Here is a 50,141-nt window from a genome sequence, read left to right as displayed (position 1 = left end):
TGGTGGAGCCAGACGGGATCGAACCGACGACCTCATGCTTGCAAAGCACGCGCTCTCCCAACTGAGCTATGGCCCCTTATACCTTGCCTCAGGCCTAAGTAGCTTGAGCTTCGGCGCAAAGCGCCGCAAGGCCAAAGGCCGCCGCGCCTGATGCGCGTAAGCCAAGTGGGCGGAGGCCCACGCCGGCGTTTGAGGCTGCTTATAATGGTGGGCCTGGGAAGACTTGAACTTCCGACCTCACGCTTATCAAGCGCGCGCTCTAACCAACTGAGCTACAAGCCCGAACCGTTGAACACACTAGCTGCCAAACCCATAAGATTTATGAATTCAAAGCAGGTAGCGCGGGCTCGTCCAGGAAGAAAGAGAAACGAAGGCGGCGAAATCCCGCGAATTTGGCCTGACTGGCCATTTGTTCCAAGTGATCCGATAGAATGGGGAAAATCCCAATCCTGAAGGATCATCCTTAGAAAGGAGGTGATCCAGCCGCAGGTTCCCCTACGGCTACCTTGTTACGACTTCACCCCAGTCGCTGACCCTACCGTGGTCGCCTGCCCCCTTGCGGTTAGCAAAACGCCTTCGGGTAGAACCAACTCCCATGGTGTGACGGGCGGTGTGTACAAGGCCCGGGAACGTATTCACCGTAGCGTTCTGATCTACGATTACTAGCGATTCCAACTTCATGCACTCGAGTTGCAGAGTACAATCCGAACTGAGACGGCTTTTTGAGATTTGCTGAGGGTCGCCCCTTCGCATCCCATTGTCACCGCCATTGTAGCACGTGTGTAGCCCAACCCGTAAGGGCCATGAGGACTTGACGTCATCCACACCTTCCTCTCGGCTTATCACCGGCAGTCCCCCTAGAGTGCCCAACTGAATGATGGCAACTAAGGGCGTGGGTTGCGCTCGTTGCGGGACTTAACCCAACATCTCACGACACGAGCTGACGACAGCCATGCAGCACCTGTGTTCTCGCCAGCCTAACTGAAGGAAACCATCTCTGGTAACCAAACGAGACATGTCAAAGGTTGGTAAGGTTCTGCGCGTTGCTTCGAATTAAACCACATGCTCCACCGCTTGTGCGGGCCCCCGTCAATTCCTTTGAGTTTTAATCTTGCGACCGTACTCCCCAGGCGGGATGCTTAAAGCGTTAACTGCGCCACTAAGCAGCAAGCTGCCTAACGGCTAGCATCCATCGTTTACGGCGTGGACTACCAGGGTATCTAATCCTGTTTGCTCCCCACGCTTTCGCACCTCAGCGTCAGTACCGGGCCAGTGAGCCGCCTTCGCCACTGGTGTTCTTGCGAATATCTACGAATTTCACCTCTACACTCGCAGTTCCACTCACCTCTCCCGGACTCGAGATCCCCAGTATCAAAGGCAGTTCCAAGGTTGAGCCTTGGGATTTCACCCCTGACTTAAAGATCCGCCTACGTGCGCTTTACGCCCAGTAAATCCGAACAACGCTAGCCCCCTTCGTATTACCGCGGCTGCTGGCACGAAGTTAGCCGGGGCTTATTCTCCTGGTACCGTCATTATCTTCCCAGGTAAAAGAGCTTTACAACCCTAAGGCCTTCATCACTCACGCGGCATGGCTGGATCAGGCTTGCGCCCATTGTCCAATATTCCCCACTGCTGCCTCCCGTAGGAGTTTGGGCCGTGTCTCAGTCCCAATGTGGCTGATCATCCTCTCAGACCAGCTACTGATCGTCGCCTTGGTGAGCCATTACCTCACCAACTAGCTAATCAGACGCGGGCCAATCCTTCGGCAATAAATCTTTCCCCCGTAGGGCGTATCCGGTATTAGCCCAAGTTTCCCTGAGTTATTCCGAACCAAAGGGTATGTTCCCACGTGTTACTCACCCGTCTGCCACTCCGTATTGCTACAGCGTTCGACTTGCATGTGTTAGGCCTGCCGCCAGCGTTCGTTCTGAGCCAGGATCAAACTCTCAAGTTAAATCGAGAATTCAATGCCGGCTGGTCACTACTCTATTCGACGAGTCCCAAGCACACCTGCCTCAAGCTTCTCAGCTCAAAACTCGGTGAACTTGATCCGTGACCGCCAGAGTTCTCTACACGTCCATCCCCTCTCGGAGACGAACCGCAAGGATCCCGCCGACCACGTTTCTCTTTCTTCCGATTCAATTGTCAAACAGCACAGTCCAAAACAGCAGAAGCAAAAACTCCCTAACCCAAAGACACCAAACCACCCAGCCTCTCAGCCAGGGCAGCCTAAACCCGATAAAATCAGGAAAAGTGTCTCGCGTCAGCCACTCAATTCAGCGGCGCCGTCGATGAACGCCTTATAGATCTCCCCCGTTCCGACTGTCAATCCAATTTCTTCAAAAAAGAGACATAGAAACAAAAACCAAGGAAGCTCAAAAGGTTATTCATCGATCGATATAGAGACTAACGCTAGCCGTGCGCCCAACGGCGTCAATGACCATCAGAATAGAAAAGCCGTCCCCGTCAGGCACCCATTGGCTCGTGCGGCCCCGGGATAATTCCGGCAGCGGTTTGCCATTGGCGAGCCATCGAAAAGGCGCCAGCCCTCCCTGTAATTTCAAAACCAGCGGCATGCCATCAGGTTCCGCGCCAAGATCCACATGCGCGCCCTCGGGTGGGTAAACGATTTGTGGCGGCGGCTCCGCTACGAAGAGCGAAGGCAGACCATCCGCAGTGCTCGCGAATCGTCGCTGGCTGATCGGCAGATTCGTCAGGGCAAGCCGCCCGACTCCAACTGGCGCCGGCGGCAGAGGCGTTGCGGCAACGCCGGAACGCGTGAAGGCTTCGAAGAGAATCGGGGCGGCGGTCCCATAGCCGGTGAGGCCCGGAACCGCCCCATTATCCGGTCGGCCAACCCAGACCCCCAAGACATAGCGACCGTCGAATCCAATCGACCAAGCATCACGATAGCCATAACTCGTGCCGGTCTTATAGGCGATGCGCCGTGGCGCGGCGCCGACCGGTGGCAAGACGCCGGACAGAATATCGGCGACATTCCAGGCAGCGGCTGGTTCCAGCAAGGGCGCTCCCTCGATTCGTTCCGGCTGGCCATGGATGCGATCACCGAGCCGCATCAGCCGCTCACGATCGACAAGCCCCGCATAGAGTTGCACCAGATCCATCAGCGTGATGCCGACTCCGCCGAGACCGATCGCAAGGCCCGGCGCTTCATGCGCGGGCAAGGCGAGCCGCACGCCCGCGCGGCGAAACCGCACCAGCAAGCGGACCGGACCGAGCGCATCGAGCAGCCGCATCGCTGGCACATTCAAAGAAAGTTGCAGCGCTTGGCGGATACTCACATCGCCCTGATAGCTCAGATCGAAATTGCGCGGCCTGTACCCAAAAAAATCGGCGGGCCGGTCTTCGATAAGGGTCTCCTGCGCGATCAATCCTTCCTCGAAGGCCAGCCCATAAATGAACGGTTTCAGAGCCGAACCGGGCGAACGGGGCACGCGTGTCATATCAATCCAGCCGGACCGGACGGCATCGAAATAATCCGCCGACCCCACCTCGGCCACGATGTCGCCCGAATGCACATCGGCCATGACCATAGCGAGAGAGAGCTTTGCGCCAATTCTCGCCGCGGCGTCGCGAGCGACGGCTTCAAGCCCTTGCTGGATCCGCCGCCGCAAACTGGTGCGATGTTGCCACGCCTCTGGCGCTTTGCGGAGAGCCGCCTCGGCAAGATGCGGTGCGAAAGCGGGCAGGTTCAAACGCCGATCCGGCAAAGCGACTAGCCTTGCTTGCGCCACATCCTCCGCGTCCACCCCCACGGCTCCCCGTTCCAGCACACGTTGGCGGGCGGCGAGAGCCTCGGCGGGATGAAGATCGGGCCGGCGCTTTTCCGGCATTTGCGGCAAGGCGACGAGCAAAGCCGTCTGCGCCAGGGTCAAATGGCGCGGTTCCTTGCCGAAATAGGCAAGGCTCGCCGCCCTGACACCTTCCAGATTGCCGCCATAAGGCGCGCGCGTCAGATAGAGTTCGAGAATCTGACGCTTGCTCAACCGCCGTTCAATCTGAAGGGCCCGCGCGATCTGACGCAATTTGGCGGGCACCGAACGCCCTTCACGCGGCTCAATCAACCGCGCCACCTGCATGGACAGAGTGGAACCGCCAGAAACGATATGGCCATGGGCAACCAACTGCATCAAGGCACGGCCGAGCGCCAGCGGATCAATGCCTGGATGGTGCCAGAAACGCTGGTCCTCATAAGAGATCACCATGCGAATCAATTGCGGATCGACATCCTCGATTCGCGTGCGCAACCGCCAACGTCCTTCCTTCATGGTGAAGGCGCGCAGCAACAAACCGTCCGCGTCCAGCACTTCCACCGAGGCAATATCAGCTTCATCAAGCGGCGGTGGAAAGGCCAAGTCGGCCAACAGGAGCCCGGCCAAAACCATTCCGACACAAACACAACCGGCAGCAACCCTCGTCGCGATCTTGTGCCAGCCTATCATTTCTGCCCCGCCACGACCTCCATCCGCCCCGTGGATGTCTGCGCGGAAAATTGTGGCCGATACATATCCTCGACCGTCGCCGCCGGATGATCATAAATGCCCGGCGTCACCGCGCGCACGATATAGGCGAGCGTGATGTCATCGTGATCATTGCCTAAATGATCAAAGGCGGCAATGAAACGATCATTCCGAAATTCCGTATGCGCCGCATCCACTTCGTCGAGCCAATCAAAATTCGAAAGCTGCGCGCTGTCGACGAGACTGGGATTGTCGATCTCGAAACCAGCAGGCAGCAGATCATTGATCAGAATTCGCTGTGGCCATTGATTGGTCTCGCTCACATGCAGCACGACGACATAGCGCTCGTTCTGCTTGACCCTGGTCACGGAGGTTTCCTTGCCGCCGAGTGTATAATATTTGCGATCAATCAGGAATCCATTGCCGCCGGCTGGCAAGGGTCGAACCGGAGCCGCGACCGTCGTGACGGTGGCTGTGACTGGAACTGCCGTTTCATTGGTCAGTTTCACCGGATGATCAAGCAAAGCATCGCCATCGAGGTGTGCCCGATATCCGCCCTCGCGCGGCACCCCGTTGACGGTCAGCGCAAGATCCTTGTCTGCCCCCTGGAGTCCGCGGGCCGCGAGCAACATCCACGTCAATTCCTGTGTGCTCGCTGCGGGTTTTTGTTCCCATTCCTGGCTGACGATCTTGACCAAGGCTGGAACGATCGGCGGCACCGGGCGACTTTCCGAGGCCAGCGCCAGCACGGCGGCCGCATCGCGGAGTTGAGAGCCATAATCAGCACGCGCCAGACTCACCTTGGACACAAGCATCTGTTGCGACAGGCCCAGCGCATCCAGGAAGGTGGCCTTTGAGCGTTCCGCATCGCCATAAAAGGCCAAAGCCGCGGCAAGATGCGCCTTGGCAAGCGGAGTCGAAAAATCGGCAAGTTTCGTATCGGCATAATAGCGTAAATCGCTCAGCACGGCCCGGCGATTGCGCGCCAGAACATAGAGCGCGTAAGCGATTTCATTGCCTTTGTCCTTGAGATTATCGTCATAGGCCAGGGAGTTTTGGAGGTTTTCGAGCGCCTGCGCCAAGGCCTCCTCCGGCACATCAAATTTCTGCTCGCGGGCGCGGGTCAGAAAATCACTAATATAGGAATCGAGCCAGAGATCGCCGGAACCCGCCGCCCAGAGCCCGAACCCGCCGCTCGAGCCCTGATAGGAAAGCACTTTGTAGATCCCCTCCTGTACCCGTTGGTGCACATCCCCTTCCTCAGCAAGACCATATTGTTTTGCTAATTCACTGAGATAAAGCAGCGGTAGGGCTCGGCTGGTGATCTGCTCGGCGCAACCATAGGGATAACGGTCGAGCGCCATCAGCAGGGCCGGGACATCGAAGGCTGCCGCGCGCGAAACATTGATGCTGACCGATGCCCCTTGAAGCTGGAAATCGGCGAGCAATTGACGATCGATCGTCAGGCTGCTTTTCGGAATTAGAGAAATGACATGTCGCGCCGTCATGGGAAGGATCGCCGGGCGAACCGGCACATCCAAGGTCTGCGCGAGGGACAATTGGGGAGCGTCATTCACCCCATTCGACACAGTGACAGATACTTCTCCATTGCCCGGTTGAAAGGCATGGATCGGGATCACGAGACTGGATTTTTCGCCTGCGGCAAGGTGAATTGTGCGTGAGAAGGGACTTGTCTCGAAACCAATCGCGGCATTACCCTCAGCCTTGATGTGATAGTCACCCGGGGGTGCATCGGTATTGGCAATATCAAGCCGCAATTCGGCCTTGTCTTCCGGCGCAAGGAACCTTGGCAGGCTCGCCGTGACAACCACGGGATCGCGGATGATGACATCGCCAACCGCATGTCCAACGCCAGATTTCGACCAGGCGACAGCCATGACACGCGCCGTGCCGTTGAATTGGGGAATGTCGAAAACGACATGGGCCTTCCCCCCGGCATCCAGTTTCACTGGACCTGAGAAGAAAGCCACGAGCTTTTGCGTGGGCGGGCTACCTTGGAGCGCCATTTGCCCACCATCGCCACCGGTCCGCAAACGGCCCGTCACACCGAGCGAGCCATCGATCAGCCGCCCATAAAGATCGCGAATCTCAAGCCCGAGCCGCCGCTGACCAAAATACCAGCCGTCCGGATTCGGCGGCTCATAGCGTGTCAGATTCAAAATACCGACATCGACAGCCGCGACAGTGACATAGGCATCCTCCCTCACCCCGGCGCCCGCCACTTCGAGATCGATAGCCAGGGGCTGCCGGGGCTGCATTTTGGCGGGAAGATCTAGCTTGACAAGCAACTGGCGGTCGCCGGGATCAACCCGCAACCATTTGATACCGATGGCGCGCATCGGCATGCGATTGTCGCGTGCATCGCCTGGTCGGAACAAAGTCGCGGTGATATAGGTCCCCGCCCCCCAATCCGCCGTCACGGGAAGCGCGATCTCCCCACCTTTGTCGCCGAGGCTCGCGGTTTTAACAGCGATCAGCTTTTCCGCGCCGACCGCCACCAGAGCTTCACCCGCGTAACGCGACAATATTTTCAATGTCGCGGTTTCGCCGACCTTATAGCTCTGCTTATCGAGCGCGATCTCAAGACCATCCGGGGTTTCCGTGGAACTCGCCTCGACGAACCATCCGGCATCGAAAGCGACGCTCGAACTCGGCCCCTCGGCCTCGCTGGTCTCAATCTCCAGCCGATAGCGCCCGAAAACGACGGGTACGGAAATTCTGGCACCGTCAGCACCAATATCAAGCATGCCGGCAGCGACCTGTTTCGTGGCGTTGACGGGTTCATATTTCCAGGCCGAGCCCTCGCGATACCATTGATAGCGGCGCTCCACGCTCACGAGTTTCCAGGTGAGCCCATGCATGGCCCGTTTATGGCCATCGGGGGAGACTCCGATCACATGAAAATTGGCGATTGTATTTTCGCCAAGGTCCCCGCTGAATTCCGGCTTGATGCCAATCATCGGCCCCTTGGCTTTCACCGGCAGATCGAGCGCACGTTCAATGGCGCGCCCGTTCCCCTCCCGCATACGCACGACGATACGGGCCGAAAGCCATTGCGTCGTGGAAGGGAGGTCACCCAAAGTGACATTGAACGTCGCCTTGCCCGCCTCGTCGAGAACCGGCAAGTCCTCCAGCGCAAGCTCCTTGCCGTCACCCATCTCCTCATCAGCCAGGCCGAAAACATAGTCCTTGAACAGCGCATTCTCGCGGGTCGGCTTGACATTGACATCCCCTTCCAGGGAGAGCCCCGCGGCTGGCGCGCCATAGAGAAACCGTCCCTCCACGCTGACGGGAACAGAGGCTGAAGGCTCGATCTCCTTCACCTTGCTGGTCAGGCTGAATTCGGTGCGGTCCGGGATGAAATCATCGACCAAAAAGGTTCTTTCACCAATCGCCGACCTTTTGGGGTCCACGAAGACCTTCATCGTCCAGGTGCCGCGCAGAGCATTGTCGGGCAAGGGCAAATCCAGCGTATAGCCGCCAGCCGTCCCCCCATCGCGCACGAAACGGCGATCCTCGACCCCATCAGGACGTGTGAAGACGAAGGTCAGGGGAAGGTTCGCGATGGCCACGCTTCTGTCATCTCGCGCGAGAGCCGTCGCGTGTACGGTTTCGCCGACACGGTAGATCCCACGTTCTGTCCAGGCGAGAAGATCAATCGCGCCGGGCGATTCCCGGCCAGCCACGCCACGGTCGGAAAGATCAAATCCCGCGCGCGTCATATCCAGAAAGACGAAATCAGAGCCGCCTGCCCGGGCCATGATGATTGTGGGCGCCAATCCGCCAGTGCCGCGCATGAGCCCCGCGGAGAAAGTGGCGCGCCCTTCGGCATCGGTCTTGGCCGTGCCGAGAATTTCGTTGTTTTTCGCCAGGAGTTGCAAGTCCACGTCCGCCATCGGCTTTGCGGAAGCGAGCGAACGAACGAAAATGGAGAGAGCATCGGTCCCGGCATAAGTGGTAATGCCAAGATCCGAAACGACAAACCATTGTGTGGCCTGTGTATCCGAATCCTCCTTCGCCGTATGCGGCGAAGCCGCGGTCAGGACATAAACGCCGGGTTGGCGTTTCGGCAAGGCCTCATCGACGGGAAAGCTGGTCACGACCTCCTTGTTGAGATCCTGCTGTATATCGATCGCGCCCTGCCAGACGAGTTCACCACTTTCGTCCTGAATACGCTGCGCGCTGTAACGATCGAGTTGGGTCAGGAACTGCGTATTCGTCAAAAGCCCGGCGAGACCACGATCACCGATCCGGTAGAGTTTCAAATCGGCTCTGTCAGTATTTACCGACACGATCGGAATGCCCCGCCGCGCAGAGCCCGGCAAAACGAAATTATCTCCAGTAAAACGCACAAGCGGCGAGCGATCCCGGACATAGATGTCGAGGCTGACCGGTGCTTCCAAAACCTCCCCGACGGAAGATGGCAGGCCGCTTCTCAAACCCAGTTTATAGTGTTGGCCATGGGCAAGGCCCTCGACACAAATTTCATGATCCTTGGCCTCGAAGGCCTTAGGGGCTTTTCCATCGAGCGTGAGGAACGGGGCATAATCGACGCCCGCTTTCACCAAAGCCTCGGAGAATTGGACGCAAGCACGGGGCGAGATGGTATCTTTATCGATGCTATGATCGATGATCCGAAATCCGCGCCGCGCCTTGAGATCGAGATAAGCCGCCTCAACGGATTTCGCGTTCACAAGCGCAAGGCTCGCCTTATAGGCATTGAGCGCGGCGCGATAATTTTCTGACTTTTCCAGCGCGACCGCGAGCTCCACCAGCGCGCTGGCACGCATCGACGCCGTCCGCGTCACGGCATAGCCATTGAGTGCCACAAGCGCCATCTGGCTCGCCAGAGAGGTCGTCTTGCCAAGCTCATTGCCAGCGCGCGCCACTTCGCTCCACAGCTCCGGCTTGTCGGGAGCGGTTGCTAGTGCCAAACGCAAGCTCTCCAACGCCGCGTCGCTCTTTCCGTTCGTAAGATCCTTGCGCGCTTGCTGGATCAGTGCCGGCGCTCCACCACCCAAAGGGGCCCTGCCCCGCGGCAAATTGGCTTTGAAGTCGCGTGCCTGTCGGATCAATTCATTGGAGATGAAATCCAGCTTCGGCGCAGCGCCGAGATCGGCTTCACGGCTTTCGGAATCGATTATCTTGCCAGCGATCGCGCCCGGTGCCTGGTTCATCCGATCGAAGTCGGATTTCAAGAAACACCATTTCACCTTGGGATTATAGGTAAAAGCCTTGCAAGCCTTATTGCCAAGGCAAGAAGCCTGACATTGATCGAGCGTGACATTTTGCTCTGTCCGCAGGTCAAAACCGAAATAATCGACATCCTGAGTGAGCACAGCCTCGCGCTTGGCATCAGCGATAGCGGGAAGGAGAGACACGAGCGTGACAAGCAGCCCGGCGACGAATACGCGAATCGCTGAGACGGACATGCCCCCTCCGTATCATGATCGTTAACTCGGCCGAGATCTTGAATGTTTCAATGACATTGTCAAATCAACTTGGTCAATTCAACTCGGCTGAATGCGTCTGGATCTTGGGCGCATCGACGATTTGACACATTGTCATGTAACTCTCATCATACCGTTTCACCGGAATGGATAGCGAGCGTCCGTTTAGCTTGCACAATGTTACGCTGCGGGCTGCGGCGGATCGAAGGGATGGATGGTTGCTGGTTCGACCTCCCCCCTGTTATGATCAAACTGGAAGAGCGCGTGTTTCTCGCGGCATTCGAGAGGCTATTGATGCCGGATCTGGAAAAGCCCCTCCACCCGAGCCAAGACAAGACAAACACCATCCGGAAGGATGAAAATGCGGAACACCGAGAACGCCGGCTGGAACTGCTGATCGACCGATTGCCGCCACGGCTGCGCCAGGTGATACGCGGGCTCCGTCAGCCTGGCAGGCCATGGCGACGACGCACCGCCGGCGTCCTGTTCATCTGCGGTGGTTTCCTCGCCATTCTGCCGATCCTGGGGCTGTGGATGCTTCCGCTCGGCCTGCTGCTTCTCGCGGAAGACATTCCCCTCCTGGCTCGAGGTTGCGATCGTGCGCTGGACTGGATCGAGCGTTACCGACCGCATTGGTTAAACGATAAAAAGCCGTGAGAGGAGCACTCCACTCGTCGGGGAAAGATTCCATAAATTTCGTGAGAAGGGTTTCTTTGAAATCGAAAATTGGGCAAAAGATTATGCCTAGGTTTTCGGAGATTATGCTGATGCGAACCAAGCTGCTGCTTTCTTCCCTCACGCTCATGCTCGGCATTGGCATCGGCACTGCTTTCGCGGAAGAAGCCTATACGGACGAAGAACAAGAGGCTTGCCAAGCCGACGCCATGCGTCTGTGCAGCGACGCCGTTCCCGATGTCGATCGCGTAACGGCCTGCATGAAGCAGCATATTTCAAGCCTCAGCCCGCCTTGCGCCAAAATGTTTGATAGCGAAAGGCCCCGGCCGCATCGGCATAAATAGATCTTTCTCGTTTTTTCAAAATTGGAATCGGCGCTTGGACTCATCCAGGCGTCAATCCTCTTCCTCCTCGCGGTTCCCTTGATCGATGATTGCGAGAAGACGCAGAGCGCCCATACGATCCTTGAGATCGAGTTCGGCGACTTTCAGCAAAGCCTCGCGGCCTTCCGCAATGCGCCGCAGGCGTGCGAGCAGCCAGCCATAAGCGCGTAAAGAAAAGAGAAAAACCCGCGGTTCTCCGTCGAAATTATTGAAATCCGCATGCGCGCCGGTCACTTGCCGCCAATCTTCGGGAAAGGCATTACGACGCAGGGCATCGACGACCCAGGCCTCGACATGCGGCAGGGCCTCTTTCAGCCGGCGCCGGTAATAATAAAATTTATAGGCGCCGAAATGGACCGCGAGATGGTTTGGCGCCAGGGCGAGAGCCTCCTGGATATAGGCTTCCGAGACTTCCTCATTCTCCCAATTCAGCCCCACCGCGTGCAAGGCTCTTTCGGCCGCCGCCGGCAAATCGCCTCCATAATAGCGCCGCTCGAGCCATGCTTCGTCATCCAACATCCACAACCATCCTATTTCCGTCAGACCGGCTTTTCACCGACAAAGCCAGCGCGATAAAATCCGCTCGGGCGCTAAGCAGCCTTGCGTGGTTAAAACCACAATTGGTTTTGCTTCAAAAGAAGCAAAACCAATGCTGCCAAGAATTTTAAATGTAAGCAAACTTGGAAAAGTTTGCTTAGTGTCAGTCGACGAGGCTCGAGCCGAATCCGATCCCCCTTGCAACCAAGGATTATGCCCGTCAAGACACCGGCATCCACAGGGTCACCGCGTCGAGCGGCCCATTGCCAGCCGAGCATCTTTCACGCGACATTCAGCAAAATTTCCCAAAGGCACAGCAGAAGGAACGGGAAGCCATCATGGCCCGATTAATCGAGGAAAAAGACGCTTCCGAGGAAGTCCGGACGGTCTATGAAGACATCAAGGCGACCCGCAAGACCGATTGGATCAATAATTTCTGGAAGGCCATCGCCTTTCACCCGCCAAGCCTGCGGCTCCTTTGGACTCAGGTCAAACAGGTCATGGCACCTGGCGCGCTCGACCCCTTGACCAAGGAAATGATTTACGTGGCCGTGAGCGTCACCAATAATTGCCGCTATTGCATTAGCTCGCATACGGCAGCGGCACGCGCCAAGGGCATGACCGATGAACAATGGGCTGAATTATTGGCCGTCGTCGCCCTCGCCAATGAAACCAACCGTCTGGCCATCGGCTATGACGTGCCCGTCGATGAAAAATTCCTGCAGGAATGAGGACGGATTGAGTGAAACCGCGTAGCGAGCGAGGATGCCCAGGGCAAAAATGGGAAATCCGTTTGGAAGCACGGTCGGGTTCCCGCTGATGCCAGCTCGCTCGTATGCCGAGTTCACTCATGGCAACTCTTGGTTTCTTTCCGGAATTTCCAATTTTTCGACAGTGCCAGCAAAACTCGAAAGGGTCCAACCGTCATTTTTCATGGCCGTTGGGGAAGGAGAGGCCCATGTTCATCATCGCGCGCAATATCGAAGGTCCCCGCCTCCATTGCGAGGCGCTCATGGTCGACAAGAAGACGTTTTCCCCCTGGCCTCCGGAAGCCGAGGATGGCTGGCGCCGTGTCTATAAATTCCGCGACCGTCTGCAAGCCGAAGTCGTCCGCTTGGAACTCGATCCCCTAGGAGAACAGCTCAGGGTGATCGATGCCGTTTATATTCCCTGATCCAGGGGTCTCCACCGACCCAAATCCCGCCAAGGCGGAGGTTTTATGTTTAAAATCAACATAATCCCGATAAACGGGTGAATGCCTGCAAACCAGCCATTCCACCCGTCGAAAGTCAGATATCACTGCTGAAAATTTTTGCTTTTCAAGCCTTGCGATATTTTGTGATATATTGGTCAATAAGGTTGTTGGCTTCGGTCGTGTCGAGCCAGCCTTCAGTCATTTCCTCGGTCTTGAACTCGCGGCCGAGATTGAACGGTTCATCATAGCCGTTCAAACGCAGGAGTGCGCCCCATTTGCCACTCGGCAATTTGGCGACCGTGACTTCCTCACCTGGATTCAGGTTCATAACGATAGTTCTCCATCAGACGTCTAGGAGTTAGGCGAAAAGCCCTGATCCTAATCAAAAAACGAGCCAGTTGCCCCACACTGGCCTGAGTTACCCACACGGCCGACTCAAGCCTTCCGTAACCGGCTCGCAATTTATGCTCTTTCGACGACTCTTCCGCGACTCCCCTTTATTCAGAGTGCGGAACGCGTACCGCTTCTCGTGGGAAAGATGCTTGATCCCCCAGAACGAGAAGCTTGCCAGCGAAACGGGCAATCTGGGACGGCCCGCTTTTGATCGGTTGAAAGTTCTTTCCAAGCTCAAGAAATTGATTTGGCCTCGATCGCCTAGGATCTTACCGTCCGGGCTCCTTTGCGGATGTGAAGGTGCCTTCTGTCGATCGGGCGAGCAATGGTATGAATGGATCTCGATGGAGCCTTGGGCTCGCGGCTTTCTTTTGCGTTGTCAGCATCGGCGCGGCTGGCGCTCAAGACAAAGGAACGCATGCTAAACCAAAGACAACGTCCTCTTCAGGCAAGTCCAGTATCTCTGTGACCACCGAGAAGCCTCCACAAACAACCATTCCTATGGATTTTTCAGGGATGAGCAAACGTGGAGTGGATCTGCCGTCGGACATCAGTCGAAATGCCCGTCGCGGCGCTCCACCAACGGGCGCAGGGATACAACCCAATGGGAACGGTGGCTTCTCGCCAGGAATGAATATCAATTTCTGACGAACAGACAGAGCGATGAGCCGCAGACGCAGCGGTCACAGCCAAGCCTGAGGCCAAAATTCGGACTGCGCTAAATTGTCAGGACATCGAGAATCGAGGGCCCATGCTCAGGGTCCTATTCCGTGACCCAAGCAGCCACGCGGAATTTTCTTTCCTGAAAGCTGAGCGGCAAGGGCGGCGCGCGCATGGAACTCTGGGCCAACACGAAAAACATGACCTTGCCTGAGTATGGCTTTTCAGCGGCCTTCCGGCTTTTGCACAAGTATCGATGTAATCATCTACCGCCTCTTGAAAGGCCGATTTCAGACCGGCGACTTTGTCGGCGTGAAACCCAACGACATCATTAATGCCGGCAAGATGTCCGACAAAAAGCATATCCTCAGGATTAAACTCGACCCTGGCAAAATATCCTTTGTAGTTCATCGTGTTCATGGCCTGCCCCCTAGTTTCGTCAGAAACTTCCCGCATCCCCACTTGGGCCCGTCGGCTCGTTCGCGCCGCTCGAAACCGTCTCACATAGCGGCGTCTTCTATCAGGAGGCTTGACCATGCCGACAAGCCTCCCACCGCGCGAGGAATCTCCCCCAAAGAAATCCGTGGCCTTACCTGGGCAGCGACCCATGCCAGCCGGGAGGCCTGTGACGCATCCGAAGCGGCGTGCTCTGCCATCGTCGATTGGATTATCGCCCGGCAGGAGGCAGAAGCCAGGAATGATGAATCGGGAAAGGGGACCGAATGAGCCTCGCTGTCAACATCAAAGCCATGGTCAAGCAGTGTTGCACGGCCGGAGGATGGTATGTCCCATCCGAACGGCCATCTGACAAGAACGTGTTGGAGGCCTAACGCATGCGGCAGATTTTGGGGATAGGGCGATTTTACACCGCTGTTACCCAAGCCATCCGTGAATTTTTGGATTTAGCTCAGCCATTGTTTTTGATGGTGGGCGCACACAGGCTCGAACTGTGGACCCGCTGATTAAGAGTCAGCTGCTCTACCAACTGAGCTATACGCCCATCAAAAACACCATGTTTCCCTAAACACCGTGGGTGTCCGAAACAGGTGAACGCGCATTTAGCAAACGCGGGCTCACCTGTCTAGCCCTTCTTGAAGGTTTCAAGACCTTATCGCACAATCTCAACCGGCGAGGCTGTCGTCGGGGCGGCTCTTGTGTCGCCGCACGACCAGTTTATTCAAGGCGGCAATATAGGCCTTGGCCGAGGCGACCAGCGTATCCGGATCGGCGCCACGGGCCGTCACGGTCTTGCCATCCTCGCTCAAGCGCACTGAGACTTCCGCCTGCGCATCTGTGCCCTTGGTGACGGCATGGACCTGATAAAGTTCCAGCACGGCCCCATGCGGCACCAAGGCCTGCACGGCATTGAAAATAGCGTCGATTGGGCCATTCCCCGTCGCCTGATGGGTTTGCTCCACCCCGTCGATCGTCAGCGTTAAGGCCGCCGATTGCGGACCCTTGGTTCCGGCGATCACGGTGAGGGCCACAAGCTTGATTCGATCATGCGCGTGAATAATTTCATCATCCACCAAAGCGATCAAATCTTCATCGTAGACGATCTTCTTGCGGTCAGCGAGATCCTTGAATCGAGCGAAAGCTTCCTCGAGCGCGTTTTCACCGAGCTCATAACCAAGTTCCTTCAATTTTTCCTTGAAGGCGTGGCGGCCCGAATGCTTGCCCATGACCAGTGAGGTTTTATGCACGCCGACACTTTCCGGCGTCATGATTTCATAGGTCTGCGCATTTTTCAGCATGCCATCCTGATGAATACCGCTCTCGTGAGCGAAGGCGTTCCGACCAACGATCGCCTTGTTATATTGCACCGGGAAGGAGCTGACTGCCGAAACGAGCTTCGAGGCTCGCGTCAACATGCGTGCATCGATATTGCTGTGATAGGCCAAGGCGTCTGCCCGCACCCGCAAGGCCATGACGACCTCTTCCATGGCGGCATTGCCAGCTCGCTCGCCAAGACCATTGATCGTGCATTCCACCTGCCGCGCGCCACCCTTGATACCGGCCAAAGTATTGGCCACGGCAAGGCCGAGATCGTTGTGACAATGGACCGAGAAGATCGCCTGGTCGGAATTAGGAACGCGCGTCCGCACTGTTTCGAACAAAGCCTGATATTCTTCCGGAATCGTATAACCGACCGTGTCAGGAATATTGATCGTGCGTGCGCCGGCCTTGATCGCCGCTTCCACGCAGCGGCACAGAAAATCGATCTCCGTGCGGGTGCCGTCCTCAGCCGACCATTCGATATCATCGATACGATTGCGCGCCCGTCCGACATAGGTCGAAATCATGTCAAGGACTTCGCCCGGCTCCTTCTGCAATTTATATTTCATATGCAGCGGAGAGGTCGAGATGAAGACATGCATGCGGGGCCGTACGGCATCACGCAGGGCCTCGGCGCAACGATCGATATCGCGCGCTGCAGCGCGGGCAAGACCGGCGACACTCGCCCGCTTGACGCGGCGGGAGATGGCCGAAACGGCCTCGAAATCCCCCTCCGACGTGACGGGAAAACCCGCCTCGATCACATCGACGCCCATCGCGTCCAAGAGTTCGGCTACTTCGATCTTCTCGTCGAGATTCATCGAGGCACCGGGCGATTGTTCGCCATCGCGAAGAGTCGTGTCGAAGATGATGATTTGTTCCGTATTGGCGGTTTCCTGGATGGCGGACCCCATTGCCGGTTCGGAAGACTTATTCGTGGTCATGATTTTGTCCTGGGTGAGGAGAGATGCTGAAACTTCGATCGATCCCCTGAGTGCCCAGGCAAGGCCCGGCCGGCTCTCAGGGGCAACTAAGAAGCAGCAACGAACCGGACAGGAGAGCGGCAGCGCGAGCCGAGGCGAGAACATGTCCCGTCCCTTTAGCCAGCGAAAGAATTGTGCCGCAGTTCACGTCTGTGATCCCACTTTCAAGAAAGCGCTTCCGGTATGGACCTCAGATGGATCCTGTTTCCCTAACGCCCTTGGACGTCTTGTCATAAACGCAAACTTGTCCAAAAGCAACCTGAGCCGCCGGCCTCGCGCCAGTCCCGTGCAAGTCAACAGCGATGCTTCGAGTGATTTCGACAATAAATATAAATAAATCAATTGCTTTTAGCAAAATCAGACCTTCGATGCGGGCAACATGACAGCACGAATATTGACGTGACCTTCACAAACTGGTCTATGTCCCGACACCGAGGCACGGATCGAAACGGATTCCGAAGTCCGGCCATGAATGGACCTTTCGCTGAGTTCTTCAAACACGGCGAGATTTTTGTCTTTCCTGCACTTATGGAAAAACAAAAGTCGGGTTCTGGCTTAATCGATCACCACTACTGGAGATGGAGATCCCTTGGCGGCGCATATGACTTTGGCGAGCCCGCTTTTCAACGCCTGGCATTTTCGTGAATTGATCCGGGCGGTGGTGCGGCGGGAATTGGCGGCAAGGTTCCGGGGTTCGATCCTCGGCTGGCTTTGGGCCGTCTTCGGCCCGCTCGTTATGCTGAGCGCCTATACGATCATTTTCTCCAATGCGGTCGGCGTGCCGAATTCCGCCAAGGGCGGTGGACTGGGGACCTACGCCCTGTCCATTTTCTCCGGCCTGATCGTCTTTAATTTGTTCAGCGAACTCGCCTACCGTTCGCCCGGTCTGCTGCATGAGCATGTGACCTTTATCAAGAAATCGATCTTTCCCAGCGAGACCTTGGCCTGGACCGCGACCATTCGTGCCCTCGTCTATGCGGCGATCAGCACCGCAGTCCTGCTCGTCTTCCAGATCACCTTGACCCATCAGCTGCCCTGGACGATTCTGTTCGCGCCACTCGTCCTCATACCCTTCACGATGTTTCTGCTCGGGACCTGCTGGTTCTTGATGGCGCTCGGGTCTTTCACGCGCGATGTAGCTCATCTGATGATTTCGATCGTGCCGGTCTTGATGTTCGCGACGCCGATTTTCTATTCGATTGATGACGTGCCGCCCCATTTGCGCCGTATTGTCCACTGCAACGTCGTCGGCAATTACGTCGAGATCTTCCGCGATCTGGTCGTCCTTGGACGCCTGCCCGGGCCTTATCTCTGCCTTGGCACCTTGATTGTTTCTCTGCTCGTCTTCTATTTCGGCTATCGCATCTTCATGCAGTACAAGGCTGTTTTCGTCGATGTCATCTGATCAAGTCATTTCCTGCGACCATGTCGGCAAAGCTTTCCAGCTCTATTTGCGGCGCAATGATCAGATCATGCAGACGCTGTTTGGTCATTGGAAACAATATTATCATGAGCATTGGGTCCTGAAGGATATCAGCTTCAAGGTCGCGCGGGGCGAGAGTTTCGGCATTATCGGCCGCAACGGCGCCGGTAAAACGACCTTGCTGCAGATCCTGTGCGGCATCACCACGCCGACCCATGGCACGGCGACTGTGCAGGGCCGTATCGCGCCAATCCTCGCTCTGGGTACCGGCTTCGACCATGAATTGACCGGCCGCGAGAATGCGCTGATCGGAAGTGCCATCCTCGGCATGAAACGGGCCGAGGCGCTCGCCCGCATGGATACGATCGCCGCTTTCGCCGATATCGGCGAATTCTTCAATCAACCTCTGAAAATGTATTCGAGCGGCATGGTGGCGCGGCTTGCCTTCGCGGTCTGCGCCCATGCCGATGCCGATATTCTCATCGTTGATGAGGCGCTTTCCGTTGGCGACGCGGCCTTTGGCGCGAAATGTGACGCCTTTATCCGTAATTTCGCAAAGCATGGGACGATCCTCTTCGTCTCGCATGATCTCATCACCGTCGAGGCGCTTTGCGATCGCGTTTTATGGATCGATGACGGACGCGTGCGCGGGCTCGGCAAGCCGCATGAGGTTGTCCCACATTATCGAGCGACACTCGAGGGTCAGTCCACGCCGTCCGTGCGGCCGGCCGAGCCGACCTATCTCAGCGCATAGAGCAGAGAATATCGGGGCCAAAAGATCAAAAGAGAGTGGCAAATCCTAAAGTATCACCCGCTTTAGAAGCATTTTGACATGTCTTCGAAGCACCGGTGCATGGACGCCACTCCATGAACGTCCTCACCCGTCTCACAGGCCGGTTCACGCGCCCTGATATTCCTCGGCACCTTGTTGATAGTCCGTCGCTGCGCGCCGCTGAATAAGGAAATTGGCATTCTTGCGGTAGAGGAGATAGCAGCCCACACCCAATTCCGCCGCGATCGCCAAACCGACCAGCCAGACGAGGCGCGGATCTTGCCGCACCAGGGTTTCAGCGCCGATCAGGATCAGAATATGGGCGAGCGGCACGACGATGAAGGCGGTCAACCCCGCCTTGGTGCTGCGCCCCGTTGCATTAGCCAAAGTCAAGACGAGACCCATGGCAAGTATGGTATGGCTGAGGGCAAGAAAAGGAACGGCGAACCGTTTCGTCGCTTCGCTCGTCCATTCGGAGAAACGGCGCGGATCGTCGGCCTGCTGCGGCCTTTCCCGAAAAAATTCCAGAGCTGGGACTTCGAAGACGCCGCGCCAATTGCGTTTCGGCATGCCGCCCGTTCCCTGCATGTCGATGGGGATGACATATTCATCGAAATGGGCCGTATGGATGGCGGTGGCGCCTTCGGGCCGGCTCTCAATCGAGCCGTCGCTCAAAACCAGCATGACCCCATTCTCATTGCGGCGGAATTCCGCGATTGAAGCCGTGATGATCTCTTCTTCTTTCTTTTCGTCGGAAAATTGGTGAATGAACATGCCCGAAACGACATCGGACGATCGCCAGCGCTGGAAATAGAGTGTCTTCGAGCCGTTATCGAACGTATAGAAATGGGCGGGCTCGAGCATGCGGTGATTGAGCGAATTACGGATGACGTGGACCACATCATGCATCTGTCCGACATAATTCGGAGCAACGAAGGAAGCGACAAAATAGCCGAAAAAGACGCAGACCATGGCGATGACAATACCCGGCAGGCAGATCGACCAGACCGAGAGCCGCAGGGAATAAAGGACAGCGATCATCCCTTCCGAGGCCATGCGATAGAATTCTAACGCGATGGCGATCCCAACCGCCATGGGCAACGCGATATAGAGAACGGTCGGCAAGGTTCCGAGCAGAGCTGGCCAGATAAGGCCGCCACGCACCGCCGCCGGAGGCAAAGCGCTGAACAGCGAGGTCATGACGAGCGGCAGACAAAGGCTCGCCTCTATCATCAGAACCGAGAGAGCGATCCGCCGGGTCAGATAAAGCGTCAGCAAACGGGGCATGAATCCTCGATCTTCATCATCGCTCGCGGCCATTGTTCAAAGGGTTTGGCATGACCCGCGTCATGGGAACACTAGAGCATAACCCCCGCAAGTTGAAAACATTGGGATAGGATCGGGCGCCTACGGTGATTGTGCAGACGGGATCTATGCGGCCAAACTACGGCTAGAATTTCGCCCGGGCATGAGCCTTTTGCGAAAAATCGCGCCAAGCCGCATCGAAAGCCCGCTGGCCCATCAAATGCGCGTCCTTCATACCGGACCAATGGGCGAAATAAATTTTATTGCCACAATGATCGCGAGGACCTTCCGCATCGAAAGTCACGCCTTCAGCCTTGTAGAAGCTCTCGCCCGAGGCACCCTCGACCCAATCCCAGAACGACAGGACTTTCAGTCCCTTCCGATGGACGACGAAATTGGTCACCGGCTGCGCATAAAGGCCGCCGCGCTCGCGCACGCGGTGGAAGATCTTTTCGTCGCGATCGATGATGTCGTAAAAATCCTGCAAGGAAAGCAGACGGTTCGATGTGAGAAAAAACCCGTCATTGAACGTCAGGGCTTCACGCAGAAAATCATAATCCGCCCGCTTCTTATTATAGACGAAGTCATTTTCACTGGTTTGCGCGGCAACGATGAATTCCGCCTTGCCCGCTTCGAGCCGGCCGAACATCTCCCGCATGTCCCGGAACAGGACGATATCGACGTCGAGATAAATCACCTCGTCGAGCGGCAGGGCAAGCGACAGGAATTTGCGCAAACGACGACGATGACCCGGCGAAAGCGGATAGAGCCGTTTGGCCAGAGCGTCGAGCGCGACACTATCGGGATCGACGACCGTGACCCCGTAAATTTCCGCCGCCTTCCGCGTCAGGGAGATGTTATCGTCGTAGGGGATGATATAAAGTGGAAGTGTCGCGTTCGTGGCCAGATAACTTTCGAGAAAAGGAAGCAGCCAGTCGATGATCTTGTCGTTGGCGATGACGGCTATGCCATAATTTTTCTGCGTCGGGGCTTGAAGCATGGATCTCTATTCGGCAAGGGACATGAAGCTGCGGCAAACGTGCGCCACACATGCCGCGTTCTCGGCGGCTTTTCAAGCCGAGCCTCTACAGGCGCGCAATCTTGCCAGAACATGAACTTTTCGAAAGGATCACAGGCCCTTTTGGAGAAACACGCAAAATTTACCCCTATAGGTCTGGTTCTATAGGGGTTTTTGAGTCTAGTTCTCAGAAAAAGATGCGCTATCTGAGATCAAGGGTCGAAGATTGCGAATCTTTCATTCTCTTCTGAGCGTTTTCGCTTGTATAGATTGGCGGAAATTCGAAGATGCTCCATCGGTCGCCTCTTATGACCGATGGTATCGAGAAGCCGTGTCGGAATCAGCGAGGCAGCACGCCCGGGCTTTAAAACAAGACATTTATTGAGCCAAAATGTGGTATGCGCCTTGGACAGATGCTCTCCGGCATTGCCGTTGATACGTTCGGACACCATGCTTTAAATTTTAAAAGGATCAGAGTGATCCAAAAGGGATCCCTTTTGGATCACTCTGATCCTCTAGGCAGCATTGATTTTGCTTTGGAAAACAAAATCAACCGTGGCTTTGACCACACCAGACTGCCCAGTCTTTCTTGGCAACCCGGTACTCCTCTTTGTCGAGAGCACCTTTCGAATCGGCGCGCGCGAATGAAACGCTCTCGGACGGAACACATTATGAACATGTACCCTCCCTCGGATCATTTTTTCGACCGCCCTCTGGCCAGCGTCGGGGAGGCATTGCAACTGCCCCTCGTGAGTGTGATCATCGTCAATTATAATTATGGCCGATATTTGCGCCAAGCCGTGGCCTCGATCCTTGAGCAGACCTACGAGCGCATTGAATGTATCATTGTCGATAATGCCTCGACCGATGAAAGCGGCCAAATCCTCGATGAGATGGAAGCCGACAACAGCCCCGTGACGATTATCCGGCGGGCCCATAATGATGGCCAGACACCCGCCTCGCTTGATGGATTCAAGGCGTCCAATGGCGCCTATGTCATTTTCCTCGACGCGGACGATATTCTACTGCCCCGAGGTGTCGAGACCCATATTTTTGTCCATCTCTCCATGCGCAGTCACGTCGGTTTTACCTCCGGCGACATGCTGCAAGTGGAGGGCGATCAGATCGTTGTCACCGGCGGCAATCCTTTCAACGATTATATCCGCAGCGGCAAGGGCATTCGGCAAAATCTCACGCGCCCCTATCATCATCATGCCGATGATCCCTCCACGCGCAACCCTGGTCTCGATGAGATTGTCCTGCACAAGGTGCATTATGTGCGGCCCCTCGCCAAGAATTGGGTCTGGTCGCCGACATCAGGGAATTGCTTTCGGCGCGACGCCTTGAGGCTGTTTGCCGACAACCCGTCCCTGGCGACGCTGCGCACCGGGACAGACATGTATTTTGCGCTCGGCATCAGCGCGCTTTGCGGCAGCGTCCTGATCGACGAACCAGTCTTTGCCTATCGCATCCATGGCAACAATATTTTCACACGCCATGCGCAGTTGAACCGCATTCTCTGCTACGATCCGGGCGGTTCGGGAGACAGCAATGATCAGGCGAAACGGTTCCTCGTCGATCATCTCGTCATTCATGCCAAGCGTTTCACGCAGAACACCTGGCTGCGGCTGAATTTCGTCCTCCTGCTCGCTCGTCTCGACCAGATCGATCCCGATCCCTCGCTTCCCCGCTGGGCCGCCCGTTCCCGCCTCGCACAACGGCTCGTCGAACATTATTCCGAACTCGAACCGATTCTCGGCTTCTGGAAACTGCGTGCCATGCTCTTGTATAAACGGGTACCGCTGTCCATTATTTTCGGTCTTGGGTCACGCCAGATTTAGGCGGCGCCCCCTGCCAAGACTTTTATTGCTTTTTACAGACGAAAAACGATACCAACGCGGTACCGGCGCCATTGTTCTTTAAGACGGTGGCACGGTCCCAAATTTTCAATGAATCACTTTACACGATAAGCTCGGCGAAAGCCTGACGATCATTCTCATTGTGGTCTGGTTCAGTTTCTCTCGTGCAAGCTCAAATGCATTCCAAGCAGAGCCGCCCGGCTATTGCGAAAAAATTCCGTCATGACCCGCTTTTCCGCGATTCCCATTTGGTCAGCATTTAAGATGGCTTTGTGCCAACCCCACAAAATGTTACGGCGTTCGCCCCTTTGTGCGCCAATATAGGCTCATCCAAAAGAGCGGAGAATCAACGAAGGTGATGGACGCCAAATTGGATAAAGCTCCCTTGCAGGGCAAGACGGTCTTGCTCGTCCATCCAGCTTGGCATTCTTGCGGCAGTCACCAGGTCTTTGTGTCCCAGGCTGACGCCTATCGCAGTCTTGGCGCCCGCGTGCTCGATTTGGCCCTCGCCGCCACGCTTGGCAGCGTCGAGGGCTCACCTGCGCACGAAGCCTATGCCGCCGCGACAAGCGATCTCCAGGCCGATACCCGCTTTTTTGCCGGCGTGCCGTGGTCGCGTATCCTATGGCCCTCTTTCCGCGATACCGGCTGGCTTTGGCTGCACGGGAATCTGGCGGCCATGGCGGTTGTCTATACGCGCCTCACACCCCTGCCCAAAAGTCTCCTGAAAGAACCGAAAATCGATTTCATCCATTGCAACCATTTTTTCTGCATGCCCGCTGCGGCAGCCTTGCGGCAACGCTACGGCGCGCCGATCGTGCTTGATACGCATGATATCCAAGCCCACCAATATTTGCTGCGTAACCAGGCGACCTGGGCCATCCCGCCGCGTACCAAATTCGAGAAAATGCTGAAGATCGAGGTGCGGGAACTCGCCAAGGCCGATGTTCTCATCCATCTCAACAATGAGGAAGCGGCGACCTTCAAATCCTACCTCCCCTCATTACGCCACGAGCTTGTTTATCCGACGGTTCCTCCCATCGCCCCCGGCAATGCCGGAGAGGATTTCATCATCGTCGCCAGCGCGAATTACCCCAATTTTCTCGGTGTCTCCTGGTTTCTGGAAGAGATCCTCCCCCGCGTCCCGAATATCCCCATCAAGATCATCGGAAACATAGACAATGAATTGCGCACGCGCGCGCCAGAGCTCCTGAACCGCTACGAGAGCTTATTCACAGGCCGTGTCCAGGATCTCGATGCGGCCTATGCCAATGCAGCCGCCGTGCTGCTCCCAACGACGGAAGGCCATGGAATATCGATCAAGACGATCGAGGCCCTGTCGAGCGGAGCGCCCTTGATCGCGACGCGCCATGCCTTTCGCGGCATGCCGGTCGATCCCAGTCATTTGCAAAATGTCGCCCTTGCTTCGGATGCCGAAAGCTTCGCTGCTTTGCTCACGCAAGCGGCACACTGCAAGCCGCACATCGATCGGCTCAATTGCGCCACGCGAAGCGTCTACAAATCCTATTTCTCCTTTGAAACCTATCGAGCAGAATTGGACAGGATCAGTCATTCTCTGATCGGCACAGGATTAAAGACATAAAGACTTGCTTATATCTTTATTGAACTAGGCGGCGAGCCCTGCTATCAAGCCGGAAATCATTCCGGAGCACGCCATGACCCAATCTTCCCCCGCTGATTATGTGATCGCAGACATTGGTCTTGCCGAATGGGGCCGTAAGGAATTGGCGATCGCCGAGACGGAAATGCCGGGTTTGATGGCGACCCGCGCCGAATATGGACCGAGTCAGCCTCTGAAAGGCGCGCGGATCGCAGGCTCCCTGCACATGACGATCCAAACCGCCGTGCTGATCGAAACCTTGAAGGCTCTCGGCGCAGACATTCGCTGGGCCTCCTGCAATATCTATTCGACGCAAGATCATGCGGCGGCCGCGATCGCCGCAGCGGGCATTCCGGTCTTCGCCATCAAGGGCGAGAGCCTGACTGATTATTGGGAATATACCCACAAGATCTTCGAATGGGGCGATGGCGGCACGCCGAACCTCATTCTCGACGATGGTGGCGACGCCACGCTTCTGATTCATCTCGGTATTCGCGCCGAGGCCGGCGATACAGCCTTTCTCGACAAGGCCACCAACGAGGAAGAGGAAGTCCTCTTCGCCTCCATCAAGAAGCGATTGAAGGAAAAGCCCGGCTTCTACACGAAATGCGGCGAGGCGATCCAAGGCGTCAGCGAGGAAACCACGACCGGCGTGCATCGCCTCTATCTGATGGAGCGCGACGGCAAGCTGTTGTGGCCGGCGATCAACGTCAACGACTCGGTGACAAAATCGAAATTCGATAATCTCTACGGTTGCCGGGAATCGCTCGTCGACGGCATCCGCCGTGGCACGGATGTGATGATGGCCGGCAAGGTCGCGATGATTGCCGGTTTCGGCGATGTCGGCAAGGGCTCGGCCGCCTCCCTGCGCAATGCCGGCTGCCGGGTTCTCGTCTCGGAAGTCGATCCGATTTGCGCCCTGCAGGCAGCGATGGAAGGTTATGAAGTCACGACCATGGAAGATGCGGCGACTCGTGCCGATATTTTCGTGACCTGCACCGGCAATGTCGATGTCATCACCGTCGATCACATGCGCCTGATGAAAGACCGCGCCATCGTCTGTAACATCGGCCATTTCGATTCAGAGATTCAGGTTGCCGGCCTGCGCAATTTCAAATGGGAAAATGTCAAGCCGCAGGTCGATGAGATCGTCTTCCCCGATGGAAAGAGAATCATCCTCCTGTCCGAAGGTCGGCTGGTCAATCTGGGCAATGCGACCGGTCATCCGTCTTTCGTGATGTCGGCTTCCTTCACCAACCAGACCCTGGCGCAAATCGAACTCTGGACCAAAAAGGGCCATTACGCCCGCAAGGTCCATACGCTGCCCAAACATCTCGATGAAAAGGTCGCGGCCCTCCATCTCGACAAGATCGGCGTCAAGCTCACCAAACTCACGCCGGTCCAGGCTACTTATCTTGGCCTGCCTGAAAACGGCCCCTTCAAGCCGGATCATTACCGCTACTGAACGAGCAAAGAGGCCGCCGAGCGCTCACCCTTTAATCGCATGAGACATTGGCACGTTCATCGGCGGGATGAACGTGCCTTTCTATTCTGGTCAGGCTCGCACAAGACCAATTGCCTATTCTGCCTCTCGTTAGAGCATCAGCGGATCGATCCGATGTGTTTGCGAAGATCGAGCATGTCAGATCAAAATCAACGCGAATATCTGATAGTCTAAAAATCGGCAACGAAACCACGCGTCGCCAAGAATTCCACTGAGTACAATTTGTCATTCTGCGTTCAAAAGAAAGCCTTGCCATCGGCGATCCTGCCTGGGAAAGCGGAGATGCGAATGGAACGGCGCAAGGTGCACAAAAACCAGCCCATCAATGAGCCTCGGAGCCCCGCTCTTCGCCTTGTCCGCGGGCTCCATGATCTATTGGCATGCGGATCGTGCTTTCTCTTTTTCTCCCTCGGCCCCGTCCGAGCGGAAACATCGGCTTCTGTCTTCACAATGATGCTTGAACAGGCCAACCTTCTCTGGCCCGTGCTGATCACCGGCCTGTCGCTCGTCGTCATTCTGACCGCCCTTGCCTCGCGCAAGGAAGAGAAACGCGCCCGCGCACGGGAGAAGGCTCTCCTCACTGAAATCCATGCTTTGCAAACGAGGATCGACCGCGCCGAACTTTTCGTCGGCCTTGATCCGCAACTTTTCATCGCCTGGTCCGCTCCTGGGGAAAAGCCGGAGATCGCTGGCGATCCCGGCTTTCTCACGGGGAAGAACCTGGCGACGGGTTCCTCCCCTTCGCCCGATTCCCTCCTGGCATTCAAGTCCTGGATGTCCCTCGATGACGCTCGGGACCTCCAGGCACGCATCGACCTATTGCGCGAAAAAGGGGAAAGCTTTCATCTGTCGCTCGGCGGAAATGGCCAACATCTCGATATCGAAGGGCGTCCTATCGGGGGTCGCGCGGTCGTCCGCATCCGCGATGTTTCCGCGGCGCGACGCGACCTATTGCAGTTGCGCGAGGAGCAAACCCAAATTCTCGCCGACCTCGCCGCTGTGCGCACCCTGCTCGACGCCGTCCCCCATCCAGCCTGGCAACGCGATGGCGCGGGTCATTTGTCCTGGGTCAATCTCGCCTATGTCCGGGCTATCGAAGCGAGGGATCGCCAGGATGCGGTGGTGCGCGGCGTCGAACTCCTTGAACATCCTACACGCGATGCCTCGGATGCCACCCGCGCGACCGGCCATATTTGGCAAGCCCGCGCGGCGGCGGTCGTGGCCGGGGCACGACGCATGTTGGACATTATTGAAATGCCGGTCCCTGTCGCCGCCAATGACATGGGTCAGATCCATGGCCGCCGCGCGGCTTTGCATGCGTCCAACGGCTCACAGGGAATCACCAATCAAGGAACCCTTGACCAGGCGACCATTGGCCAGGAGGCAATTGACCCAGGCACAATCGGCAAGGGTGCCGTCGGCATGGCCAGCGATGTTTCCGAGCTCGAAGCCATGCGCAGCGTCAATGTCCAACAGGCGGAAGCGCATGCGCGCACACTCGATCAACTGACCACGGCCGTCGCCATTTTCGACCGGACCAAACGATTGGTCTTTCACAATACAGCCTATCGCCAACTCTGGGCGCTTGATCAGGCCTGGCTCGATCAAGGTCCAACCGACGCGGAAATTCTCGATCGCCTGCGCATGGCCCATCTTCTGCCCGAACAAGTTGATTTCCGAAGCTGGAAGCAGGATTTGTTCAGTGCCTATCAGGCTCTCGAGACGAGGGAACAGCTCTGGTATCTGCCGGACGGGCGGACATTGCGCAGCGTCATCACCCCCAATCCCCAAGGCGGTGTCACTTATCTCTTCGACGATACGACCGAACGTTTCCATCTCGAATCCCGCTTCAACGCCGCTATCCGTGTGCAGAGCGAAACACTCGACACACTGCAGGAAGGCGTCGCGGTTTTTGGCAGCGACGGGCGGCTCAAATTGTTCAATCCCGCCTTTGCCGCCTTGTGGAAACTGGAACCCGAGGCTCTCGGCGGCGAACCGCATATCGACAAGGTCGCCTCGTTATGCGCGCCATTGCTGGTGGAACAGACAGCCTGGGACAATTTGCGGACGGTGGTCGCTGGCCTGCTGGACGAACGGCTGGGTTTGGAGAATCGCCTGACCCGTCAGGATGGCTCGGTGTTGGATTACGCCGCCGCCCCCCTGCCCGATGGCGCAACCCTGATCACTTTCATCGACATGACTGCGAGCGTCAATGTCGAGCGGGCCCTGACGGAACGCAATCAGGCGCTCCTCGATGCCGAAAAACTGCGCAATGATTTTGTGCACCACGTTTCCTACGAACTGCGTTCGCCTCTGACCAATATCATCGGTTTCATCGAAATGCTGGGCGAGGGCGCGGTCGGTCCCCTGAACGAGAAGCAGCACGAATATATCGGCTATGTCATGGCCTCGTCCTCGGCCTTGCGAGCGATCATCAATGATATTCTCGACCTCGCCTCAATTGATGCCGATGCGATGGACCTTTCCCTCGAGGAGGTCGATATTGCCGAAGCGATGCGTGCGGCCGCCGAAGGCGTGCGGGATCGCCTGCGGGAATCCACGCTGACGCTTGCTGTCGATGCCGCGCCGGATATTGGTGTCTTCCTGGCCGATGGCAAACGCATCCGGCAAATCCTCTTTAATCTTCTGTCCAATGCCATCGGTTTTTCAACGCCTGGCCAGACCGTGACGCTTGCGGCCTCGCGCAGCCACGACGAAGTGATTTTCAAAGTGATCGACGAGGGATGCGGGATTCCCGACGATATGGTGGAGCATGTCTTCGATCGCTTTAAAACCCATGCAGGCGGGTCCAATCATCGCGGTGTCGGCCTCGGCCTCTCGATCGTGCGGTCCTTCGTCCAATTACACGGCGGGAGGGTCCTCATCGAAACCAAGCTGGGCAAAGGAACAACCATGACCTGCATCTTCCCATCACGAGGGGAGGCGAGCGACCCAAAAGCCGACGCGCAAACCGAGCAGAGCATCGGACGTTTACATTGAAGGGTCCAATACTCCTGATCACCGGCGACACCGAACCAAGCGATAGCGCCACCCCAAGAGGGCATCATTCGTATCGATGTGTTCGCCCCAGACGAGAGCAAGCGAACTTTATTCGCTTCACGTAACGAAAATGCATGGATTCAAGAATATTAAATCCGGATGAGCATGACCCATCAGGATTTACCCCGCGACGGGGCAGCGGCTTTCCGCCGGAGCTAGGATCACCGAAGATCGCGACAGGTCGTGATCCTGGAGACTGGGTCTAACCGCTGACCTCACTCGATTTGAACTCGGGTGCTCCATGAGGAATTATTCAGGTATTTCGTGCGAAATAGAATGCTCACCACACCGAATCAGGGAGGTCCTTCCAAGTTTGGAGCTTCAGTCTGGGAGCGGACCATGATCATCAGCGGCCGAACCTGACAGTTTGGGATAATCGCCAGTTCCGGTTAAGGTGTTTTATACTGAGTTCCTTCTACCCAACGGTTTGAATCATCTTCTCGGAGACAGGGGCTCTGCTCATTCCAAGGAAGATCCTGGAAGAAAACCCAAGGGATAAAGGCTCGCGCGCACGACCATGAGTGAGACGGCATGAGTGAATTGGCCTCCGGCACGGGGCGGACGACAGTGGACACGAGCATCTGGCACAAGGAACTGCCCGGCGAGGCCGCCACGGCCGCGCTCGCGGCCGATATCGCCCCCCTGCTCGGGCCTGGCGATCTCCTGACATTGTCGGGCGATCTCGGCACCGGCAAGACCAGTTTCGCGCGCGCCTTGATCCGCGTTCTCGTCGGTGATCCGACGCTCGAAGTGCCGAGCCCGACCTTTACCCTGATGCAACTCTATGAAGGCGAGCGCTGTCCGATCGTCCACGCCGATCTTTACCGGATCAGCCGACCGGAGGATCTTGCCGAACTCGGTTGGGAAGAAGCAGGCGAAGGCGCGATCGTCATTGTCGAATGGCCGGAACATGCCCGCGAGGTCTTGAACAGCGATCGTCTCGACATTGCTTTCTTCCTCGATCCTGCACAGCCGCCCACATTCCGCTCGGCCACACTCACCGGCCATGGCGCGATGGCTGAACGGCTCGCCAATGCCCGGGCGCTCCAGGGCTTGTTCGAACGATCAGGCTGGCACTTCGCCGAGCGTCATTTCCTGTCAGGCGATGCCTCGAATCGCCTTTATGAACGCCTCATCAAACCGAATGGCGATCATGCGATCTTGATGATTTCACCGCCCAAACCGGACGGGCCACCAATCCGCTACGGCAAATCCTATAGTGCCATCGCGAAGCTCGCGGAGACGATTCATCCGTTCCTCGCGATGAGCGAGGCTTTGCGTGCCCATGGTTTTTCCGCCCCGGAGATTTTTGCGGCCGACCCTGTGGCGGGTCTCGCGATCATCGAGGATCTCGGCAATGACCAGATCACTCAGGGGCGCGAAATCATTCAGGAGCGCTACGCCTGGGCAGTGACCGCGCTCGGCGCCATGCATGCCATGCCCCTGCCTGACACGATTCGACAGCCTGACGGCCGTGGAGGTGAAGTCCCCTATCATCTGCCGCTGTATGATATCGACGCCCTTGCCATTGAAGTCGAGCTCTTTGTCGAATGGTATGCGCCCTTCATTGCCGGCGTTCAGCTCGCTTCAGGCCCCAAGGCCAGTTTCGTCAATCTCTGGCGTCATGCGCTGCAAGAAGTCGCGGCGAGACCGTCCAGCTCGGCGAATCTCACCTGGACCCTGCGCGATTATCATTCACCCAATATTCTCTGGTTGCCGGGCCGAGAAGGCATTGCCCAGGTCGGCATGATCGATTTCCAGGATTGCGTGCTGGGTCATCCAGCCTATGACGTTGCCTCGCTCCTTCAGGACGCGCGGGTCACCGTCTCTGACGAGGTCGAGCTTAAACTGCTCGGCCATTATCTACGCTTCCGGCGCGAGCGCGACAGCAGCTTCGACATTGCCGCCTTTGCCCGCGCCTATGCCCTGCTCGGCGCGCAACGCGCGACGAAAATCCTGGGAATTTTCACCCGCCTCGATCGGCGCGATCACAAGCCCGCCTATCTCACTCATCTGCCGCGCGTGCAATTCTACCTTTTGAAAGGTCTCGCCCATCCGGCCCTTGCCGAGATCAAACTCTGGTTTGAAACCTATTTGCCGGTCATTTTCGAGCCCCTGCGCCAAGCTCAAAAGCAGGTTCACCCGCAAAACCCGGAGCCAGAACAAGCCGCGCCGGATGAACCCGGCCAGGACCTTGGGCGTTCAGGCGATCCGTCCTGAACCGCGCAAAGGGGCCCTTCCTTCACAGCCTCTGAACAGCCAGGCCTCCCTTTGCCCAATCCGACTCTGAGGTTTTCTCCCGTCGCCTCCCCGAAAACGGCCCGTCATGTCTTCTCCCCTATCCCCTCCTTCCTTGCACAGCGATCATCCCCGTACCGCGATGGTCTTTGCCGCAGGCCTTGGCACGAGAATGCGGCCTCTAACCGAGAAAACCCCGAAACCCTTGATCAAAGTGGCTGGCAAACCCTTGATCGATCACATGCTCGACCGTTTCGCCGCCATTGGACTGCCAACGGCCATCGTCAATGTGCATTTTCACCCCGAGCAGATCGAAGCGCATCTTGCATCGCGCACCGAACCGCACATTCTTATCTCGGACGAAAGAAGCCTCTTGCTAGACCAAGGCGGCGGCATCAAACGCGCGCTGCCTTTGCTGGGCGAAGCCCCCTTCTTCATCTGCAACACGGATGCTTTCTGGCTTGAGGGACCCTGTTCCAATCTGCAGCGCCTCGCTGCGGCCTGGGACCCGGATCGCATGGACATTCTGCTTTTGATCGCGGCGACGACGAGCAGCCAGGGGGTCGATTGGCTAGGCGATTTCTCCTTCGAGCCAGATGGACGCCTCAAAAAACGGCAGGAACGCATGGTCGCTCCCTTCGTCTATGCTGGAGTCGGCATCGTCAAACCGGAATTGTTCCAAGCCGAGACCCGCGAGGTTTTTCCGCTCGCGCCTTATTTCTTCGCCGCAGCCGCACAAGACCGCCTTTTTGGCCTCAGACTCGACGGTGTCTGGCTGCATGTCGGCACGCCAGAGGCCATTGAAGAGGCCGAATTGACCGTCGCCCGCAGTATTCTATGACGATAATTGGATTAATATCATTTCCAGGATGCCTGTGACATATCCCTCACAGTCGCAACGACAGCGCTGCAGTATCATAACGCATCCTCCGCCAGTCCAAATGTCCGTGATTCCCATGCCCGTCGCGTCCCGTCCTCACGATAATCCCGCGACCGACGCCGCAGATCTTCTGACTCTTCTCGGCCTGACGATTTTGATGATCGGTTTGCCGCTCGCCGGGATTTTCTCGAAAAGCGCGATCTATTCGCTACTCCCGATCGGAGCGGTTCTGGTCTTTCTCGGCTCGGTCCTGGAATCGGCCGAGCATGGCACCCATCATCTGCGCGGCGTCCTGATTTCCCGCGGCAGCGTGGTGGGCCTCTTCCTCGTTGGCTGGACCAGTCTTTCGCTCCTGTGGACACCTTTTCCAGGCGAGGCAAGTGAACATCTCCTGAAAGGGCTCGGCACCTTGGCCCTCGTCGCCTTGGTCGGCATCTTCTTGCCCAGCCGCACTAAGCCCCGGCATCTCTCCTTGCTGCCCATTGGCCTCGGCCTGACGATCGTAGCCGTGCTGGCCATGCTGCTCATCGGCCCGGCTTCTTTCCGCACCGCGTCGGAATTCGATGAATCCCTGTTCGAGCGTTCCGTGCTGACACTGACCGTTTTGGTCTGGCCAGCTCTCGGCGCCCTTGCCTTGCGCGAGCGCTGGATCAGCGCCGCCTTACTTGCCGTTCTCGTCGCCGTAGTGGCAATTGCCGGGCGTGCCCAAATCACGCTCGCGGCGTTGGGCGCTGGCGCCTTCACCTTCGCCATCGCGATGTCGGCTCCGGCCAAAACCGCCCGTGTCCTGGTCTGCCTTTTCGTGCCCTTGATTCTCTTCGCACCGGCCATCCCGCTGCTCGTCCGGCTTCTCCATCAAATCGCCAACCTGCCGCTTGCTCCGCAGAGTTCCCTGGCACTCTGGGCCGAATTACTGGATCACGATGGCATCCGGCTCCTGACCGGCCATGGAGCTGATCTGGCGAGCCGCGCTATGAGCCTTGGCTATCTGCCGCCGAATACCCCCAAAACCCTTTTGTTTCTGATCTGGTATGATCTCGGCATTATTGGCGCCCTTTCCTTCGCTCTCCTGACAGCCCTGGCCTTGCTCAAGGCCAGCCGGCTCTCCATAGCCATCGCCCCGGCTTTGCTCGGCGGTTGCGTCGTCGTTCTGACCATCGCCATTCTGGGCCTTGCCACCATTCAGGTCTGGTGGGTGAGCCTGCTCGGCTGCGACATCATCGCCTTTCTCCTCTTGCTCAAAAGTCCACACCGTCTGACGCGTCCCGTCGCGACCGATATCGAGGCTTTCGCGGAGGAAGAAACGGCCGGACCACCCGCCCCTCCCAATGGCGCTCCCCCGAGCTGGGCGCGATCCCCCTATCCGGTCTGAGGCAAAGATTCACGCCAAGGTCGCATCAAGGGGTCGCGGATCGCGCCTCTTGGCCTCTTCTCGAATTTTTGCTTTTTCAAAGCAGAGCAAAAATTCGAAAATGTCCCATCGACCATTGCCTCTTTCCAGGAAGCTTTATGGCCATTGGCATCACCCGGCGTCTGGCATGATTCCTCTTTCGGCGGATTGCTCATTGGGTAAGCAGCCAAAGCCGCGAACTAATTCTTGCGGGATCAGGCCCTACCGTCTTAACATCCTCCCATGATTGAAGCCGTCATCACCATTCGGGCCGCGCGCGAAAAGGATGCGGAAGGCATTGCCGCCGTCCATGACGCTGCTTGGCGCGACGCCTATCGTGGTATCATTCCCGGGCGCGAGCTCGAGCGGATGATCACGCGCCGAGGTCCCGTCTGGTGGCATTCAGCCATCGTCCGGGGGTCGCGGCTTCTCCTCCTCGAATGGGACGACACCATTTGCGGCTATACGAGCTATGGCCGTAATCGCGTCCCCTCCATGCCCTATGGCGGCGAAATCTTCGAGCTTTACATTGCCCCCGAATTTCAAGGCGTCGGTTTCGGCAAGAGATTGTTCCAGGTCGCTGGCCAGGATTTGGCGGCCCATGGCTATGCGAATTTTCTCGTCTGGGCGCTGGCCGACAATGAACGCGGCGTCCGTTTCTACGAGGGTCAAGGCGGCACTATGGTCCGTCAGGCCAACGAGCGTTTCGGCACGGAAACCCGGCCGCGCATCGCCTTCGCCTTCGACAATCTCCCCTTCAGCCGTTGATCTGATCGCGAAGAGCGGATCGTCCCTCTCTGATTCTGCTTTTAACCTTGTTGGTTTCCAACAAATTCATCGTGATCTGGACATCAAATCGCTTTACAAGAAGGCGTCCTTCCGTCCGCTAAGCGGTTTACGGATGCCATGCAGCATCCGCATGAGCCGCTTTGCCCCTTCTCCCGGAGATAGTTATGCGCCTGGAAGCCATTGCGATCGGTAAAAACCCGCCAGATGAAGTCAATGTCGTCATCGAGGTTCCGATCGGCGGCGAACCCATCAAATATGAACTCGACAAGGATGCTGGCGCGCTCTTCGTCGACCGTTTCCTTTATACGTCGATGCGCTATCCCGGCAATTACGGCTTCATCCCGCATACTTTGTCGGATGACGGTGATCCCTGCGACGTGATCGTCGCCAATACGCGCGCCATCATTCCCGGTGCCGTCATGAGCTGCCGCGTCGTCGGCGTCCTGCTCATGCAGGATGAGGCCGGTGGCGATGAAAAGATCATCGCCGTGCCCTCGAGCAAGCTGACCAAGCGTTATGAAAAGGTCACCAATTACACCGACCTGCCGGAAATCACCCTGAAGCAGATCGAACATTTCTTCACCCATTATAAGGATCTCGAACCCAATAAATGGGTCAAGATCCTGCGCTGGGGTGATGCCGAGGAAGCCCGCAAGATTGTCTTGGCCGGCATCGAAAAAGCCAAAGCCGCGAAATAAGCACGAGAAACAGGCCTAAGCGCAAGCGCCGGCCCTACCGAAGTGCTTGTGCAGCCTCCAAGGACCGGCAACCCGGTCCTTGGAAAAAACATAAGTGACCAGAACAATTCTTGCTTTGGATTAACAGGCGGGCGGAAAGTGGAGCAATCGATAGGAGCGGATGGATCATGAAAGAGTCCATGACCCCTATCGCCCAATTCGAATTGATCCTCGGCCTGATGGTCGCCGTCCTTGGCCTCGTCTGGCTCGCGCAACGCCTGCGCCTGCCACAGGCCGCCATGCTCATCATTGGCGGCATTGTTCTGGCGCTCTTGCCGTGGACGCCGGATGTCGAGCTTGACCCCAATCTCGTCCTGATCCTGTTCCTGCCGCCGCTCCTGCTCAGTTCCGCCTTTTTTACCGCCTGGCAAGATTTCCGGGCCGATCTGCGCATCATTCTCCAACTTGCCATTGGCGCCGTGGCCTTTACGACGCTTTGCATCGGCTATGTCGCGCATTGGGCCAATCCGGCCTTGCCGCTCGCCGCCTGTTTCACACTCGGCGCCATTGTTTCACCGCCCGACGCCGTCGCGGTGAAAGCCGTTCTCCAGCATTTGCGGCTGCCGCCCCGTATGAGCATCATGCTCGAGGGGGAAAGTCTCGTCAACGACGCCGCCGCCCTCGTCCTGTTCCATTTCGCGGTCGCCGCCGCGCTGACCGGAACCTTCGACGCCGGCCATGCCGTCATCGAATTCATCCTGCTCGCCGCGGGCGGCGTTCTGGCCGGCCTCATCTTCGGCATGGTCGCCCTCTTCATCATGCGGCATCTACACGATGAATTGCTGGTCATCGTCTCCGGCTTTTTGACCGCATGGGGCTCTTACATCGGCGGCGAATCCCTGCTGCATGTGTCGGGTGTTCTGACGACCGTCACATGCGGCTTCTTCCTGGGCTGGCGGGCCCATGAGGAAATGGATGCTTCGACGAGGCTGAAAGCCCGCGGCGTCTGGGACATCGCGATCTTTCTGCTCGAGTCCATGGTTTTTATCCTCATCGGCCTGTCATTGCGCGGCGTCATGATGCGTCTCGACAAGGATTGGGACGTTTTCTTCACCTGGCTCCCCGCGATCGGCATCATTACCGGCGCCATGATCATCAGCCGTTTTTGCTGGATTTTTCCCACGACTTATATCGTCCGCTGGCTGCTGCCGTGGCTGCGGCAGCGCGACCCCTATCCGCCAATCGCCGTCCCTCTGGTGATGAGTTGGGCCGGCATGCGCGGCGTCGTAACTCTCGCAGTGGCCTTAGCGTTGCCCGACACTTTCCCGGGCCGCGATTTCATCCTGATCACCGCTTTCACGGTGATCCTGGTCACGGTGCTGGTCCAGGGCACCACGCTCGCGCCTCTGATCCGCATCATTGGCCTCAACGCCAAATCCATGCCGCTCACCAAAACCCTGACCGAGGCAGAAGCACGGGCCAAAATTGCGGCGGTGCAGCTCGCCCTTGTCGAACGCAAGTCCCTTCAGCCGGATGGCACGCATCTCCATCCTCGTCTCGCCGAGCAATATGGCTACCGGGCGAGGGTCAGTGCCCGCTTCGCCCGGGAAACGAAGGAGCTGCTGCCGCATCGCAATGCCCATTTCCAGGTGGTGCAAGAAGCCATCAAGGCTGGGCGGGCGGAACTCCTGCGCCTGCACCGGACCGGCGCCGTGCGCGATGAAACCCTGCGCGATCTCGAACATGAACTCGATCTCGAAGAGATCAATGTCCAGGGCTGGCTGAGCGATTACAAGGATTTATAAGAGGGTCGGGAATGACAGGACGGACTCGGAAAATGGGCCGTCCTGTCGCTGCTATTTTCATGCACGCGGATGCAGGATGTCCTCCAGGCCGATCCGCCGCAGCAACTCGGCCCGGACGCGGTCCGCCACGCCGTTGACGATCTCCGCACCATCCTGCGAGGGATCGATGTGGACCCGAAACGGCCTCCTGCCAAACGGCAAGTCCACGACCCGCGTGATCGCCTTAGCCACCTCACCCGCGTCGGCATCAGCCGGTTCGAGCGCGCTCAACCCCTTCATGGCGACATCGGGAATATCCGCCGTCGGCCCGTTGGCATAGTCTTTTGCCCTCGCCGTATCAGCGGGGGCACCAGCATGGGCGAAGTGGCTGGTACCCTTCGTGAAGGCACCGGGCACAATGATCGAGGTCTCGATTCCCCAGCGCGCCAGTTCGCCGGCATAGCTGACCGCCAGCGAATCCATCGCCGCCTTGGCAGCAAAATAGGGCGCAAGCCATGGTGGTGTGCCGCCGCGCGTGCTGGTCGAGGAGACCCACACGAGCAGACCCTTGCCTTGCCGTCTCAGGATCGGCAGCGCGGCGCGGTTGACGCGTTGGGTGCCCAGCACGTTCACATCATAGAGCTGAGCATATTGTTCCGGAGTGAAGGCCTCGGCCGGGCCAAACACCATGTGCCCGGCGTTATGGACCAAAGTGTCGAGCCGGCTGTTCTCTCGCAGAATCGTCGCGATCGCGGCCTCAACGGACGCTTCGGATTGAACATCCATCTCGACCGTATGGAGATCGACGGCGCGTTCTTTCGCATAAGCTTTGGCGGCTTCGACCTGCGGCGCATTGCGTCCGGCGGTGTCGCGCATACCGGCATAGACAATATGCCCGGCATCGGCGAGGGCTCGAGCCGTCAGCGCTCCGAAGCCGCTGGAAGCGCCGGTGATGACGATAACCTGTCCCATGTCGGTCCCCCTCTCGATCACACGAACATGCCGCCGGAGACTTCGATCCGCTGGGCGTTGATCCAGCGATTGTCCTCGGTCAGCAGCGACGCGACGGCGGGGCCAATGTCGTCGGGCAGACCGGGGCGCCCGAGCGCCGTCACGCTGGCGATGAAGTCGTTCACCTGCTTGTTGTCGCGCACCGATCCGCCGCCGAAATCGGTCTCGATCGCACCGGGGGCGATGGTGTTGACGCCGATGCCGCGCGGCCCCAGTTCCTTCGCGAGATAGCGGGTCAGCACTTCCACCGCGCCCTTCATCGCCGCATAGGCGGCATAACCCGGCAGGCTGAAGCGGGTGAGGCCGCTCGACAGGTTCACGATACGGCCGCCATCGGCGATCAGGGGCAGCAGGGCCTGGGTCAAGAAGAACACGCCCTTGAGGTGGATGTTCATCAACCGGTCAAAATCGGCCTCGCTCGTCTCGGCGAAGGGGGCGTAGATGCCGATTCCAGCATTGTTGACTAGGTAGTCGAAGGTCGAGCGGTTCCAATTGGCCGCGAGCCTTTGCTTCAGATCCACCGCAAAGGAAGCGAAGCTGGCCGTGTTGCTGGTATCGAGCTGGAACATCACCGCCTTGCGGCCGAGCGCCTCGACGGCGGCCACGGTGGCGTCGGCTTCCGCCTTGTTGCTGTGATAGGTCCCAATCACGTCCACACCTTTATGAGCGAGCGCGATGGCCATGCTGCGTCCCAGGCCCCGGCTCGCGCCAGTCACCAAGGCGATCTTCGTCTCATTCGTCGTCATCTTGCCTCTCCCTTTCCGGGCTCGATCGCTCCGGACATGCCCTTAGATGACCATTTTCATCAGCCAGATAATCGGCGATTATTCGCGATCACTATTCGGGAATAGGGAATAATGGATCGGATCGATGCCATGCGTGTGTTCGTGCGGATCGTGGAGCGTGGAAGCTTCGTCCGTGCCGCCGAGGATCTTGGCCTACCCCCTTCGACCGCGACCGACGCCGTCAAGCAGCTTGAAACTCGGCTCGGCGTGCGGTTGCTGCAGCGGACGACACGGCAGGTCCGCACGACGCTGGATGGCGAGGCCTATTACCGGCGCTGCCTGGCGATCCTCAATGATATCGAGGAGGCCGAGAGCGCTTTCAGCGGCGCCCTCCCGCGCGGCCTGCTGCGCGTCGACGTCCAGGGCACGCAGGCCCGACGTTTCATCGTACCGGCCTTGCCTCGTTTTTTCGCGGATTATCCGGATCTCGAACTGTTCATGAGCGAGGGCGACCGCTTCGTCGATCTCGTCGGCGAAGGCATCGATTGCGCGCTACGCACCGGTGAGCCAAAGGAGAGCGACATTATCGCGCGACGCATCGCCATGCTGCCCGAGGTGACAGTGGCATCAGCCAATTACATAGGCCGTTTCGGACATCCCCAAAGGTGGGACGCGTTGGATGGCCATCGGATGATCGGTTTTCGTTCCTCGGCGACTGGCGGCGTCTTGCCGCTGGAATTCATGGTGAACGGCACCCGCAAGACCGTGACATTGCCATCGACTCTCGCGGTCAATGGCGCCGATACCTATAAGGCCGCCGCGCAGCAAGGCCTGGGCCTGATCCAGGTGCCACGCTATTCCGTGGAGCAGGATCTGGCGGAAGGCAGATTGTTGGAATGCCTGCCCGAGACCCCGCCATCCCCGACGCCAGTCTATGTACTCTACCCGCGCAGTCGCCAACTCAGCCTTCGGGTCCGGGTGTTCATCGAATGGGTGGCAAAGGAATATGCCAGCCATAGTGGATCTATAGCGGCAACCAATGATTGAACGGCCGCTCAGATCAAAGCGGGCGACCAAGCTTCATAGATCAGTTCGTAACCGCCGGAAGCGCGTTCGATCCGGCCACACGTTGGCATATTGAAGTGCATCCCGCTGACGAGAAGCCCTTCGCTGCTGGCGCGGTCAAGGATATGGCGTCTTATCGCGGCAGCCTCGGCCGGTTCATTATCGAATGCGATTGTCACCTCCGGCCTTGCAATCTGAACATACGGGAAGTGCACAATATCACCCCAGATGAGCAGCGACTCTCCCTTGTCGGAAATGAGATAGCCTGTATGACCCGGCGTATGGCCGGGAAGCGGCACGGCTTGGATTTTGGGGATCACGTCTTCTCCGGTAAACACGATGATCTGTTCTTTGTAGGCGTCAAACACATTCTGAGCCACGTCAAAGAAAGGCCTGAAACCATCCGGCGCGGCAGCGCGGATCATGTCATTCCTCCAGAAATCATATTCAGCTTTATGAACATACACTTGCTTCACGTTTCGGAAATGGGGTGTCGCAAGCGGGCCAGCCAATCCGCCGACATGATCTGGATGGGCGTGGGTGAGCAAGATGATGTCAATATAGAGAGGATCAATGCCCGCTGCACTCAAGGCGACAGGTAAACGTCCACCCCAACCATGAATCCCTCCAGCGCCTCCATCGATCAGGATCATCTGCTCGCCATTTTGAATGACAAAAACATTGACATTCATTCGGGGCAGAGTCGAAACACGGTGCTGGCTCAGCAGGCTGGCTGCGTCTTTGCTACTGATCCCGTCTAAAAGATCGAAGGAAACGTCGAGAAAACCATCGCTGAGCATAGTGACAATAAGATCACCAACCTTCCGGCGATTGATTGCAGGTCCCTGCGTTTGTATGACGACGTCCATGACCGATGCCCTGTTTAAGTCTGCATACACAAATAGCATGCTTCAGGAAGGGCAATTCGATCCGTTTGAGCCGATGACTGTCGCGTTGAGAGCGACAATCTTTCAGAGAAGACTTCGCTTCAGTGACCTTTCAAGTCGTCTGTCAGAAGGCCAGGCAGGGCCTGAACCAGATGGTCGATCGCATATCGGACCTTCGGTGGCATGAAATGACTTTGCGGCCAGAGGGCGCTGATATCATACGGCTTCAGATTGAACGCCTTTAAAGGCACCAATTCTCCTCGCAAAGCACGAGGGTGCGCCAGCCATGTCGGCAGCGAGGCAATGCCGAAGCCCTGGGCCGTCGCATTCGCCAGCAGATCCAGATCGTCAAATTGCGCTTGACTCATGCCCTCTACGTCTTGGAGCGCTTGTCCGCCCACACCGGCAAAGCGCCAGCGCAGAGTCCGCCCTCGACCATAGGCGAGGATTTGATGCTGATCGAATTCCCCGCAGCTCTTAGGGGTTCCCCTTGCCCCTAAGTAGGAAGGCGAGGCGTAAAGCCTCATGGCTTGGGTACTGAGCTTTCGCCCCGCTATCCCTGTCGTGTTGATCGTGGCTCCAACGCGGATCGCGAGATCAAATCCCTCGTCGATGAGATCAACCGGCCGATCATTCAAAGAGAGTACAAGCTTGAGGTCGGAAAATCGCGACGTAAAATCAAGAAGGAGCGGGCCGATGCAAGACCGCCCCAAACTCATTGGAGCGGTCACGCGCAGGATTCCGCTCGGCGAACGGTGACCGGACGCGAATATTTGGCGCGCCCTATCCAACTCATTGTGTGCTCGCCGGGCATGTTCGTAATAGATTTTTCCCTCTTCAGTGAGGGCCTGATGCCGGGTTGAGCGATGGAAAAGCCGCACCCCCAGCATGTCTTCCAATCGTGCAACAGTTTTGCCGACCGACGAGCGAGAAAGGTTCAGTTTCCTGCCAGCCGCCGAGAAACTCCCCTCATCCGCGCAGACAAGAAAAATATGCGAAAGACTTATATCGTCCATCTGTCTCTGCCTTTCCTTTAAGGAACGCCCTCCTGTCGGGCTGAGCACTGGTTCAATCTGTCAGGCCCAGGTAAGGAAGAAGCGCTTTATGACGCGATGACGATGCCCATCCATGCGCCGTCCAATCGCGACAAGTCCACTCTTTCGCTGCCGCACCCCATGGCTTAATGGCACACGATCTTCTCCGGATGGCCTCTACTCATGATTCGTCTCGATAACATCGGTAAACAGAACGGCAAGCAGCTCGTCTTCATCGAGGCGTCGGCCGCGATTCAGAGAGGCGAGAAAGTCGGTCTGGTCGGCCCCAATGGCGCCGGCAAAACGACGCTCTTCCGGATGATCACGGGGCAGGAACAGCCTGACGAAGGTCAGGTCGTCACCGATCGGGGGATCACCATCGGCTATTTCAGCCAGGACGTCGGCGAGATGTTCGGCCGCAGCGCCATCTCGGAGGTGATGGATGGCACCGGCCCCGTGAGCGCCGTCGCGGCTGAGTTGAAGGCCCTGGAAGCCGATATGGCGGACCCAGACCGGATGGATGAAATAGAAGCCATCATCGAGCGTTACGGCGAGGTGCAGGCGCGCTTCGAGGATCTAGGAGGCTATGCGCTCGAGGGCCGGGCGCGAGAAGTTTTGGCGGGCCTCAGCTTCACCGAGGAGATGATGGACGGCGATGTAGGCGCGCTTTCCGGCGGATGGAAGATGCGCGTCGCGCTCGCCCGCATCCTTCTGATGCGTCCGGACGCCATGCTGCTGGACGAGCCGAGCAACCATCTGGATCTCGAAAGCCTGATCTGGCTGGAGGAATTTCTCAAGGGCTATGATGGCGCGCTGCTGATGACCTCGCATGATCGCGAATTCATGAACCGCATCGTCACCAAGGTGGTGGAGATTGATGGCGGCGCGCTGACGACCTATTCGGGCAATTACGAATTCTATGAACAGCAACGCGCGCTGAACGAGAAGCAGCAGCAGGCCCAGTTCGAGCGTCAGCAGGCGATGCTCGCCAAGGAGATCAAGTTCATCGAGCGCTTCAAGGCGCGCGCCTCCCATGCCGCGCAGGTGCAAAGCCGGGTGAAGAAGCTGGACAAAATCGAACGGGTGGAGCCGCCCAAGCGCCGCCAGTCGATCGCATTCGAGTTCCCGACAGCGCCGCGTTCCGGCGATGACGTGGTGAGCTTAAAAAACGTGCACAAGCGTTACGGCGATCGGAGCATCTATGAGGGTCTCGACTTCGTGGTGAGCCGCAAGGAGCGCTGGTGCGTGATGGGCATCAATGGCGCCGGCAAGTCCACGCTGCTGAAACTGGTGACCGGCTCCACGCAGCCGGACAATGGGACGGTGTCCCTGGGTGGAAGCGTCAAGATGGGCTATTTCGCCCAGCATGCCATGGATCTGCTCGACGGCGAGCGCACCGTGTTCCAGTCGCTGGAGGACACGTTTCCGCAGGCGGGGCAAGGCTCATTGCGGGCGCTGGCCGGCTGCTTCGGATTTTCCGGTGATGACGTGGAAAAGAAATGCCGGGTTCTATCGGGCGGCGAAAAGGCCCGGTTGGTCATGGCCAGAATGCTTTACGATCCGCCAAACTTCCTGGTGCTGGACGAGCCCACCAACCATCTGGACATTGTGACAAAGGAGATGCTGATCGCAGCTTTGTCGCAGTATGAAGGCACCATGCTGTTCGTCTCCCACGACCGGCACTTCCTGGCGGCACTGTCCAATCGCGTGCTCGAACTGACGCCGGAGGGCATTCACAAATATGGGGGCGGCTACACGGAATATGTCGCGCGGACAGGCCAGGAGGCTCCTGGCCTGAGAAGCTGACGGGCGCTCAGGCTTTCGCGGCTGAACGCATCCGGCTGAGCAAGAGCGGCACGGCCCCGAAAGCGAGGCTGCCCAAGCTGACGAACAAGGTGACGCCATCGAAAGTCGGTAGGCTGCCAATGGCGACCCCGAACAGGAAAAGGGCACTGATCAGCGGCCAGAGAATGCCTGTCAGGAGGATCTGCGACGAGCGGAAGCCCCTCCGCAGACACCACGCGCAGGCGAGACAGCTCAGGGCATAATAGAAGGCGATCTGAAAGCCGAGCGCGCTGGCCGATGCCTTCATGATCGCGCTGACACTCGAGAAAGAAGAGGAAAGAAGCAGCAGTCCCAAGCCGATCGCCGTCACCAGAACAGTTGAAAGCCAGGGTGTCTGATGGACCGCATGGACCCTGGCATAACGCCGGGCGAAGACGCCGTCCCGCGCCATGGCGAAAAGCGTGCGCGTGAATTGCAGGATATTGGTTTCCAGCGTCCCGATCGTGCTGAGGACGACCGCGATCACGGCCAGGGAACTCCAAGGCGCGGGCAAGATCCTGGCCGCGACAGTGGTCACAATATCGGTGCCGGCCTTCTGGATATCGTCATCGCTCAGCGTCAAGAGACAAGCGGCGCTGAACCCAATCAGCATGAGCATCAAGGCCAGCATCGCGAGAACGGAAGCCACTCCTCCACTCCGTTTAGGATTGCGCGTCTCCTCATTCAGATTCGCGGTGACGTCCCAGCCCGCGTAAAAATAAACGGCAACCAGGGCACCAGACACGAAGAGAGAGGGCGTGAAATCCTGTCCCAGGAGGAGGCCGAAACTCAAAGCATGCGCCGGATGGGCAAAAGAGGCGAACAGAGCCGCAATGATGAGACCCGCGACGATTCCCACCTCGATCAAGGTCAGGATGACCTGAAAGTGGCTTGAGAGCTTGATCCCTTTCAGCACGATCAGCCCGATCAGAATCATGAGGAATGCCGCGACAAGGGTCACGGCCATCATGTTCTGCACAAAGCCCGGCGCGAGAATCTGCAGCATGGCCGTGGCGGCGGGCACGGTGCCGGACACCATGAACAGGGCGGACATGACCAGCATCGCCCAGCCCGCGAAAAATCCCAGCACCGGATGGAGTGTCTGTTTGACCCAGATATAGGCAGCACCGGCATTCGGATCGAGCCGCGTCAAATGCAGAAAGGCGAAGGCCACACCAAACATGACCAACCCGCAAATCAGCAGGCTCGCGGGCGCCAGGATCCCCGTGACAGCGATCAGCGTCGCCGTCGTCGCCGCCATGCTATAGGCCGGAGCGGTTCCGGCAATCCCCATGATGACGGCTTCGGGCAAGCTCAACGCATCGGGTTTCAGGCCGAGGCCGCCTTCGTCGGTCATTCCGGGTCCGCCACTCTTCGCTCCCTCGCGCCTGCGCATCCCATGCACAGGCCATTCCCCGCGCGATGGCCCCCCTATTCCTTCCGCGTCAGCCGGAACACGCCCTGCTCACCGAATAGATTCCAGATCCAGGGTTCACTGAAACGCAAGGGCGTGCCGAAACGCCCGAGCGCTATGCCCCGCTCGATTCGCGCATCGATTGTCTGCGCGAGCGCTAAAAAATCACTGATCGTGCAGAAATGGATGTTCGGCGTGTCGTACCAGGGCGCCTGAAGATTATGCGTGATCGGCATATGGCCGAGCAAAGCGAGCTGCGCCCTGATCCGCCAATGACCGAAATTGGGAAAGGACACGATCGCATGGCGGCCGATGCGCAGCATATGTTCCAAAACCTGGCGCGGCCGCCGTGTCGCCTGCAAAGTCTGCGAAAGAATCACATAATCGAAGGCGTCATCTGGATAGCCTTCGAGATCGGTATCGGCATCGCCCTGAATCACCGAGAGGCCCTTGGCCACGCAATCATTGACGCCGCGCTGCGAGAGTTCGATGCCGCGCGCATCGACACCACGGTCCTCGCTCAACAGATGCAGCAAGGTCCCATCGCCGCAGCCGACATCGAGCACGCGGCTACGGGGCTCGACCATATCGGCAATCAGCAATTCATCGACGCGTGGGGCGGGAAAGGCCGCGCGGCGCTTCCTGGAATTTTGGCCTTCCGCCATGGCTAGAGCGTTTCCTCTTCTGGCGACTCTGTCCTGGACGAGCCTTTGGCCGGCGGTAGGCCGCGGGCACGAGCCGCTGCGTCGAGAAATCCGCGCGTGGTCGCGATGAATTCCGGCTCGTTCAGCAAAAAGGCGTCATGGCCGCGATCGGTCTCAATATCGACGAAGGACACCGAGGCGCCACCGGCATTGAGTGCATGGACGATGGCGCGCGAGGCGGCGGTCGTATAGAGCCAGTCGGACTGGAAGGAAACGACGCAAAACCTTGTTTTCGTGCCCTTGAAGGCCAAAGCCAGCGATCCGCCGTAATCGGCGGCAAGATCGAAATAATCGCAGGCACGCGTCACATAGAGATAGGAATTGGCGTCGAACCGATCGACGAAGCTCGTGCCCTGGTGGCGCAGGTAATTCTCGATCTGGAAATCCGCGTCGAAGGAAAAGGTCGGCGCCTCGCGTCCTTGGAGCTTGCGGCCGAATTTGCTCTGCAGAGCCTCATCCGACATATAAGTGATATGCGCCGCCATCCGGGCCACGGAAAGCCCTTTGGTCGGAAACACGCCCTCTTCCAGATAGCGGCCCTGACACCAATTGGGGTCGGCCATGATCGCCTGCCTGCCGACTTCGTGAAAGGCGATATTCTGCGAGGAATGTTTAGCCGCGGTGGCGATCGGCAAGGCGGCGAAGACGCGGGACGGGAAACTTGCCGCCCATTGCAGCACCTGCATGCCGCCCATCGAACCGCCGGCCACGCAAAATAAAGTCTCTATGCCAAGATGATCGATCAGCATGGCCTGCGCATTGACCATGTCGCGGATGGTCACGAGCGGCAGGTCGAGGCCGTAAGGACGCCCCGTCGCGGGATTGAGCGAGGCCGGGCCAGTCGTGCCCATGCAGCCGCCGACGACATTGGTGGAAATCACGAAATAGCGATTGGTATCGATCGGCCGGCCGGGTCCGACCATGATCCACCACCAGCCGGGTTTCTTGGTGATCGGATGGTCGCTCGCCACATGCTGATCGCCGGTCAGCGCATGGCAGACCAAAATGGCGTTGGATTTGTCGGCGTTCAGCGTGCCATAAGTCTGATAGGCGATGGTCAAAGGCGCAAGGCTCACGCCCGCATCCATGGCGAGCGGTTGGTCCAGTCCGAACCGGACAACGAGACTATGCGGCTCGTCGGCCTCGCGCTGACTGGCCGCTTTGGTGGTCTGGGCCACAGTCACCCTTGCATCCATCGTTCGATATGGCGAACATAACGTCCGGTATATAGGTGTCCCGGCCGGTTGAAGTCAAGAACAAGAAATAGTCGTGCTTGCCTCCAAAGCAACAGCCCCGCGCAGGCCCCTCTCGGGAAGCCGGGTCTTTTCAAAGGGGGCATGGTCGCGGCGTGGTAAAATCGACCTTTCGGCGCCGGTCTTCCCCCCTCTGCTGCTTTGGATTATAGACCGAAAGTGGCGTCCGATCCCGCCTCTCTCGTACATTATCTAGAAAGCTCGGACCCTTCAGGGGCCGTCCGTCGGCCTCACGGCTTTCCTTTCTCGCAAACCCGAGTTCCATGGCCATTCATCTTCACAAGGGCGATCTTCCGGAAAACGTATCTTTCGGTAGAAGTGTCGCCGTCGATACCGAAACCCTCGGGCTTCTGCCGCATCGCGACCGGCTCTGCCTCGTGCAGCTTTCGGGCGGAGATGGCCAGGCCCATCTGGTGCAGATCAAGCCCGGCCAGACGCACGCGCCCCATCTCGAACGCCTGCTGATCGATCCCAATGTGACCAAATTGTTCCATTACGCGCGTTTCGACATAGCGGTTCTCTATAAAACCTTCGGAACCATGACAACGCCGCTTTATTGTACCAAGATCGCCTCGAAGCTCACGCGGACCTATACTGACCGCCATGGCCTCAAGGATCTTGCACGGGAACTTTTGGGTGTCGATCTCTCGAAACAGCAGCAATCCTCGGATTGGGGCGCCGACACATTATCGGACGCGCAACTGACCTATGCCGCTTCGGACGTCCTGCACCTACACGCCTTGCGCACCAAGCTGGATGGCATGCTGGAGCGCGAGCATCGCACCGAATTGGCGCAAGCCTGTTTCGACTTCCTGCCGACTCGCGCCAAGCTCGATCTCGCTGGCTGGGCGGAAACCGACATTTTCTCACATGCCTGACTTTCCCTGGAGAGATCCCCGCCAAAGACCGGCGCCCTCGCCCAGGACCGCCGATGATGTCCGTGTTCCTTGCCGCGAAGGGTCCCGATGAGCGATTCCGATGGCCGCTCCGCATGGCTCCGCCCCGCCTCTTCAGGGGCAAAGGGCAAGGGGCCACAAAGTCAGCAAAAACTGGTTTACGGCGATTTCGCCGCGGCCAATCGGCATACATCGCGGGTGCGCTGGCTCCGCCGCGCCTTCATCATCGTACCGGTCGTCATCGGCCTCGGCATTTTCGTCATGACGGTTTTCGACCCGTTCCGCCACTTTCCGGGTAATATTTCAATCGGCCGCGTCGATATTGAAGGCAGCAAGATCACGGTCGAAACGCCCAATATCACGGGCCTGCAGACCAATGGGCAACCCTTCGCCATCCGCGCCGCGAAAGCGGTTCAGAATATCGTTCAGCCGAATATCGTCACGTTGACGGATGTAAATAGCGATCTCGGCATGGAAGATAAATCGAATGCTCACATTACTGCCGAAACTGGTGTTTACGATAGCAAAATCGATCGCGTTCAGCTCACCGGCAAGGTCCGTATCAAGAATATAGGCCGCTACGACATGCGGATGCAGCGCTCCGAAATCTATATGAAACCTGGAATCCTCGATGGCTGGGACAAGGTCGAAGTGTTGATCGAGGACGGAATCATCAAGGCCGATAGCATGCACCTGGAAGATAATGGCCATCATATTACCTTCGCCGGAAACGTGTTCTCGCATTTCGACAGCGAGGCCCCGGCGGAGGCTCCCCAAGCGGGAGGTCAGCCATGAGCCCTATCGCCCTTCTGCGACACGCTTGGTGGCGCCCTGCCCTCATCGGATTATTTTTCCTGCAAATGGGTCTGTCACCGACAAGCCTTGCCGCCAAGCCTCCGGTCGCGGCCAAGCCTGCCGCACCAGCGCCCGCCGATCCTTCCGCGGGACGCGTTCTGCCCGGCGGCAATGGCCACCAACCTGTCAATATCGAGGCGACCAAGCTCGATTATTTCGATAAGGAACAAAAGCTCATCTATACGGGCAATGTGGTCGCGACCCAGGGTGAAACCATCCTCAAAACCTCGACGCTCATCATTTATCTGGTGCCGAAGGGGAGCACGGCTAATAGCGCCGGCGGCACCGGCTCAGACCAAGTCCGACGCATGGAAGCACCGAATGCCGTCGTCATGATCTCGAAGGATCAGGTGGGCACCGGCGACAGCGGCGTTTATGAAAAGGCCGAAAACAAGGTCACGCTCAATGGCAATGTCACGCTGACACAGGGGCCCAATGTCACCAAGGGCGACAAGCTCGTCTATGACCTGCACACCAGCCAGGCGGTGGTCATTGGCCATGTCAGGAGTTTGTTCCTCCCCAGTGACAGCAAGTCTGCCGAAGCTCCCGCTAAGCCCGCGGCGCCAAAACCCTGAATCTGACGCCAGCATGAAGCCGAAGCGGGAGCATGTTGTCAGCCGGGTCTTTTCGTGCTTTCTAAAGGATAGGGTCTCGCTCGAGGCCTGGGCTTTCCAACGGAAAAAGTCCCAGGAAAAAGACCGAGACCAAGGAAACAACAAGGAAGGCGCAGGCGAAGGGCAATGTTGCGGCGGACGGGTTTTCCTTTTTCCGGGACGATTCACGGTTCGGTGCGCACCTTTATTGCTACACCTCCTCTCTCGACACGCATTGATCAAAGCCTCGATCTGAATCCACAGGCTATCGGCCAGGACCAGATCGGTAAATGCCGGATCATGGATTTGGCGTCTTTCGATGAAAAGAGAGACGCCCGGAAAATAGTCCGCTGTGAGGGAGAGCCTGCGGCTTGCACATGAAATCCTCCTATTCTTTCAGACGATTCGGCCAATGGATCACCACCCTCAAGGCACCGGGCAGCAGCCGCACGGTGGAAGCCGCAGCGGCCGGTTATGGCGGTGAATGGCTCATGGAGGAAGAACCAGCCCCGGATCTGTTCGAGCCCGTGATCGACACGCCCAACCTTGTGACCAGCACCCTCTCGGAACACGCGAACCCCGAGACCAGCGAGGGGGTCCTGGCCGCCTCGCATCTGCGCAAATTCTACAAAACCCGGCGGGTCGTGGAGGATGTGAGCCTGCACGTCCGGCGCGGTGAAGCGGTCGGTCTGCTCGGCCCCAATGGCGCCGGCAAGACCACAGTTTTTTATATGATCACCGGTCTGATCCGGCCCGATCAAGGCAATATCTTCCTCGATGGCCATGATGTCACGCCATTGCCCATGTATCGGCGCGCCAGGCTGGGGGTTGGCTATCTGCCGCAGGAAGCCTCGATTTTCCGGGGGCTCAGCGTCGAGGACAATATCCGCGCCGTTCTCGAAATCTCGCAGCCCGACAAACACAAACGCGCCGAGGAACTCGAATCCCTCCTCGATGAATTTGACATCAAAAGGCTGCGTAAATCACCCTCCATCGCCCTTTCGGG

At 57.8% G+C, this 50,141-nt stretch carries 37 protein-coding genes, 3 tRNA genes and 1 rRNA gene (1 of these 41 cut by a window edge); 23 read left to right on the top strand and 18 right to left on the bottom strand.

The window, feature by feature from the left end:
* The 5 genes from BIND_RS03110 to BIND_RS03090 form a co-directional block, all read right to left on the bottom strand.
* A tRNA-Ala gene (locus BIND_RS03110) sits at positions 1 to 76 on the bottom strand.
* Positions 77 to 205: 129 nt separating this feature from the next.
* A tRNA-Ile gene (locus BIND_RS03105) sits at positions 206 to 282 on the bottom strand.
* A 185-nt stretch (positions 283 to 467) separates the two neighbouring features.
* Positions 468 to 1,954 (bottom strand): 16S ribosomal RNA (locus tag BIND_RS03100).
* Between the two features lie 433 nt (positions 1,955 to 2,387).
* A complete protein-coding gene (pbpC, locus tag BIND_RS03095) occupies positions 2,388 to 4,463 on the bottom strand; it encodes a penicillin-binding protein 1C (RefSeq protein WP_012383614.1) in 2,076 nt (691 codons plus the stop codon).
* Positions 4,460 to 9,934: an alpha-2-macroglobulin family protein gene (locus BIND_RS03090; protein WP_012383613.1), complete on the bottom strand. Its 5,475-nt coding sequence runs from the start codon at positions 9,932 to 9,934 to the stop codon at positions 4,460 to 4,462. The genes pbpC and BIND_RS03090 overlap by 4 nt, the downstream gene beginning before the upstream one ends.
* Positions 9,935 to 10,246: 312 nt before the next feature.
* Between BIND_RS03090 and BIND_RS03085 the strand changes: the two genes are divergently transcribed.
* Positions 10,247 to 10,609 (top strand): hypothetical protein, encoded by a 363-nt coding sequence (locus BIND_RS03085; protein WP_050764092.1) that lies wholly within the window; start codon positions 10,247 to 10,249, stop codon positions 10,607 to 10,609.
* 110 nt (positions 10,610 to 10,719) lie between these two features.
* Positions 10,720 to 10,971: a hypothetical protein gene (locus tag BIND_RS03080; RefSeq protein ID WP_012383611.1), complete on the top strand. Its 252-nt coding sequence runs from the start codon at positions 10,720 to 10,722 to the stop codon at positions 10,969 to 10,971.
* A 51-nt stretch (positions 10,972 to 11,022) separates the two neighbouring features.
* Here the strand turns inward: BIND_RS03080 and BIND_RS03075 are convergent, their stop codons facing one another.
* The gene (locus tag BIND_RS03075) at positions 11,023 to 11,529 is read right to left on the bottom strand and encodes a hypothetical protein (RefSeq protein WP_012383610.1); all 507 of its coding nucleotides are present in this window, start codon (positions 11,527 to 11,529) and stop codon (positions 11,023 to 11,025) included.
* A 356-nt stretch (positions 11,530 to 11,885) separates the two neighbouring features.
* Here BIND_RS03075 and BIND_RS03070 point away from each other — a divergent pair, with 356 nt between their 5' ends.
* On the top strand, positions 11,886 to 12,278 hold the full coding sequence (locus BIND_RS03070; RefSeq protein WP_012383609.1) for a carboxymuconolactone decarboxylase family protein: 393 nt from the start codon (positions 11,886 to 11,888) through the stop codon (positions 12,276 to 12,278).
* Between the two features lie 227 nt (positions 12,279 to 12,505).
* Entirely contained in the window at positions 12,506 to 12,721 is a 216-nt protein-coding gene (locus BIND_RS03065; RefSeq protein ID WP_012383608.1) for a hypothetical protein, read from the top strand.
* Between the two features lie 145 nt (positions 12,722 to 12,866).
* On the opposite strand, the gene BIND_RS03060 is transcribed toward BIND_RS03065, so the two are convergent.
* Positions 12,867 to 13,070, bottom strand: coding sequence for a hypothetical protein (locus tag BIND_RS03060; protein WP_012383607.1), 204 nt, complete (start codon positions 13,068 to 13,070; stop codon positions 12,867 to 12,869).
* Positions 13,071 to 14,011: 941 nt separating this feature from the next.
* On the opposite strand from BIND_RS03060, the gene BIND_RS21570 reads away from it, so the two are divergent.
* Positions 14,012 to 14,521: a hypothetical protein gene (locus BIND_RS21570; RefSeq protein WP_041777900.1), complete on the top strand. Its 510-nt coding sequence runs from the start codon at positions 14,012 to 14,014 to the stop codon at positions 14,519 to 14,521.
* A 198-nt stretch (positions 14,522 to 14,719) separates the two neighbouring features.
* Here the strand turns inward: BIND_RS21570 and BIND_RS03050 are convergent.
* Together BIND_RS03050 and BIND_RS03045 are read right to left on the bottom strand one after the other, a co-directional pair.
* Positions 14,720 to 14,795, bottom strand: a tRNA-Lys gene (locus BIND_RS03050).
* 121 nt (positions 14,796 to 14,916) lie between these two features.
* Positions 14,917 to 16,515 (bottom strand): 2-isopropylmalate synthase, encoded by a 1,599-nt coding sequence (locus BIND_RS03045; protein WP_012383606.1) that lies wholly within the window; start codon positions 16,513 to 16,515, stop codon positions 14,917 to 14,919.
* 628 nt (positions 16,516 to 17,143) lie between these two features.
* On the opposite strand from BIND_RS03045, the gene BIND_RS03035 reads away from it, so the two are divergent.
* Both BIND_RS03035 and BIND_RS03030 read left to right on the top strand, forming a co-directional pair.
* Positions 17,144 to 17,959: an ABC transporter permease gene (locus tag BIND_RS03035; protein WP_244395948.1), complete on the top strand. Its 816-nt coding sequence runs from the start codon at positions 17,144 to 17,146 to the stop codon at positions 17,957 to 17,959.
* Positions 17,949 to 18,731: an ABC transporter ATP-binding protein gene (locus BIND_RS03030; protein ID WP_012383604.1), complete on the top strand. Its 783-nt coding sequence runs from the start codon at positions 17,949 to 17,951 to the stop codon at positions 18,729 to 18,731. Before BIND_RS03035 ends, BIND_RS03030 begins: the two co-directional genes overlap by 11 nt.
* Before the next feature lie 144 nt (positions 18,732 to 18,875).
* Here the strand turns inward: BIND_RS03030 and BIND_RS03025 are convergent, their stop codons facing one another.
* Positions 18,876 to 20,036, bottom strand: coding sequence for an LptF/LptG family permease (locus tag BIND_RS03025; RefSeq protein WP_012383603.1), 1,161 nt, complete (start codon positions 20,034 to 20,036; stop codon positions 18,876 to 18,878).
* A 163-nt stretch (positions 20,037 to 20,199) separates the two neighbouring features.
* Positions 20,200 to 21,054 (bottom strand): hypothetical protein, encoded by an 855-nt coding sequence (locus tag BIND_RS03020; RefSeq protein ID WP_012383602.1) that lies wholly within the window; start codon positions 21,052 to 21,054, stop codon positions 20,200 to 20,202.
* A gap of 689 nt (positions 21,055 to 21,743) precedes the next feature.
* Between BIND_RS03020 and BIND_RS03010 the strand changes: the two genes are divergently transcribed.
* From BIND_RS03010 to BIND_RS02960, 10 genes are all read left to right on the top strand, one after another.
* Positions 21,744 to 22,913, top strand: coding sequence for a glycosyltransferase family 2 protein (locus BIND_RS03010; RefSeq protein WP_158304348.1), 1,170 nt, complete (start codon positions 21,744 to 21,746; stop codon positions 22,911 to 22,913).
* A gap of 376 nt (positions 22,914 to 23,289) precedes the next feature.
* On the top strand, positions 23,290 to 24,534 hold the full coding sequence (locus tag BIND_RS03005) for a glycosyltransferase (protein ID WP_012383600.1): 1,245 nt from the start codon (positions 23,290 to 23,292) through the stop codon (positions 24,532 to 24,534).
* Between the two features lie 73 nt (positions 24,535 to 24,607).
* On the top strand, positions 24,608 to 26,017 hold the full coding sequence (ahcY, locus tag BIND_RS03000) for an adenosylhomocysteinase (protein ID WP_012383599.1): 1,410 nt from the start codon (positions 24,608 to 24,610) through the stop codon (positions 26,015 to 26,017).
* Between the two features lie 327 nt (positions 26,018 to 26,344).
* Positions 26,345 to 29,056: a sensor histidine kinase gene (locus tag BIND_RS19960; RefSeq protein WP_012383598.1), complete on the top strand. Its 2,712-nt coding sequence runs from the start codon at positions 26,345 to 26,347 to the stop codon at positions 29,054 to 29,056.
* Positions 29,057 to 29,647: 591 nt separating this feature from the next.
* Complete coding sequence (gene tsaE, locus BIND_RS02990) at positions 29,648 to 31,336, top strand: tRNA (adenosine(37)-N6)-threonylcarbamoyltransferase complex ATPase subunit type 1 TsaE (protein WP_012383597.1); 1,689 nt, start codon at positions 29,648 to 29,650, stop codon at positions 31,334 to 31,336.
* A gap of 106 nt (positions 31,337 to 31,442) precedes the next feature.
* Entirely contained in the window at positions 31,443 to 32,195 is a 753-nt protein-coding gene (locus tag BIND_RS02985; RefSeq protein WP_012383596.1) for a nucleotidyltransferase family protein, read from the top strand.
* Between the two features lie 115 nt (positions 32,196 to 32,310).
* A complete protein-coding gene (locus tag BIND_RS02980; RefSeq protein WP_148210541.1) occupies positions 32,311 to 33,606 on the top strand; it encodes a hypothetical protein in 1,296 nt (431 codons plus the stop codon).
* 261 nt (positions 33,607 to 33,867) lie between these two features.
* Positions 33,868 to 34,392 carry a GNAT family N-acetyltransferase gene (locus BIND_RS02970; RefSeq protein ID WP_012383594.1) on the top strand — a complete coding sequence of 175 codons (525 nt, stop codon included), beginning with the start codon at positions 33,868 to 33,870 and terminating at the stop codon, positions 34,390 to 34,392.
* 185 nt (positions 34,393 to 34,577) lie between these two features.
* A complete protein-coding gene (gene ppa, locus BIND_RS02965) occupies positions 34,578 to 35,111 on the top strand; it encodes an inorganic diphosphatase (RefSeq protein WP_012383593.1) in 534 nt (177 codons plus the stop codon).
* A gap of 167 nt (positions 35,112 to 35,278) precedes the next feature.
* Positions 35,279 to 36,895: a Na+/H+ antiporter gene (locus BIND_RS02960; RefSeq protein WP_012383592.1), complete on the top strand. Its 1,617-nt coding sequence runs from the start codon at positions 35,279 to 35,281 to the stop codon at positions 36,893 to 36,895.
* A 57-nt stretch (positions 36,896 to 36,952) separates the two neighbouring features.
* Here the strand turns inward: BIND_RS02960 and BIND_RS02955 are convergent, their stop codons facing one another.
* The gene (locus BIND_RS02955; protein ID WP_012383591.1) at positions 36,953 to 37,846 is read right to left on the bottom strand and encodes an SDR family oxidoreductase; all 894 of its coding nucleotides are present in this window, start codon (positions 37,844 to 37,846) and stop codon (positions 36,953 to 36,955) included.
* 17 nt (positions 37,847 to 37,863) lie between these two features.
* Positions 37,864 to 38,631 carry an SDR family NAD(P)-dependent oxidoreductase gene (locus BIND_RS02950; protein WP_012383590.1) on the bottom strand — a complete coding sequence of 256 codons (768 nt, stop codon included), beginning with the start codon at positions 38,629 to 38,631 and terminating at the stop codon, positions 37,864 to 37,866.
* Between the two features lie 111 nt (positions 38,632 to 38,742).
* On the opposite strand from BIND_RS02950, the gene BIND_RS02945 reads away from it, so the two are divergent.
* Positions 38,743 to 39,657 (top strand): LysR family transcriptional regulator, encoded by a 915-nt coding sequence (locus tag BIND_RS02945; RefSeq protein WP_012383589.1) that lies wholly within the window; start codon positions 38,743 to 38,745, stop codon positions 39,655 to 39,657.
* 8 nt (positions 39,658 to 39,665) lie between these two features.
* On the opposite strand, the gene BIND_RS02940 is transcribed toward BIND_RS02945, so the two are convergent.
* Positions 39,666 to 40,544, bottom strand: coding sequence for an MBL fold metallo-hydrolase (locus tag BIND_RS02940; RefSeq protein WP_012383588.1), 879 nt, complete (start codon positions 40,542 to 40,544; stop codon positions 39,666 to 39,668).
* A 119-nt stretch (positions 40,545 to 40,663) separates the two neighbouring features.
* The gene (locus BIND_RS02935) at positions 40,664 to 41,578 is read right to left on the bottom strand and encodes a LysR family transcriptional regulator (RefSeq protein ID WP_012383587.1); all 915 of its coding nucleotides are present in this window, start codon (positions 41,576 to 41,578) and stop codon (positions 40,664 to 40,666) included.
* Between the two features lie 201 nt (positions 41,579 to 41,779).
* Here BIND_RS02935 and BIND_RS02930 point away from each other — a divergent pair, with 201 nt between their 5' ends.
* Positions 41,780 to 43,402: an ABC-F family ATP-binding cassette domain-containing protein gene (locus BIND_RS02930; protein WP_012383586.1), complete on the top strand. Its 1,623-nt coding sequence runs from the start codon at positions 41,780 to 41,782 to the stop codon at positions 43,400 to 43,402.
* A 7-nt stretch (positions 43,403 to 43,409) separates the two neighbouring features.
* Here BIND_RS02930 and BIND_RS02925 read toward each other — a convergent pair whose 3' ends face one another.
* The 3 genes from BIND_RS02925 to metX all read right to left on the bottom strand — a co-directional run bounded on the left by BIND_RS02925 (position 43,410) and on the right by metX (position 46,734).
* Complete coding sequence (locus BIND_RS02925; RefSeq protein ID WP_012383585.1) at positions 43,410 to 44,777, bottom strand: APC family permease; 1,368 nt, start codon at positions 44,775 to 44,777, stop codon at positions 43,410 to 43,412.
* A gap of 74 nt (positions 44,778 to 44,851) precedes the next feature.
* Complete coding sequence (gene metW / locus BIND_RS02920) at positions 44,852 to 45,499, bottom strand: methionine biosynthesis protein MetW (protein ID WP_012383584.1); 648 nt, start codon at positions 45,497 to 45,499, stop codon at positions 44,852 to 44,854.
* 2 nt (positions 45,500 to 45,501) lie between these two features.
* Complete coding sequence (gene metX / locus BIND_RS02915) at positions 45,502 to 46,734, bottom strand: homoserine O-acetyltransferase MetX (protein ID WP_012383583.1); 1,233 nt, start codon at positions 46,732 to 46,734, stop codon at positions 45,502 to 45,504.
* Between the two features lie 320 nt (positions 46,735 to 47,054).
* Here metX and BIND_RS02910 point away from each other — a divergent pair, with 320 nt between their 5' ends.
* From BIND_RS02910 to lptB, 4 genes are all read left to right on the top strand, one after another.
* Entirely contained in the window at positions 47,055 to 47,669 is a 615-nt protein-coding gene (locus BIND_RS02910) for a ribonuclease D (RefSeq protein ID WP_012383582.1), read from the top strand.
* 87 nt (positions 47,670 to 47,756) lie between these two features.
* Entirely contained in the window at positions 47,757 to 48,482 is a 726-nt protein-coding gene (gene lptC / locus BIND_RS02905; RefSeq protein WP_012383581.1) for an LPS export ABC transporter periplasmic protein LptC, read from the top strand.
* The gene (locus BIND_RS02900) at positions 48,479 to 49,117 is read left to right on the top strand and encodes an LptA/OstA family protein (RefSeq protein WP_012383580.1); all 639 of its coding nucleotides are present in this window, start codon (positions 48,479 to 48,481) and stop codon (positions 49,115 to 49,117) included. The genes lptC and BIND_RS02900 overlap by 4 nt, the downstream gene beginning before the upstream one ends.
* 395 nt (positions 49,118 to 49,512) lie before the next feature.
* Positions 49,513 to 50,141, top strand: the 5' portion of a protein-coding gene (lptB, locus tag BIND_RS02890; protein ID WP_012383578.1) for an LPS export ABC transporter ATP-binding protein. The gene runs 307 nt beyond the window's last position; the window shows 629 of its 936 coding nt (coding positions 1–629); the start codon lies at positions 49,513 to 49,515; the stop codon falls past the right edge of the window.

Origin of the sequence: Beijerinckia indica subsp. indica ATCC 9039, assembly GCF_000019845.1 — a bacterium.
Lineage (GTDB): Bacteria > Pseudomonadota > Alphaproteobacteria > Rhizobiales > Beijerinckiaceae > Beijerinckia > Beijerinckia indica.
Note: the sequence above shows the minus strand (reverse complement) of the source record. Positions and strands in the feature narration are given on the sequence as shown.

Excerpts from the sequence above, each read along its gene's own strand:
- BIND_RS02980 (WP_148210541.1), top strand. The coding sequence starts at position 32,311 with ATGCCCGTCGCGTCCCGTCCTCACGATAATCCCGCGACCGACGCCGCA.
- BIND_RS02945 (WP_012383589.1), top strand. The coding sequence starts at position 38,743 with ATGGATCGGATCGATGCCATGCGTGTGTTCGTGCGGATCGTGGAGCGT.
- BIND_RS02970 (WP_012383594.1), top strand. The coding sequence starts at position 33,868 with ATGATTGAAGCCGTCATCACCATTCGGGCCGCGCGCGAAAAGGATGCG.
- BIND_RS03020 (WP_012383602.1), bottom strand. The coding sequence starts at position 21,054 with ATGCTTCAAGCCCCGACGCAGAAAAATTATGGCATAGCCGTCATCGCC.
- BIND_RS02935 (WP_012383587.1), bottom strand. The coding sequence starts at position 41,578 with ATGGACGATATAAGTCTTTCGCATATTTTTCTTGTCTGCGCGGATGAG.
- BIND_RS02910 (WP_012383582.1), top strand. The coding sequence starts at position 47,055 with ATGGCCATTCATCTTCACAAGGGCGATCTTCCGGAAAACGTATCTTTC.
- metW (WP_012383584.1), bottom strand. The coding sequence starts at position 45,499 with ATGGCGGAAGGCCAAAATTCCAGGAAGCGCCGCGCGGCCTTTCCCGCC.
- BIND_RS19960 (WP_012383598.1), top strand. The coding sequence starts at position 26,345 with ATGGAACGGCGCAAGGTGCACAAAAACCAGCCCATCAATGAGCCTCGG.
- BIND_RS02955 (WP_012383591.1), bottom strand. The coding sequence starts at position 37,846 with ATGGGACAGGTTATCGTCATCACCGGCGCTTCCAGCGGCTTCGGAGCG.
- BIND_RS03085 (WP_050764092.1), top strand. The coding sequence starts at position 10,247 with ATGCCGGATCTGGAAAAGCCCCTCCACCCGAGCCAAGACAAGACAAAC.
- BIND_RS02940 (WP_012383588.1), bottom strand. The coding sequence starts at position 40,544 with ATGGACGTCGTCATACAAACGCAGGGACCTGCAATCAATCGCCGGAAG.
- BIND_RS03075 (WP_012383610.1), bottom strand. The coding sequence starts at position 11,529 with ATGTTGGATGACGAAGCATGGCTCGAGCGGCGCTATTATGGAGGCGAT.
- lptC (WP_012383581.1), top strand. The coding sequence starts at position 47,757 with ATGAGCGATTCCGATGGCCGCTCCGCATGGCTCCGCCCCGCCTCTTCA.
- BIND_RS02930 (WP_012383586.1), top strand. The coding sequence starts at position 41,780 with ATGATTCGTCTCGATAACATCGGTAAACAGAACGGCAAGCAGCTCGTC.
- BIND_RS03045 (WP_012383606.1), bottom strand. The coding sequence starts at position 16,515 with ATGACCACGAATAAGTCTTCCGAACCGGCAATGGGGTCCGCCATCCAG.
- BIND_RS21570 (WP_041777900.1), top strand. The coding sequence starts at position 14,012 with ATGGCTTTTCAGCGGCCTTCCGGCTTTTGCACAAGTATCGATGTAATC.
- BIND_RS03010 (WP_158304348.1), top strand. The coding sequence starts at position 21,744 with ATGAACATGTACCCTCCCTCGGATCATTTTTTCGACCGCCCTCTGGCC.
- pbpC (WP_012383614.1), bottom strand. The coding sequence starts at position 4,463 with ATGATAGGCTGGCACAAGATCGCGACGAGGGTTGCTGCCGGTTGTGTT.
- metX (WP_012383583.1), bottom strand. The coding sequence starts at position 46,734 with ATGGATGCAAGGGTGACTGTGGCCCAGACCACCAAAGCGGCCAGTCAG.
- BIND_RS03025 (WP_012383603.1), bottom strand. The coding sequence starts at position 20,036 with ATGCCCCGTTTGCTGACGCTTTATCTGACCCGGCGGATCGCTCTCTCG.
- BIND_RS02985 (WP_012383596.1), top strand. The coding sequence starts at position 31,443 with ATGTCTTCTCCCCTATCCCCTCCTTCCTTGCACAGCGATCATCCCCGT.
- BIND_RS03065 (WP_012383608.1), top strand. The coding sequence starts at position 12,506 with ATGTTCATCATCGCGCGCAATATCGAAGGTCCCCGCCTCCATTGCGAG.
- BIND_RS03005 (WP_012383600.1), top strand. The coding sequence starts at position 23,290 with ATGGACGCCAAATTGGATAAAGCTCCCTTGCAGGGCAAGACGGTCTTG.
- BIND_RS03060 (WP_012383607.1), bottom strand. The coding sequence starts at position 13,070 with ATGAACCTGAATCCAGGTGAGGAAGTCACGGTCGCCAAATTGCCGAGT.
- BIND_RS03080 (WP_012383611.1), top strand. The coding sequence starts at position 10,720 with ATGCGAACCAAGCTGCTGCTTTCTTCCCTCACGCTCATGCTCGGCATT.
- BIND_RS02925 (WP_012383585.1), bottom strand. The coding sequence starts at position 44,777 with ATGACCGACGAAGGCGGCCTCGGCCTGAAACCCGATGCGTTGAGCTTG.
- ppa (WP_012383593.1), top strand. The coding sequence starts at position 34,578 with ATGCGCCTGGAAGCCATTGCGATCGGTAAAAACCCGCCAGATGAAGTC.
- ahcY (WP_012383599.1), top strand. The coding sequence starts at position 24,608 with ATGACCCAATCTTCCCCCGCTGATTATGTGATCGCAGACATTGGTCTT.
- BIND_RS02950 (WP_012383590.1), bottom strand. The coding sequence starts at position 38,631 with ATGACGACGAATGAGACGAAGATCGCCTTGGTGACTGGCGCGAGCCGG.
- BIND_RS02900 (WP_012383580.1), top strand. The coding sequence starts at position 48,479 with ATGAGCCCTATCGCCCTTCTGCGACACGCTTGGTGGCGCCCTGCCCTC.
- BIND_RS03090 (WP_012383613.1), bottom strand. The coding sequence starts at position 9,934 with ATGTCCGTCTCAGCGATTCGCGTATTCGTCGCCGGGCTGCTTGTCACG.
- tsaE (WP_012383597.1), top strand. The coding sequence starts at position 29,648 with ATGAGTGAATTGGCCTCCGGCACGGGGCGGACGACAGTGGACACGAGC.
- BIND_RS03030 (WP_012383604.1), top strand. The coding sequence starts at position 17,949 with ATGTCATCTGATCAAGTCATTTCCTGCGACCATGTCGGCAAAGCTTTC.
- BIND_RS03070 (WP_012383609.1), top strand. The coding sequence starts at position 11,886 with ATGGCCCGATTAATCGAGGAAAAAGACGCTTCCGAGGAAGTCCGGACG.
- BIND_RS02960 (WP_012383592.1), top strand. The coding sequence starts at position 35,279 with ATGAAAGAGTCCATGACCCCTATCGCCCAATTCGAATTGATCCTCGGC.